The sequence below is a fragment of the Salinisphaera sp. RV14 genome (assembly GCF_052044135.1).
GTDB lineage: Bacteria > Pseudomonadota > Gammaproteobacteria > Nevskiales > Salinisphaeraceae > Salinisphaera.
Window position 1 is genome coordinate 1 of record NZ_JBQDYF010000022.1, and the last position, 53,935, is coordinate 53,935.

47 protein-coding genes and 1 pseudogene are annotated in these 53,935 nt (G+C 64.9%); 34 read left to right on the forward strand and 14 right to left on the reverse strand.

Annotated elements, in window-relative coordinates; genetic code table 11:
• Window positions 1-258 precede the first annotated feature (258 nt).
• The gene (locus ACS8Y6_RS15990; protein ID WP_440850873.1) at window positions 259-828 is read left to right on the forward strand and encodes an HNH endonuclease; all 570 of its coding nucleotides are present in this window, start codon (window positions 259-261) and stop codon (window positions 826-828) included.
• Between the two features lie 65 nt (window positions 829-893).
• Here ACS8Y6_RS15990 and ACS8Y6_RS15995 read toward each other — a convergent pair whose 3' ends face one another.
• Window positions 894-1,580 carry a DUF4197 family protein gene (locus ACS8Y6_RS15995; RefSeq protein ID WP_440850872.1) on the reverse strand — a complete coding sequence of 229 codons (687 nt, stop codon included), beginning with the start codon at window positions 1,578-1,580 and terminating at the stop codon, window positions 894-896.
• Window positions 1,581-1,703: 123 nt separating this feature from the next.
• Between ACS8Y6_RS15995 and mobA the strand changes: the two genes are divergently transcribed.
• The 4 genes from mobA to ACS8Y6_RS16015 all read left to right on the forward strand — a co-directional run bounded on the left by mobA (window position 1,704) and on the right by ACS8Y6_RS16015 (window position 7,658).
• On the forward strand, window positions 1,704-2,291 hold the full coding sequence (gene mobA / locus ACS8Y6_RS16000) for a molybdenum cofactor guanylyltransferase MobA (protein WP_440850871.1): 588 nt from the start codon (window positions 1,704-1,706) through the stop codon (window positions 2,289-2,291).
• Window positions 2,292-2,340: 49 nt separating this feature from the next.
• On the forward strand, window positions 2,341-3,612 hold the full coding sequence (gene moeA, locus ACS8Y6_RS16005; protein ID WP_440855998.1) for a molybdopterin molybdotransferase MoeA: 1,272 nt from the start codon (window positions 2,341-2,343) through the stop codon (window positions 3,610-3,612).
• A gap of 458 nt (window positions 3,613-4,070) precedes the next feature.
• Window positions 4,071-7,067 (forward strand): formate dehydrogenase subunit alpha, encoded by a 2,997-nt coding sequence (gene fdhF / locus ACS8Y6_RS16010; RefSeq protein WP_440850869.1) that lies wholly within the window; start codon window positions 4,071-4,073, stop codon window positions 7,065-7,067.
• Between the two features lie 63 nt (window positions 7,068-7,130).
• Window positions 7,131-7,658, forward strand: a complete 528-nt coding sequence (locus tag ACS8Y6_RS16015) for a DUF1641 domain-containing protein (protein WP_440850868.1) — start codon at window positions 7,131-7,133, stop codon at window positions 7,656-7,658.
• 16 nt (window positions 7,659-7,674) lie between these two features.
• Here the strand turns inward: ACS8Y6_RS16015 and ACS8Y6_RS16020 are convergent, their stop codons facing one another.
• Both ACS8Y6_RS16020 and ACS8Y6_RS16025 read right to left on the reverse strand, forming a co-directional pair.
• Window positions 7,675-7,917, reverse strand: a complete 243-nt coding sequence (locus ACS8Y6_RS16020; protein ID WP_440855999.1) for a hypothetical protein — start codon at window positions 7,915-7,917, stop codon at window positions 7,675-7,677.
• 327 nt (window positions 7,918-8,244) lie between these two features.
• Window positions 8,245-9,192, reverse strand: a complete 948-nt coding sequence (locus ACS8Y6_RS16025; protein WP_440856000.1) for an AEC family transporter — start codon at window positions 9,190-9,192, stop codon at window positions 8,245-8,247.
• A 142-nt stretch (window positions 9,193-9,334) separates the two neighbouring features.
• Between ACS8Y6_RS16025 and fdhD the strand changes: the two genes are divergently transcribed.
• From fdhD to ACS8Y6_RS16040, 3 genes are all read left to right on the forward strand, one after another.
• A complete protein-coding gene (gene fdhD, locus ACS8Y6_RS16030; protein ID WP_440856001.1) occupies window positions 9,335-10,186 on the forward strand; it encodes a formate dehydrogenase accessory sulfurtransferase FdhD in 852 nt (283 codons plus the stop codon).
• Window positions 10,187-10,225: 39 nt separating this feature from the next.
• Window positions 10,226-10,423, forward strand: coding sequence for a hypothetical protein (locus ACS8Y6_RS16035; protein WP_440850865.1), 198 nt, complete (start codon window positions 10,226-10,228; stop codon window positions 10,421-10,423).
• 153 nt (window positions 10,424-10,576) lie between these two features.
• Window positions 10,577-11,605 carry an NADP-dependent oxidoreductase gene (locus ACS8Y6_RS16040; protein ID WP_440856002.1) on the forward strand — a complete coding sequence of 343 codons (1,029 nt, stop codon included), beginning with the start codon at window positions 10,577-10,579 and terminating at the stop codon, window positions 11,603-11,605.
• A 275-nt stretch (window positions 11,606-11,880) separates the two neighbouring features.
• Here ACS8Y6_RS16040 and ACS8Y6_RS16045 read toward each other — a convergent pair whose 3' ends face one another.
• Window positions 11,881-12,837 carry a DMT family transporter gene (locus tag ACS8Y6_RS16045; protein WP_440856003.1) on the reverse strand — a complete coding sequence of 319 codons (957 nt, stop codon included), beginning with the start codon at window positions 12,835-12,837 and terminating at the stop codon, window positions 11,881-11,883.
• A 95-nt stretch (window positions 12,838-12,932) separates the two neighbouring features.
• Between ACS8Y6_RS16045 and ACS8Y6_RS16050 the strand changes: the two genes are divergently transcribed.
• The 3 genes from ACS8Y6_RS16050 to ACS8Y6_RS16060 all read left to right on the forward strand — a co-directional run bounded on the left by ACS8Y6_RS16050 (window position 12,933) and on the right by ACS8Y6_RS16060 (window position 15,878).
• The gene (locus ACS8Y6_RS16050) at window positions 12,933-13,817 is read left to right on the forward strand and encodes a LysR family transcriptional regulator (protein ID WP_440856004.1); all 885 of its coding nucleotides are present in this window, start codon (window positions 12,933-12,935) and stop codon (window positions 13,815-13,817) included.
• Between the two features lie 95 nt (window positions 13,818-13,912).
• Window positions 13,913-14,545 carry a uracil phosphoribosyltransferase gene (gene upp / locus ACS8Y6_RS16055; protein ID WP_440850861.1) on the forward strand — a complete coding sequence of 211 codons (633 nt, stop codon included), beginning with the start codon at window positions 13,913-13,915 and terminating at the stop codon, window positions 14,543-14,545.
• A 31-nt stretch (window positions 14,546-14,576) separates the two neighbouring features.
• On the forward strand, window positions 14,577-15,878 hold the full coding sequence (locus ACS8Y6_RS16060; RefSeq protein WP_440856005.1) for a uracil-xanthine permease family protein: 1,302 nt from the start codon (window positions 14,577-14,579) through the stop codon (window positions 15,876-15,878).
• 59 nt (window positions 15,879-15,937) lie between these two features.
• On the opposite strand, the gene ACS8Y6_RS16065 is transcribed toward ACS8Y6_RS16060, so the two are convergent.
• A complete protein-coding gene (locus ACS8Y6_RS16065) occupies window positions 15,938-17,137 on the reverse strand; it encodes an amino acid aminotransferase (RefSeq protein WP_440850859.1) in 1,200 nt (399 codons plus the stop codon).
• A 94-nt stretch (window positions 17,138-17,231) separates the two neighbouring features.
• Between ACS8Y6_RS16065 and ACS8Y6_RS16070 the strand changes: the two genes are divergently transcribed.
• The 7 genes and pseudogenes from ACS8Y6_RS16070 (at window position 17,232) to ACS8Y6_RS16100 (ending at window position 22,911) form a co-directional block, all read left to right on the forward strand.
• A complete protein-coding gene (locus ACS8Y6_RS16070; protein ID WP_440850858.1) occupies window positions 17,232-17,984 on the forward strand; it encodes an AcvB/VirJ family lysyl-phosphatidylglycerol hydrolase in 753 nt (250 codons plus the stop codon).
• Between the two features lie 49 nt (window positions 17,985-18,033).
• Window positions 18,034-20,151: an ATP-dependent helicase gene (locus tag ACS8Y6_RS16075; RefSeq protein WP_440856006.1), complete on the forward strand. Its 2,118-nt coding sequence runs from the start codon at window positions 18,034-18,036 to the stop codon at window positions 20,149-20,151.
• Between the two features lie 59 nt (window positions 20,152-20,210).
• A pseudogene (locus ACS8Y6_RS16080) lies at window positions 20,211-20,360 on the forward strand (LysE family translocator); the annotation flags it as partial.
• A gap of 69 nt (window positions 20,361-20,429) precedes the next feature.
• On the forward strand, window positions 20,430-20,666 hold the full coding sequence (locus tag ACS8Y6_RS16085) for a DUF4160 domain-containing protein (RefSeq protein ID WP_440850856.1): 237 nt from the start codon (window positions 20,430-20,432) through the stop codon (window positions 20,664-20,666).
• 4 nt (window positions 20,667-20,670) lie between these two features.
• Entirely contained in the window at window positions 20,671-20,919 is a 249-nt protein-coding gene (locus ACS8Y6_RS16090) for a DUF2442 domain-containing protein (protein WP_440856007.1), read from the forward strand.
• A gap of 79 nt (window positions 20,920-20,998) precedes the next feature.
• The gene (locus ACS8Y6_RS16095; RefSeq protein ID WP_440850854.1) at window positions 20,999-21,844 is read left to right on the forward strand and encodes an HAD family hydrolase; all 846 of its coding nucleotides are present in this window, start codon (window positions 20,999-21,001) and stop codon (window positions 21,842-21,844) included.
• Window positions 21,845-21,930: 86 nt separating this feature from the next.
• On the forward strand, window positions 21,931-22,911 hold the full coding sequence (locus ACS8Y6_RS16100; RefSeq protein ID WP_440850853.1) for a zinc metalloprotease HtpX: 981 nt from the start codon (window positions 21,931-21,933) through the stop codon (window positions 22,909-22,911).
• 301 nt (window positions 22,912-23,212) lie between these two features.
• On the opposite strand, the gene ACS8Y6_RS16105 is transcribed toward ACS8Y6_RS16100, so the two are convergent.
• Complete coding sequence (locus ACS8Y6_RS16105; RefSeq protein ID WP_440850852.1) at window positions 23,213-23,965, reverse strand: DeoR/GlpR family DNA-binding transcription regulator; 753 nt, start codon at window positions 23,963-23,965, stop codon at window positions 23,213-23,215.
• Between the two features lie 93 nt (window positions 23,966-24,058).
• Between ACS8Y6_RS16105 and ACS8Y6_RS16110 the strand changes: the two genes are divergently transcribed.
• A complete protein-coding gene (locus ACS8Y6_RS16110) occupies window positions 24,059-24,685 on the forward strand; it encodes an HAD family phosphatase (RefSeq protein ID WP_440856008.1) in 627 nt (208 codons plus the stop codon).
• Window positions 24,686-24,715: 30 nt separating this feature from the next.
• Window positions 24,716-25,873, forward strand: a complete 1,158-nt coding sequence (locus tag ACS8Y6_RS16115; protein ID WP_440856009.1) for an MFS transporter — start codon at window positions 24,716-24,718, stop codon at window positions 25,871-25,873.
• On the opposite strand, the gene ACS8Y6_RS16120 is transcribed toward ACS8Y6_RS16115, so the two are convergent.
• Both ACS8Y6_RS16120 and ACS8Y6_RS16125 read right to left on the reverse strand, forming a co-directional pair.
• Entirely contained in the window at window positions 25,870-26,781 is a 912-nt protein-coding gene (locus tag ACS8Y6_RS16120; protein ID WP_440856010.1) for a hypothetical protein, read from the reverse strand. The two genes, ACS8Y6_RS16115 and ACS8Y6_RS16120, sit on opposite strands and share 4 nt — an antisense overlap.
• A 1,412-nt stretch (window positions 26,782-28,193) precedes the next feature.
• Window positions 28,194-28,637, reverse strand: a complete 444-nt coding sequence (locus ACS8Y6_RS16125; RefSeq protein WP_440850848.1) for a nucleoside deaminase — start codon at window positions 28,635-28,637, stop codon at window positions 28,194-28,196.
• A 136-nt stretch (window positions 28,638-28,773) separates the two neighbouring features.
• Between ACS8Y6_RS16125 and ACS8Y6_RS16130 the strand changes: the two genes are divergently transcribed.
• From ACS8Y6_RS16130 to ligD (ACS8Y6_RS16140), 3 genes are all read left to right on the forward strand, one after another.
• Window positions 28,774-29,388 (forward strand): DNA polymerase ligase N-terminal domain-containing protein, encoded by a 615-nt coding sequence (locus ACS8Y6_RS16130; protein WP_440850847.1) that lies wholly within the window; start codon window positions 28,774-28,776, stop codon window positions 29,386-29,388.
• A 62-nt stretch (window positions 29,389-29,450) separates the two neighbouring features.
• Entirely contained in the window at window positions 29,451-30,395 is a 945-nt protein-coding gene (gene ligD / locus ACS8Y6_RS16135) for a non-homologous end-joining DNA ligase (RefSeq protein ID WP_440850875.1), read from the forward strand.
• Window positions 30,392-31,282 carry a non-homologous end-joining DNA ligase gene (ligD, locus tag ACS8Y6_RS16140; protein ID WP_440850846.1) on the forward strand — a complete coding sequence of 297 codons (891 nt, stop codon included), beginning with the start codon at window positions 30,392-30,394 and terminating at the stop codon, window positions 31,280-31,282. Before ligD (ACS8Y6_RS16135) ends, ligD (ACS8Y6_RS16140) begins: the two co-directional genes overlap by 4 nt.
• Window positions 31,283-31,635: 353 nt before the next feature.
• On the opposite strand, the gene ACS8Y6_RS16145 is transcribed toward ligD (ACS8Y6_RS16140), so the two are convergent.
• Window positions 31,636-33,282, reverse strand: a complete 1,647-nt coding sequence (locus ACS8Y6_RS16145; RefSeq protein WP_440856011.1) for a methyl-accepting chemotaxis protein — start codon at window positions 33,280-33,282, stop codon at window positions 31,636-31,638.
• A 698-nt stretch (window positions 33,283-33,980) separates the two neighbouring features.
• Here ACS8Y6_RS16145 and ACS8Y6_RS16150 point away from each other — a divergent pair.
• From ACS8Y6_RS16150 to ACS8Y6_RS16170, 5 genes are all read left to right on the forward strand, one after another.
• Entirely contained in the window at window positions 33,981-35,144 is a 1,164-nt protein-coding gene (locus tag ACS8Y6_RS16150) for an ATP-grasp domain-containing protein (protein ID WP_440850844.1), read from the forward strand.
• Complete coding sequence (locus tag ACS8Y6_RS16155; protein ID WP_440850843.1) at window positions 35,141-36,271, forward strand: phosphoserine transaminase; 1,131 nt, start codon at window positions 35,141-35,143, stop codon at window positions 36,269-36,271. The genes ACS8Y6_RS16150 and ACS8Y6_RS16155 overlap by 4 nt, the downstream gene beginning before the upstream one ends.
• A 296-nt stretch (window positions 36,272-36,567) precedes the next feature.
• Window positions 36,568-36,744 carry a hypothetical protein gene (locus tag ACS8Y6_RS16160; protein WP_440850842.1) on the forward strand — a complete coding sequence of 59 codons (177 nt, stop codon included), beginning with the start codon at window positions 36,568-36,570 and terminating at the stop codon, window positions 36,742-36,744.
• A complete protein-coding gene (locus tag ACS8Y6_RS16165) occupies window positions 36,734-37,894 on the forward strand; it encodes an efflux RND transporter periplasmic adaptor subunit (protein ID WP_440850841.1) in 1,161 nt (386 codons plus the stop codon). The genes ACS8Y6_RS16160 and ACS8Y6_RS16165 overlap by 11 nt, the downstream gene beginning before the upstream one ends.
• A gap of 165 nt (window positions 37,895-38,059) precedes the next feature.
• Window positions 38,060-41,092: an efflux RND transporter permease subunit gene (locus ACS8Y6_RS16170; RefSeq protein ID WP_440850840.1), complete on the forward strand. Its 3,033-nt coding sequence runs from the start codon at window positions 38,060-38,062 to the stop codon at window positions 41,090-41,092.
• Here the strand turns inward: ACS8Y6_RS16170 and ybaK are convergent.
• Window positions 41,082-41,549, reverse strand: a complete 468-nt coding sequence (ybaK, locus tag ACS8Y6_RS16175; RefSeq protein ID WP_440856012.1) for a Cys-tRNA(Pro) deacylase — start codon at window positions 41,547-41,549, stop codon at window positions 41,082-41,084. The two genes, ACS8Y6_RS16170 and ybaK, sit on opposite strands and share 11 nt — an antisense overlap.
• Before the next feature lie 107 nt (window positions 41,550-41,656).
• Between ybaK and tsaA the strand changes: the two genes are divergently transcribed.
• A complete protein-coding gene (gene tsaA / locus ACS8Y6_RS16180) occupies window positions 41,657-42,430 on the forward strand; it encodes a tRNA (N6-threonylcarbamoyladenosine(37)-N6)-methyltransferase TrmO (protein ID WP_440850838.1) in 774 nt (257 codons plus the stop codon).
• On the opposite strand, the gene moaA is transcribed toward tsaA, so the two are convergent.
• Window positions 42,415-43,449, reverse strand: a complete 1,035-nt coding sequence (gene moaA / locus ACS8Y6_RS16185) for a GTP 3',8-cyclase MoaA (protein WP_440850837.1) — start codon at window positions 43,447-43,449, stop codon at window positions 42,415-42,417. The genes tsaA and moaA overlap by 16 nt on opposite strands.
• Window positions 43,450-43,562: 113 nt before the next feature.
• On the opposite strand from moaA, the gene ACS8Y6_RS16190 reads away from it, so the two are divergent.
• Window positions 43,563-44,975, forward strand: coding sequence for a DUF2868 domain-containing protein (locus ACS8Y6_RS16190; protein WP_440850836.1), 1,413 nt, complete (start codon window positions 43,563-43,565; stop codon window positions 44,973-44,975).
• Window positions 44,959-46,494: a DUF3482 domain-containing protein gene (locus ACS8Y6_RS16195; RefSeq protein WP_440850835.1), complete on the forward strand. Its 1,536-nt coding sequence runs from the start codon at window positions 44,959-44,961 to the stop codon at window positions 46,492-46,494. The genes ACS8Y6_RS16190 and ACS8Y6_RS16195 overlap by 17 nt, the downstream gene beginning before the upstream one ends.
• Window positions 46,495-46,513: 19 nt before the next feature.
• Here the strand turns inward: ACS8Y6_RS16195 and ACS8Y6_RS16200 are convergent, their stop codons facing one another.
• Together ACS8Y6_RS16200 and ACS8Y6_RS16205 are read right to left on the reverse strand one after the other, a co-directional pair.
• Window positions 46,514-47,272 (reverse strand): DsbA family protein, encoded by a 759-nt coding sequence (locus tag ACS8Y6_RS16200; protein WP_440850834.1) that lies wholly within the window; start codon window positions 47,270-47,272, stop codon window positions 46,514-46,516.
• A gap of 154 nt (window positions 47,273-47,426) precedes the next feature.
• Window positions 47,427-48,119 carry a PRC-barrel domain-containing protein gene (locus tag ACS8Y6_RS16205; protein ID WP_440850833.1) on the reverse strand — a complete coding sequence of 231 codons (693 nt, stop codon included), beginning with the start codon at window positions 48,117-48,119 and terminating at the stop codon, window positions 47,427-47,429.
• Window positions 48,120-48,891: 772 nt separating this feature from the next.
• Here ACS8Y6_RS16205 and crcB point away from each other — a divergent pair.
• Both crcB and ACS8Y6_RS16215 read left to right on the forward strand, forming a co-directional pair.
• Window positions 48,892-49,290 (forward strand): fluoride efflux transporter CrcB, encoded by a 399-nt coding sequence (gene crcB, locus ACS8Y6_RS16210; protein WP_440850874.1) that lies wholly within the window; start codon window positions 48,892-48,894, stop codon window positions 49,288-49,290.
• Window positions 49,287-49,604: a DUF190 domain-containing protein gene (locus ACS8Y6_RS16215; protein WP_440850832.1), complete on the forward strand. Its 318-nt coding sequence runs from the start codon at window positions 49,287-49,289 to the stop codon at window positions 49,602-49,604. Before crcB ends, ACS8Y6_RS16215 begins: the two co-directional genes overlap by 4 nt.
• A gap of 320 nt (window positions 49,605-49,924) precedes the next feature.
• On the opposite strand, the gene ACS8Y6_RS16220 is transcribed toward ACS8Y6_RS16215, so the two are convergent.
• The gene (locus ACS8Y6_RS16220) at window positions 49,925-52,558 is read right to left on the reverse strand and encodes a bifunctional diguanylate cyclase/phosphodiesterase (protein WP_440850831.1); all 2,634 of its coding nucleotides are present in this window, start codon (window positions 52,556-52,558) and stop codon (window positions 49,925-49,927) included.
• Between the two features lie 512 nt (window positions 52,559-53,070).
• On the opposite strand from ACS8Y6_RS16220, the gene ACS8Y6_RS16225 reads away from it, so the two are divergent.
• Window positions 53,071-53,935: IS1380 family transposase (locus ACS8Y6_RS16225; protein WP_440856013.1), on the forward strand; the 865-nt coding region annotated here is incomplete at its 3' end.

Sequence of the window (53,935 nt, forward strand, 5' to 3'; positions counted from 1 at the left end):
CTCCCCATGTGAGAGTAGGTCACCGCCAGGCTCCAAATGAAAAGCCCCGTCGCACTCGCGTCGGGGCTTTTTTTATGGTACCTGCCCGTGCGCAGTCCCTCTCTCGCCCCCTGCCCGCCGCCCGCTGTTACGCCCGCGGGGCATGTGCGCGCCGCGCGCATGATTGCGCGGGTCACGATCTTTCCGGTACAAGAAAGAAGTGTTGACAAGCGATGTCCGCCCGGAGTGGCCGGTTGCGGCGAAAGGAGGTCGCACTTCGTGTTGGTGATACCACGCATTCTGAAACTCGATGCCGGCGGTCTACCCGTGGAGTGGGTGGACTGGCGCGAAGCCGTGAGCCTGTATTTCACGGACAAGATCGCCTGGGAAGCAGGTAGCGAGAAGATTGTTTTGCGGGGCGGGCGATCGCGCGAAACGGGGGCGCGCAGCGAAATCGCCATCGATTCGATCATCGCAGTACGCGATCGTTCGCATCGGTTCACGCGTAACCTGGTGCCCACGCTCACGCGCCGCGAATTGTTCCACCGCGATGGCGGGCTGTGCATGTACTGCGGCACGCAGTTGAGCTTTGCCCAGATGCAGATCGAACACGTGGTCCCGAGGTCGAAAGGCGGCGAACACGCATGGCGCAACGTCGTCTCGACCTGTGAGCCGTGCAACCGCTACAAGGACGACCGGACACCGGAACAGGCCGGCATGAAGTTGCTGGCGCTGCCGTACGAGCCCAATCTGGCGGAATGGCTCATTCTGGCCAATCGTCGCATCCTCGCCGATCAACAGGCGTTCCTTGAGCGCCTGGCGCCGCGTCGTGTGCGCATGGCGAGTTAGCGTTGCTGACCGGCAGCGCCTCGACCGGCGCCGGCAGGGCGCAAGGGTCCGTCGCAGGGCCGACGCTAGGTCGATTGGCCGAAAATGCGCGCCCGTTGCGGGCCGGTGTGGGTCGCCGCGCCGCGGCGGACAAGATATTCCTGTCGCGCCATCGCATCGAGTAGCGCGTCGAGCGTTTGGCTCGCGATGTGATCGGCCAGCAGGGAATTGGGCGCGCTCGTGCTCGACTCGATCGGCCGCCGAGGAGTACGCGTCACCGTGGCATAGGCACGGGCCGCGATAGGTGCCAACGCACAGCGCAGGTACTGGCTGGCGTGATCGGCGAGAAATGTGGTGGCGGACGGGGCGCCATGCTCGAGCAGTGCCTGCGGATCGGGGATGTAGAGTGCGTTGATCGCTTCGCGCAAAACAGGGCCGGCCTGGCTTGCGGTATTTTCGGCCGCGCTTGCGATGTGGGTGAGACGGATATCCCGACCGGCCGGGCTACGCATGGCCGGCCAACGATCCAGCGGCCGCCGGCCGAAGCCACCCGGCGCGCCGAGTTCGAGGACTGCTGTACTGGCGCCGTCGGCCAAAACGCTCTTCAACCCGGTCGCCATGTCGTCGCGCCCGACACGTCGGGTGCGCGAGGTGCTCTCTGGCGGCGGCGCGGCCATGGCCCGCTCCATCCGCGCGCCCAGACCGCTGGCCTGGGCTCCGGTGACGAAGGTGAGCAGACTGGAGGCCAGAAGGCCGATCGCAAAACATCGCATCGCGTCTGACGCCTCGCTGTCGTTGCCGCGGACCTGCTGGCGTTTGGAACGCTCGCGTTGAAAAAAGTTCTAAAGCAGGCGACGAGCATTGCCCGAACCCGGCGGGATCGACAGAATAACGCCATGAAAATTGCTCCCGAACAGATTACCGCGGGTATCCTGGCCGGCGGCGAAGGCCGTCGCCTGGGTGGCATCGACAAGGGTTGGTACCGCGTGGGCGACCGCCCGTTGATCGAGCATACGATCGAGCGCGTCACGCCTCAGGTCGGACACATCGTGATCAGCGCGAACCGCAGCCTTGCGCGTTATCGTGGCCTCGGTTATACAGTGCATGGTGACGACACCGACGATCATCGCGGTCCGCTGGCTGGCATTGCGGCGGTGCTCAAGGCCGCGGCGACACCGTACGTGCTGATCGTGCCCGTCGATACGCCGCTGCTGCCGCTGGATCTGGCCGCGCGGCTGGCTGCCGCCATGCGTCCGGAAACCGACCTCGCCGTGGCGCGCACCCCCGATGAACTGCATCCGCTGCATGCGCTCATGCGTCGTTCCCTGTTGGACGACATCCAGGCAGCGCTGTTCTCGGGTGTGCGCCGTGTCACCGAATGGCAGCAGGATATCGGCCGGGTGGTGGTCGATTGGGCCGAAGCCGGGCCGTTTGCCAATATCAACAGCGACCAGGACGCCGAGGCGTTGACCCATCGCCTCTGAGCGCGAGATTGCCCCCGGCAGGGTGTCCGGATCGCAAAGCGAGATGCATATGGCCGCAACTTCCCGCCAGTCGGCCGTCCGGCCCGGCGATGCCAGTCCACCGATGGCGCTCGACGAGGCCCGGCGCCGGATCATCGATGCGATCGAGCCCATCCGGCAGACCGAACGCGTGCCATTGCCCCGCGCATTGCATCGCGTGCTCGCCGCACCCGTGGTCGCGACGGTGGATGTGCCGAGCGCGGCCAATTCCGCGATGGATGGCTATGGCTACGCCGCGGCCAGTATCAATCGCCCCGGCGCGCGATTGACCGTCGTGGGCCAGAGCCTGGCGGGGCATCCGTTCAACGGCCGCGTCGGCGCGGGCGAATGCGTGCGCATCATGACCGGTGCGGTCGTGCCGGACGGGGTGGACACCGTGGTCATGCAGGAAAACGCGCGGCTCGAGGACGAGGCCGTCAGCATTGATTCGCCGCCAGCCGCGGGCACGAACATCCGGCCGGCGGGGGAGGATTTAGCCTGCGGCGCCACGGTGCTATCCGCCGGCAGCTTTGTCCGTCCGGCGGATATCGCCCTGCTCGCGTCGGTGGGCGCCGCCGAGGTGGCGGTCGTACGCCGCCCTCGGGTGGCGTTCTTTTCCACCGGCGACGAGTTGCGGCCGATCGACGGCCCGCTGGCGCCGGGCGAGATCTACGACAGCAATCGCTACGGGTTGGCGGCGCAACTGGAGAGCCTCGGCATGCTTGGCGTGGACCTGGGCGCTATCGGCGACTCGCGTCGCGTGCTGGCCGATGCGTTCGACCGCGCTGCGGATTGTGATGCGCTGATCACCAGTGGCGGGGTCTCGGTGGGCGCCGCCGACTTCATGGTCGATATACTCGGCGAAAAGGGCACCATCGATTTCTGGCGGGTCGCGATCAAGCCCGGCAAGCCGCTGGTCACGGGTAGCGTCGGCCGGGCCCGTTTCTTCGGCTTGCCCGGCAACCCGGTCTCGTCCGCGGTGACGTTCCTCCAGCTGGTGCGCCCGGCTCTGGTGCGGCTGGCCGGCGGCGTGCCCGCGCCGCCGATGCGCATGACCCTGCCGACCGCGACCGATCTGACCAAGCCCCCCGGTCGCGCGCATTTTCTCAGAGCGCGGCTGGATTGGGCCGGCGCCGCGCCGCGGGTGATCGCCCTGGATCATCAGGGCTCGGGTGTGATGCGATCGATGAGCCGTGCCGATGCCTTCATCCTGCTGCCCGCGGAAAGTGGCGGGGTGGCTGCGGGGACACCGGTCACGGTCGAGCCCTTCGCCCAGCCAATCTGGGCGACGGTCGACCCGTAATCCGGCATCCCGGAAGATCAGGCCCCAGGCGGTGTCCTGGCATGATCGGCGAGAGGTCGCGAGCGAGCGCACTTCGGCCCGCAACCACCGCGCGGCCATGGCATGGCGCAACCGGGCACCGCCGGCCGCGGGCGTTTGCCACCAGCCGCCGATGCACCGGGTCGGGCCATGTTTCATGCCTTCCGAGGCGCGGGGCGCCGGCTTGACCGAGATAATATCGATTGATTCCGAGGTCGAAACGTGGGGATACTCGTCGGTAACACAATCGAATATCGTCGACGACCCGAATGCGACATCGCGCCGCGAGATCGCGGTCCCGAGGGGCCGGGCTTGATGCCAGCAGCCGCCCGTGCCTTGATCGAGATGCCGAGCCGCGGGGCCAATTGCGGCGCGGCGCCGGATCCGGCATAGCGCGCGATTCCGACTAGTCCCAGTCGACGGTAAACAGGAGCAAGTTCGTGGATCAGGAAGCTGAGTTTTTCGATATCACCGTCGACGGCCAGTCGGTAACTGTGCGTACCGGCCAGCCTTTGCCGGAAGCGCTCGATGCGGCGGGCGTGTACATGCCCCATCTGTGCTATCACCCCAGCCTGGGGCCGATCCAGACCTGCGATACCTGCATGGTCGAGGTCGACGGCAACCTGGTTCGCGGCTGCGCGGTCACGGTCAAACCCGGGATGGAGGTCGGCCTGAATGTGGACGAGGCCGAATCCGCGCGGCTGGAAGCCATCAACCGGGTGACCTCCAATCACGACCTGTATTGCTCGGTCTGTGACAACAATAATGGCGATTGCGCGGTACACAACACCGTGCGCGACATGCACGTGCCGGGCCAGCACTACGAATACCGCGGCAAGCCTTACGACAAGGATTACTCCAACCCGTTCTACATCTACGATCCGGATCAGTGCATCCTGTGTGGCCGTTGCGTCGAGGCCTGCCAGAACCTGCAGGTCAACGAGACCCTGTCGATCGACTGGTCGCGCGAACGGCCCCGCGTGATCTGGGACGAGGACGTCGCGATCGAGGACTCGTCCTGCGTGTCCTGTGGTCATTGCGTGACGGTATGCCCTTGCAATGCGTTGATGGAAAAGACGGCCATCGGCAAGGTCGGGCCGATGACCGCGCTCTCGCCGCAGAATCGCGATGGCTATCGCAAGCTGGGCCGCGCCGCGATCGACGTCGTCAAGACGGCTGAACATACGACCGGGTTCGGCCCGATCTTCGCCGTGTCCGAGGTCGATGCGGCCATGCGTGAGACCGAGCTCAAGCGCACCAAGACCGTCTGCACCTATTGCGGCGTGGGTTGTTCGTTCGAGATGTGGACGCGCGAGCGCGAACTGCTCAAGGTCCAGCCCGTGCACGAAGCCCCCGCCAACCAGATCTCCACCTGCATCAAGGGCAAGTTCGGCTGGGGTCACATCAACAGCGAGCAACGCCTGACCAAGCCGCTCATTCGCGAGAACGGCGCCTTCCGTGAAGCCGAATGGGACGAGGCCTATGCCCTGATCGCGCGCCGCTTCAACGAAATCCGCGCTGCGCATGGCCCGGACGCGCTGGCCTATATCGCCTCCTCGAAGTGCACCAACGAGGAAGGCTACCTGATGCAGAAGCTCGCGCGCGGCGTCATGGGCACGAACAACATCGACAACTGCTCGCGCTATTGCCAGGCGCCGGCCACGCAGGGGCTGTGGCGTACCGTCGGCTACGGCGCCGACACCGGCTCCATCGCCGACCTGGAAGCGGCCGACCTGTTGTTGGTCGTCGGCGCGAACACGGCCGAGAGCCACCCCGTAATCGCAACCCGCTTCAAGCGGGCGGCCAAGCTCCACGGCCAGAAGCATATCGTTGCCGATCTGCGCAAGAACGAACTGGCCCAGCGCGCCGATCTGCATCTCGAGCCGGCGCCGGCCACCGACATGATCTGGATGAATGCGATCTCGAAGTACCTGATCGACAACGGCTACCACGCCGAGGCCTACATCCGCGAGCACGTCGACCATTTCGAGGAATTCAAGGCCTCGCTGGAAGATTTCACCTTCGAGTTCGCCATCGAGCGCTGCGGCATCAGCCGCGAGACGCTACAGAAGACGGCCGACATGATCGTCGAGGCCGATACCATCTGCGGCGTGTGGGCCATGGGCGTGACCCAGCACTCCATGGGCTCGGATACCGCGACTGCGCTGTGCAACCTGCTGCTGGTGACCGGCAACATGGGCCGCTTCGGCTCGGGCGGCTACCCGATGCGCGGGCACAACAACGTCCAGGGCGCCTCTGACTTCGGCAACATGCCGGATCGTTTCCCGGGCTACGAGTTCGTCGCCGACGACGCCGTACGCCAGCGCTACGAAAAAGCCTGGGGCGTCGAACTGTCGACGAACAAGGGGCTGAACAACCACCAGATGGTGCACAACATCCACGACGGCGATCTGAAATCGTTGTATGTGGTGGGCGAGGACATGAGTATCGTCGATTCCGACGCGCTCAATGTGCAGGCTGCCTTCGAGAAGCTGGAATTCTTTGTCGTGCAGGACATGTTCTTCTCGCGCACCTGCGAGTTTGCCGATGTCGTGCTGCCGGCCAGCCCCTCGGTGGAAAAGGAGGGCACCTTCACTAACACCGAGCGGCGGATCCAGCGTATCTACCAAGTCTTCCCGCCGCTGGGCGACTCGAAGCCGGACTGGTTGATCCTCACCGAACTGGCCAGGCATCTCGGCCACGACTGGGGCTATACCCATCCGAGCCAGATCATGCACGAGGCCGCCGGTCTGGCGCCCATGTTCGCCGGCGTGCATTACGACCGGCTGACCGGCTTCAACTCGTTGCAGTGGCCGGTCGCCGCCGACGGCACCGATACCCCGGACCTTTATCCGGAACTCAAATTCCATTTCGATAACGGCCAGGCGAAATTTCATCCGGTGAGCTGGACCGAACCGACCGACCAGGTCGACGACGAATACGACCTGCACCTGAACAACGGGCGCCTGCTGGAGCATTTCCACGAAGGCAACATGACCGACGAGACCGCTGGCATCGTCTACAAGATCCCGCACGGTTTCGTCGAGGTCTCGCCGGAACTGGCCCAAGAGCGCGGGCTGGAAAGCGGCGCCGTGGTCCGGCTCAAGTCGCGGCGCGGGGCGATCAAGGTCGCCGTCGAGGTGACCGACCGCGTGCAGGGCAAGCAGCTGTACATGCCCATGCACGGCAAGAAGAACATCGAGGCGATCAACGTGCTCACCAGCTTCGAGGCCGACAAGGATACCGACACCCCGGCCTACAAGGAGCTGGCGGTGAACATGGAGCTGCTCGAGGACCACGGGCCGGCGCCGCTCAAGCCGAACAATCAGCGCAACAAGAAGCGGCATCCCACCAGCGGTGTGCAGGTCAACCAGAAATGGGAGCGCGACGACTACAAGCGTCCGCCCAAGATGCGCCCGACCGGCAGCGGTTTGTAGCAGGCCTTGAATTCACGCCACGGCCGCGATGCATCGCGGCCGTGGCTCGACAGGATTTTCCCGATGGCAGAACAGATTCACTATCGCCCGGAACAAGCCAAACGGCTGCGTCCGGAAACGGCCGACGAACTCGAGAAATTCGAGGGCCGCATCGCCGAAATCAATGAACTGCTGGATCAGCTCTATGAATCCGGCCTGATGCGTTGGCTGAAGGATTTCGTGGGCGCGATGCCGGAAGTCTCGATGATCGCGCTCGACAGCCTCAATACCGAGCACGGCCAGGCCGGCATGCGTAACCTGCTGGTGCTGGCCAAGCAGCTGGGCAAGATCGACCCCGATCAGCTGGAGCGCATGTTCAATGCCATGCATGCCGGCCTCGACCGGGTCGATGAAACCGCGGCGGGCGCGCATCAATCGCCCTACGACCCGCCAGGCGTGACCGGCGTGTTCAAATTGCTGCGCGATGAGGACCTCTGGCGCACGCTGGCGCCGGTGATCGAGGGCGCCAAGGCGTTCTCGGCCGAAAGCCGTCGTCAACGCGACGATGCCGGCAAGCAGCAAAATGGTGACGGTAGCGATTCGAAGGGTTAGGCCCTGGACTCTTTTTCTATTGTCCCAAAGCATTTATCCGCAGATGAACGCAGATACGATGCGTTGTCTGCCGGCGTCGATTCGCGTTCACTGGTGTACTTGATGATGTGCCAAGTTCAGTCAAAGGCTTGACGACGCGATTGCTCGCGAAGCTGAGCCTGACGCCAGCGCTGCCTTGATCTTCTTTCTTATTTGCGCTCATTGGCGTGCATTTGCGGACAAATGCTTTTGCTGATTCAGGCAGCTGCGTGTCGTACATAATCACGTTAGCGTATCGCTGCCGGCGCGCCGTGGGTCGATAAAAGCGGAAAATGCTCTAGGGTCTGTTGCCGTTTCGTACGAGCGCCGCGTTGGAGACCGCAAATCGTGTCCGGCAAGGCGCGAGTCGCCGCATCGTGGCGTGCCACGATCAAGACTTGCAACGCCGCCGGGCGCGATTTGCGGCCCAACCCTTCGGGACAAGCGCTGTTTTGCGGCAATCCAGCGTTGTAGCTCTCTCACGTAGAACCACTACGCCACGTTCGCTACGCCTCGTCTTGCCGCAAAACAGCGCTTGGCGCGGACTCGGACGAAACGGCAACAGGCCCTAGATGATCCCGGCCACCCGCAGCACGAACACGCCGGTGGTCATGGTCACGCTCGCCGCCAGCGTGGTCAGGGCCACGATATTGGCGGCCAGACGCGCATCGCCGCCCATGGCCTCGACCATGATGAAGCTGGCCGCCGCGGTCGGACAGGCGAAGTAGACAAACATCAGCCCCAGTTCGCGCGGCGGATAACCCAACAGCCAGCCGCCAAGCACGGCCGCCCCCGGCAGGATCGTCATCTTGATCGCGCTGGCCGAGAACGCGATGCCGCGTGCGTCGTAGAGCGCGCGAACCGACAGCGCGCCGCCGATGCAGATCAGCGCCAGCGGCAGCGTGAGTTGGGCGAAATATTCGCCGGTGGTCATGACCCACTTCGGCATCGGGATACCGCTGGCGGCGACGGCCACCGACGCCAGAGTCGCCAGAATGAGTGGGTTGGTGGCCACGCCGCGCGTGATCGAGCGCCAGTCCGCGCTCTTGCTCGGCTGGTACCAGGTCAGCACGATCACGGCGAGCACGTTATAGATGAGGATCACCTCGCCGACCAGAATGCTGCCCGCGGACAGGCCGAAATCGCCGTACATGTTCTGTGCCAGCGCCAGGCCCATGATGCCGCAGTTGCCGCGAAACGCGCCCTGTACATAGACGCCGCGCTGAATCTCGGGCACGCGCCAGATCGCCCACAGCCAGATCAGTACAAAGCTGGCGACCGTGGCCAGGCCGAAGTAGGCGATCATCCCCGGGCGAATCGCGTCGCCGAGATTCGCACCCACGATCGACACGAAGATCAGCGCCGGCATGCTGCCCTTGAACACGATCTTCGACGCGGCCGAGACGAAGCGATCGTCGATCCAGCCGATCCGACGCATGGCGATGCCCACGAAAACCAGCGCGAACACCGGCAGCGTGACGTCCAGTGTATGGATGAAAATCGCCGCGATGTTCATGGGCAACGGGCCGGAGATGCAGAAATGAAAAGGCCGCGAAGGCCGTGGAGCGGGCGCCAGTATAGACTTCCGCCATGGGCGGGATACAGCGCCGCGCCGACGCATTATCATGATGCCATTCATATTGGCACCCGACTTGCCCATGCGCCGAGCCGACGGCCCCGACTTGCCCGACACCGGCGACGCGTCATCCGCGGCCCGCGAGCGTGTGAAAATCGCCAGCTACCGCGATGGCGCCTGGCGCACGTCCGACGACACGCTGGCGGTCGAGCGCGCGCTGGAGATTCACGTGGCCGGGGCGGAGCCGCTCATCACTATGCGCACGCCTGGCCACGACCGGGAACTGGCCGCCGGGCTGTTGCACGGCGAAGGCGTGGTGCAAACCGCCGGCGATATCGTCTATCTGCGCCACAGCCCGGACGAGCCCGACGTGATTCGCGCCATGCTCAAGCCGGCAGCCCGCGCGCGCCTCGACCGGATCGAGCGCAATACGCTGGCGACCAGCGCCTGCGGCGTCTGCGGCAAGCCCAGCTTTCGCGCGCCGGAGCCGCGCCGGGGCGATCCGGCCACGGGCGCTGCGTTACGCATCGAGCCCGGCTGGTTGTTGGGGTTGCCCGACCGGATGCGCGCCGAGCAGGGGGTGTTCGAAACCACCGGCGGCCTGCATGCAGCCGCGCTGTTTGCTGCCGGTGGCGATCTGATTGCGCTGCGCGAGGATGTCGGCCGCCACAACGCCCTCGACAAGCTGATCGGTCGGGCGCTGCTCGAAGACGCGCTGCCGCTGGATCGGCAGGTGCTCATGCTGTCCGGCCGGGCCAGCTTCGAACTGTTGCAGAAGGCGATCGCGGCCGGTATTCCGGTCGTCTGCGCAATCTCGGCACCGAGCAGCTTCGCGGTGGACCTGGCCCGTCGGTTTTCGACCACGCTGGTTGGTTTTCTGCGCGGCGAACGCTTCAACTGTTACAGCGGCGCCCGGCGGCTGCGGGGCGACTAACGCGCCTGTTCCAATAATAGGGCGACGCCGCCTGCGCTTGTGCTGGCGGTAGCGGTCGAGGGCTATCCGCGGGCACCGCTCAACCCGTTGTTCCGGCTGGTTGCGCTGGTCGGCGCGCTGGCGCTGATCTTCCCGGGCTGGACTTCGGATGCAATCGGGGCGGTGATCGCGGTTCTGTTGTTCTTGATCCGGCCGGGGGCGACATCCGGGCGGGATACTTCGCTCGCGCCTGGATAAGGGCATTGCCTTGCGTTGGCCGCTATTTTGCCGCGTTCCCGTGCGGACGCGTGCGCGCCGGGGCGGGCCTGGCGGCGTTGCCTGCTCACGGCTCTTGTCAGGCCGATGCGTAGCGCCTAACGTCGGTACATCGAAGTCCCCTCGAGATTTTTCATGACCGACACCATCGATAATCGTCAATTCCGCCTGGCCCGTCGTCCGAAGGGGCTGCCCGAGCGGGCTGATTTTGATCTGACCACCGAACCCTTGCGCGAGGCGCGCGACGGCGAGGTTCGGATCGCGGTCGAATACATCTCGCTCGATCCGGCCATGCGCGGCTGGATGAATGCGGGCAAGTCCTATATCAAACCGGTGGGCATCGGCGAGGTTATGCGCGCCGGCGCGGCGGGCACGGTGATCGATTCAAAGCACCCGGACTTCGCTGCGGGCGATAAGGTGTCCGGCAATCTGGGTGTCCAGACACATGCCGTGTTTCCCGGCAGTGATTTGCGCAAGGTCGATACGTCGCTGGCCGATCTTCCGGTCTATCTTGGCGCGCTGGGTATGCCCGGCATGACGGCCTACTTCGGCACGCTGGATGTCGGCCAGCTGGCCGAAGGCGACGTGGTGCTGGTATCGGCGGCCTCCGGTGCGGTCGGGGCGCTGGTCGGCCAGATCGCGAAGAAGAAGGGCGCTTCGCGGGCGGTGGGTATTGCCGGCGGGCCGGAGAAGTGTGCCTACGTCGTCGACGAGCTCGGCTTCGACGCGGTCATCGACTACAAGGCCGAGGAAATCGGCGATGCGGTCCGGCGCGAATGCCCCGACGGCATCGATCTGTATTTCGACAACGTCGGCGGCGAGATCCTGGACGCCGCACTCGCCAATCTGCGCTGGCGGGCACGGGTTGCGATCTGCGGCGCGATCTCGCAGTACAACGTCACCGGCGAGGCCGGCGACACCGCCTATGCGCCGAAGAATTATCTGTCGCTGCTCGTCAACCGGGCGCGAATGGAAGGTTTCATCGTGTTCGATTTCGCCGATCGCTATCCGGAGGCGGCGCGCGAGATGGCGGGCTGGCTGTCGGCTGGCGATCTCAAGCATCGCGAGGATATCGTCGAAGGCTTCGAAACCTTTCCCGAGACGCTGCTCAAGCTGTTCACCGGCGAGAACTTCGGCAAGCTGGTGCTGGCGGTCGAACGCTAGCGCGTTTTTCTGTTTTCCCAAGGCATTTTCCGCAGATCAACGCAGATTTACGCAGATCAAAACCGAGCGCGGTTACCGGGACGCGAATCGCGTTCATTCGCTCCCCGGTAACGAGTCGGCAAAGCCGGAATGGCCGGCAGCTCGTGGTCGAGCACGGCCCAGCCCGGCCGTTCTGCGGCGAAGACGCGCCGTTCACGGCACCGGTCACACGGTAGCGCACCGCGCGCAGAAACAGCGGCCTTCGAGCGTGCAGGTCATGGTGTGGTTGGCTCGGCTCAGGCGGGGGTGCGCGGCACGATCCGGCGGCGCCCGCGGGTGTTCACCAGCAGCAGCCCGGCCAGAATCGCCAGTCCGCCGAAGGCGAAGTTCAGCGAAATCGGGTCGCCCATCAGTATCACGCCGAAGCCGACGCCGAAAATGGGCGAGAGAAAAGCGAACACGCCGAGCCGGGAGGCCAGGTAGCGGCGCAGCAGCCAGAACCAGACCAGCAGTGCTGCGACCGACACGATCACCGATTGGAACGACAGGCTGGCCCAGGCCAGTGCGGTCATGTGGATGGAGCCGAGATCGCCGAGTGCGGCGGCCGTCGGCAACAACAAGACGCTGGCCACCACAAGCTGGTAGGCGATGGTGCGTAGCGGCGGGGCCTCCGATAACGAACTGGTGCGCAGCGCGATGGTGGTGCCGGCCCAGGACGCACCGGCTGCCACACCCAGACCGTCGCCGAGTAACACACGGGACGAGACGTGCGCGCTGGGCGCCAGCGCGATGACGAGCCCGGCGAAAGCGATGACGACACCCGCCCAGTGGCGCGGCCCGAGCTGCTCGCCGGCGACGAACAGATGCAGCCCGATCGCGGCGAATACCGGCGCGGTATACAGAAATACCGACATGTGCGACGCGTAGGTGTAGTTCAGGCCGAGCGCAACGAACGCGAATTCCAGTGTGTAGCCCACGCCGATGACCAGCCCGGGGGCGAATTGCTCCGGTACCCAGAGCGCAATGCCGCGAAAGCGCGCGATGGCCGCGATCACGAGCACGGCGATCAGCGATCGAATCCCGATCTGGGCCAGCGGGCTGATGGCGTGCGCGACCGACTTGATCGCGACCTGCTGCAGGCCGATGACCAGGCAAAACCCAATCATGAGCGCGGCGGCCCGTGCATCCAGCGGTTGCCGGATCGCCTGCGGGGCCTTCGCCGCGGTCGCTGCGCGCTCGGGTTGATGGCTCATGACGGGCTCCGGTGGGGTCGGGCGCCAGTGAAGCACCGGGCGGTAGCCGCGGCAAGCAATTATTATGCGACGCGAGGCTTAGAAAAACTCATGTCATGATCGAGCGTCTACCGCTCAATGCCCTGCGCACATTCGCGATCGCGGCACGCCACGAAAGTTTCAAGCGCGCCGCGGCCGAACTCGGCGTCACGCCGGGTGCAGTCAGCCGTCAGGTCAAGCGCCTGGAAGCGACACTCGGCGGGACGTTGTTCGAGCGGGGTGCCCACGGTGTGCGGTTGAATGCCACCGGCCGCCGGCTGGCCGAACACGTGAATGGGCATCTTGCCGGGCTCGCCACGGCGATGGCAAAGGCTCGCCAGGACGGCGGCGAAGCGTTGTCCGTCAGTGTGCCGCCGTCGTTCGTCCAGCACTGGCTGATGCCGCGACTGGCCGGGTTCGATGCCGGCGAGGCCGAAGTGGCGATCGAGGCGAGCCCGTCGCTGACCGAGCCGGTCTGGCAGGCCGGGCGCAGCCGGCTGGCGATCCGCTGCGGCCCGAAGCCGGCGCTCGGGATCGAGGCCGAGCGACTGCTGGCGGCCGGACCACCGCTGGCCCAGCCGGCCGATCTGGCGGCGCATACCCTGCTGCATGCGTCGTGGACGCCAGGCGCCGCCGCAACAAGCTTCCCTGGCTGGCGGGAATGGCTGGATTTCGCCGGGGCCGACGCGGTGGACGCGCCGGTGCATCGGCGCTATTCGCTGTTCAGCCTCGTCCTGGATCAGGCGATCGCCGGTCGCGGCGTGGCGCTGGCCACGCATACGGTGGTGGCCGATCGTCTGGCCAGCGGCGTGCTGGTTGCACCCTTCGGTGATCGCTACGCGATGCCGTCGCCGTTCGATTACTGGCTGCTACGGCCCGCTACCGGTTCGCCGCCGCCGCTGGCGCATCGGTTCTGCGAGTGGCTGCGACTGGAAGCCAGGGCATTCGCGCGGTCGGCGTGACCGCCCGGGCTGGGGGTCTTCCGGCGGCCGTAGTAGCATAACGGCGCCGGCGCCGCGGTCGCCGGCATATCCGGAACCGGCTCTTGGGGAGAACCATGGACGAGTACGTCACCGTCGTCGATCATCCGCTGATCGCCCACAAGCTCACGCTGATGCGGCGTGCCACGGCGTCGACCCAGAAGTTCCGGGCGTTGCTGCGCGAGGTGGCGCATCTGCTGACCTACGAGATCACCCGCGATCTGGAGCTGACCAGCGAACGCATCGAAACGCCGCTCGAGGCAATGGACGCGCCGGTTCTGGCCGGCAAGAAGCTGTGCTTCGTGTCGATCCTGCGCGCGGGCAACGGCCTGCTGGAAGGTATGGTCGAGCTGTTGCCGTCGGCGCGGGTCGGGCATATCGGTATGTTCCGCGATCCCGAGACCCTGGAAGCGGTCGAATACTACTGCAAGATGCCGGATGACATCGCCGGTCGCCGCGTGATCGTGGTCGACCCCATGCTGGCGACCGGCAACTCGGCGGGCGCGGCCATCAGCCATTTGAAGAAACTGGGCGCGACGAACATCAAGTTCCTGTGCTTGCTGGCGGCTCCCGAAGGCGTGGCGGCACTGCGCGCCGAGCATCCGGACGTGCCGATCTATACGGCCGCCATCGACGAGCGCCTGGACGATCACGGCTATATTCGCCCCGGGTTGGGCGATGCCGGGGATCGCATGTACGGCACCAAGTAGACATCACGCCGCAATAACCAACGGGGACACCATGACGCAGACCGCCCACACGGCCCGCGCGCAGGATTATGCGTTTCGATTTCGCGATGGCCTGCTGGGCGCGCAGATGCTGTGCGTGGCCTTCGGTTCGCTGGTCCTGGTGCCGCTGCTTACCGGGCTCGATCCGAATGTGGCGCTGTTCACCGCCGGGCTGGGCACGCTGGTGTTCCAGGTCGTCACCAAGGGCCGCGTGCCGGTGTTTCTGGCCTCGTCCTTCGCCTTCATCGCGCCGATCATCTACGGCGTCCAGGCCTGGGGCATTCCGGCCACCCTCGGCGGGCTGATGGCTGCCGGCGCGGTTTATCTGCTGTTGTCGGCATTGATCGCCTGGCGCGGTGTCGGATTGATCGAGCGTCTTCTGCCGCCGGTGGTGACCGGGCCGGTGATCATGGTGATCGGGCTGGTGCTGGCGCCGGTGGCGGTGAACCTGGCCACCGGCCACAACGGTACCGGCGACCAGACGCTGGTGGCGAGCACGCCGGCGATGATCGTGGCCGGGGTGGCGCTGCTGGCGACATTGACGGTTTCGCTGCTCGGCCGTGGCTTTGTCGCGTTGTTGCCGATCATCATCGGTGTCGCGTCCGGCTATATCGCCAGCCTCTGTCTGGGCCTGGTGGATCTGTCCACGGTGGCGAATGCGCCGTGGTTCGCCATGCCGGATTTCGTCGCGCCCACCTTCAACTGGCAGGCGGTGCTGTTCATGCTGCCGGTGGCGATCGCGCCGGCGATCGAGCACTTCGGCGACATCATCGCGATTCGTTCGGTGACCGGGCGCGATTATCTGGTCGATCCGGGTATTCATCGCACCATGCTGGGCGACGGCCTGGCGACCTCGCTGGCGGCCTGTTTCGGCGGGCCGCCGAACACCACCTATTCGGAAGTCACCGGCGCGGTGACGCTCACCGGCGCCACCAATCCGGCGCTGATGACCTGGGCCGCCGGTTTTGCCGTGGCCTTCTCATTCATCGGCAAGCTGGGCGCATTCCTGGCCAGCATTCCCACACCGGTGATGGGCGGGATCATCGTGCTGCTGTTCGGCGCCATCGTGGTGGTGGGCATGAACAGCCTGGTGCAGTCGGGCGAAGATCTGACCGAGTCCCGCAACATGGCGATCGTCGGCCTGATCCTGATCTGTGGCATCGGCGGGCTGCATTTTTCGTTCGGTCGTTTCTCGCTGGAGGGTATCGCCCTGGCCGGGGTGCTGGGCGTGGTGCTGAATCTGGTATTGCCACGGTCCCGGTCGGCACACGACCGGGCCGCCGCCGCCGGCGTCGGAGACGACGAAACGGGTTGAGCGCAGCGAGCGCGGCCCGCCGGGGAAGGCAGGCGGGCCCGCGCTCGATCTATGGTGGGCTATTGCTTGCCGCCGACGACGTCGGCGATGGCCTTGCAGACGTACTCGATGTTGTCGTCGTTCAGGCCCGCCACGTTGGCCCGGCCCGAGGCGACCATGTAGATGCTGTATTTCTCGCGCAGCGCATCGACCTGATCCTTGTTCAGGCCGGTGTACGAGAACATGCCGCGCTGGTCGGTGACGAACGAGAAATGATCCGCCAGGCCGTGCGGCTCGAGGCCTTCCACCAGCTTGCGGCGCACCGCGTTGATGCGGTCGCGCATTTCATCCAGCTCCTGGTGCCAGGCGGCGGTCAGCTCGGCCGAGCCCATGATCGTCGCCACGATCGCGCTGCCGTGCGCCGGCGGGTTGGAATAATTCTCGCGCGCCGTGGTCGCCAGCTGCGAGCGCACGTCCTGCATGTCTTCCGCGTCCTTGGCGATGGCGATGAAGCAGCCGGTGCGCTCCCGGTAGATGCCGAAGTTCTTGGAGCAGGACTGGGTAATGACCATCTCGTCGAGATTCTCGGCCAGCAGGCGCACGCCGTAGGCGTCTTCGTCGAGCCCGTCGCCGAAGCCCTGGTAGGCGAAGTCCACCAGCGGCAGCAGTTCGCGGTCTTGCACCACCTCGAGAATCTGGTGCCACTGGTCCTGGCTCGGATCGAAGCCGGTCGGGTTATGGCAGCAGGCATGCAGCAGCACGATATCGCCCTTGGGGATCGACTTCAGCTTGGCGAGCATGGCATCGAAGTCGAACTGGTCGTTGTCGTCGACGTAGGGATAACGCTTGATCTCCAGCCGCGCGGCCTCGAACACGCCGAGGTGGTTCGGCCAGGTCGGGTTCGGCAGCCAGATCGCCTTGCCGGGCAGCTGCGAGACGAGGAAATCCGCGGCCAGACGCAGTGCGCCGGTACCGCCCGGCGACTGGGTCGCGCTCGCGCGGTTGGCGGCCAGCACCTTGCTGTCGGCGCCGAGCACCGTCTGCAGGATGTACTCGCCGTACTGCGGATCGCCGTGCGAGCCGATGTAGGCCTTGGTCTGTTCGCTGTCGATGAGCTTTTTCTCGGCATCCTTCACCGCGCGCAGAATCGGCGTATTGCCGTGTTCGTCGCGATAGACGCCCACACCCAGATCCACCTTGTTGGGATTGGGGTCGTCCTTGAACTGCTGGATCAGGCCGAGGATGGCGTCACCGGGGACGCGCTCAATCGATTCGAACATGGCTTATCCTTTGCATTGCATCGAAGCCGCTTCAGCGGCCCCACGGTAGTCTAACCGTTCGTCGATGCCCTGCCGAGACGTGGTTCATACGGATATGCGATTTTTTCTCGAACGGCTGGCCTGGTGCGCCGGTTTGGTGGCGATTCTGGCCGGCACGCCCGGCTGCGTGTTTCACCCCGGCGGCGTGCCGCTGCCGGAGGCGGTGACCGACCTGCCGCTGGTGGTGTATCCGCCGCCGGAGCGCGGAGCGTCGAATACCGACTCGGCCGCCGCCGATACGCTCGTCGTCATGCTCTCCGGCGATGGCGGCTGGGCCGGGCTCGACAAGTCGGTCGGCCACGCGCTGGCGCGTGCCGGTTACGGTGTCGTCGGCTGGGATTCGCTGCGCTACTACTGGCATGCGCACGCGCCGGACGATGCCGCCGCCGATCTGGATCGCGTGATCGAAACCTACCGCGCGCGCTGGCATCGGCGCCGCGTGGTTCTGATCGGCTACTCGCGCGGGGCCGATGTCATGCCGTTTGTCTACAACCGCCTGCCGCCCGCGACCCGGGCGCAGGTGGCGCATATCGTGCTCCTCGGGCTCGCCCGGCACATCACCTTCGGCTATCACCTGTTGTCGTGGATCGGTCTCGGGCCGCAGGGCCGGGCCGTCATGCCCGAGGCGCGACGGTTGCCGCCCGAGCGGACGAGCTGTCTGTACGGCGTCGACGACCCGCATGCGAGTTGCGACGCGCTGACGGCGGCCGGCTTCGATGTACTCGGGCTGCCGGGTGGCCATCACTTCGATCGCCAGTATGCGCATCTCGCCAAGCTGATTCGCCAGCGCATCGCCGAGGCCAAATGAGCCGGCGGTGGGTCACGATTTGACCCACCACCTATGCCAGTGTGTTGCCATGAGTGCGACCGTCATCGAATCCAGCGCGCCGGCCACCGCCGCCGATCATCTCGCCGGGCTCAACCCCGCCCAGCGCGCGGCCGCCGGCTTCGGCATGGCCGCGCCGAACGGCTGGGATGCCGACCCGCTGCTGATTCTGGCCGGGGCAGGCAGCGGCAAGACGCAGACGCTGTCCCATCGGGTGGCGCATCTGGTGCTGGCGGGTGTCGATCCGCGGCGCATTCTGCTGCTCACATTCTCGCGGCGGGCGGCCGACGAGATGACGCGCCGTGCGCATGCGATCTGCGAATCGGCGATGGCGGCCCGCGGGCGCCGCGGTCAGGGCGTGCGCCTGCCGTGGGCGGGCACTTTCCACGGTGTCGGCGCCCGGCTGCTGCGCGAGTACGCGCCCCGGCTCGGCATCGACGAGGCGTTCTCGATTCTCGACCGCGCCGATGCGGCCGACCTGCTCGACGTGGCGCGTCACGATGCCAATCTGGCCGCGCGGCCCGGGGGCCACCGCAAGCGTTTTCCGCGCAAGGACACCTGTCTGGCGATCTATTCGGCCGCGGTGAATCGGCAGGCGCCGCTGGCCGAGGTGCTGGACGGCTGGTTCCCCTGGTGCGCCGAGCACCACGACGACCTGAAGCGGCTGTTCGCCGACTACACCGCGCGCAAGCAGGCCCGCGCCACGCTCGACTACGACGACCTGCTGCTCTACTGGTACCTGGTGATGCAAAACGGCGCGCTGGCCGACGAAATCGGCGCCCGCTTCGATCATGTGCTGGTCGACGAATATCAGGACACCAACGGCCTGCAGGCGGCCATCCTGCAGGCGATGAAGCCCAGCGGACGGGGGCTGACCGTGGTCGGCGACGATGCCCAGGCGATCTACGGCTTTCGCGCCGCCGAGGTCGAAAACATCCTCGATTTTCCCAAGACGTACTGCGGCACGCAGGTCGTCACGCTCGAGGCCAACTATCGTTCGACCCAGGCGATTCTCGACGCGGCCAATACGCTGATGGGCGAGGCCGCGCGCGCCTATGCCAAGCAGCTCACCGCCACCCGGGGTGGCGGTGTGAAGCCGCGCCACGTGACCGTCATGGACACCACCGCCGAGGCGCGCTGGGTGGTCGATGCGGTGCTGGCCCGCCGCGAGACCGGTGTCGATCTCAAGCGCCAGGCGGTGTTGTTCCGCAACGGCCATCACGCCAACGAACTGGAGATCGAGCTGATCCGGCGCAACGTACCGTTTCGCAAATACGGCGGGCTCAAATTCCTCGAGGCGGCCCACGTGAAGGACTTTCTCGGCATGCTGCGCTGGGCCGACAACCCGCGCCACGAAATCGCGGGCTGGCGCACCCTGCAGATCGTGCCGGGCGTCGGCCCCGGCACGGCGCGTCAGGCGTTCGCAGCGCTGGAAGCCGCGGGCGACCGGATCGCGGCATTGGCCGATTTCCGTCCGGCCCGCGCCGATCGCGCCGCCTGGCGGACGATGATCGAGACGGTCGCCGCCCTGGCTGGCGACAACGCCTGGCCGGGCGCGCTGGCGCCGGCGGCCACCTGGTACAAGAGCCAGCTCGACAATCGCTTCGAGGCGCCGAATACCGCCCGTGCCGGCGATATCGACGACCTGGCCCGCATCGGCGCGCGCTATGTCTGTGCGCCGGACTTTCTCACCGAGCTCACGCTCGACCCGCCCCGGGCCACCGGCGATCACAATGACGACGCGCTGGCCGACGAGGACTATCTCATCCTCTCCACAGTGCACAGCGCCAAGGGCCAGGAATGGGATGCCGTGCATGTGCTGCATGTGGCCGACGGCACATTCCCCAACGAATTCTCCACCAAAACCGAGGCCGGCCTGGAAGAAGAGCGCCGCCTGCTCTATGTCGCCATGACGCGTGCGAAGAACGAACTCTCGCTCATCTCGCCACTGCGCTACTACGTCACCCAGCAGGCCGCGCTCGGCGACGCCCACGTCTACGGCGCGAACAGCCGCTTTCTCACCCCCGCCGTCATGGCCTGCTTCGAATCGATCACCGATACCCCGGACGGTGCGCACGACGCCCGCGGGCAGGCGCCCGGCGCCGCCACGCTCGATCTCGGCGCGGCGGCCGCGGCACTCTGGCAATAGCGAACGGCGCCCCCGGCGCGCTACATTGGGTGCTGTTAGCTCCGGAGGAGAGTCAGGAGATGTCTATCAGCCTTTGGCTCGCATTCGTGGCCGCTTCATCGGTTCTACTGGCTATTCCCGGCCCGACTATTCTCACCGTCATCAGCTATTCGATGGCGCATGGTCGACGCGCAAACCTACCGCTCATCGCTGCGTTTTCCGCAGTTGACCACCCGAAGCGGCCTGCGGCCGCTCTGGCGGCAACTGTGCTTAGGCATTAGGTCTTAGAGGTTTTCGTTTTGCCAACCGTACTGCGCATTAATGGATATCGGTTCTTTTTCTATGCAAATGAAAACGATGAGCCGAGACACATCCATATCCAGCGCGATCGGATGTTAGCGAAATTTTGGTTGGACTCTGTATCGCTCGCATCAAGCACAGGTTTTGCAGCCCACGAGCTCAACGAGCTTTTCAAGCTGGTCGAAGAGCATCAACCGATGTTAGTGGAGGCATGGAATGAGTTCTTTAACAGTTAATACAATGCCGCATGCGACCCAAGTCAGATGTACAAGCGAAGAATTGGTGGTTTCGCTTAACGACGGCCGAGTCATTTCGGTACCGCTTGTATGGTTCCCTCGACTTGCAAGGGCCAAGCCCGAACAGTTGTCGGACTTCGAGCTGCTCGGCGAAGGAGAAGGTATTCACTGGCCGGGCCTTGATGAAGACATATCGGTTCTAGGTCTTCTAGAGGGAAGAAAGTCGGTGGAATATCGTGCATCAAGAACTTGACGAATCGCCGCAGTCGACCGCCCATGGCCGGCAACTGAGCTCAGGCGATACGCGCATACCCTTGCCCGAGGTGCAAACCATGCCCGACCCCGTAATGGCACCGGTCATCGACCTGGCCGTATTCGATATCGACGGCACGCTGATGGATGCCCGCAACCCGCTTTCGGAGCGCACGATCGATGCCTTACACGGGCTGCGTGAGGCCGGCATCGGGGTGGCGTTGGCGAGCTCGCGCCAGCACTCGTCGCTGGCCGAGATCGCCGCCGCCATCGGCTTCGAGATGCCGCTGATCTCCTTCAACGGTACGCGGGTCACCGCCGCCGACGGCACCCCCATCGCCGCCGAAACCTTCACCCCCGACGACGTGCTCATCGCCGCGTTGGCCCAGTTCGTTGATGTCGGCGGCTGCATCCATGCCTACGGCCCGGGCCGCTGGCACGCCTACGGCCAGGAGCACCGCATCGTGCGCGAAGCCGCGGGCACAGACGTGACGCCCGATCTGCGCGCCGAGCGCCTGGATGCTCGCTCCATGCCCGACCCCGCGCTCAAGATCATGTGCGACGGGATGCACGATGGTCTGGCCGGCGTCCAGGCCGCTGTCGCCGCCCGACCGGAACTGGTGATTTCGTGGAGCGGGACCGAATGCCACGACATTCATCTCGCCACCGCCACCAAGGGCCATGCCTTGCGCGTGCTCTGTGACCACCTCGGCGTCGCGCTCGACCGCGTGGCCGCCTTCGGCGATGCCGATTCCGACATCACCATGCTGGCCCATGCCGGCCACGGCTATGCCATGGGCGCGGCAGGCGAGCGCGTATGTGCGGCCGCCGACCATGTCCTCGCCGGGCCCGGGTCCGGGGCGCTGGAGGCCGTGCTGGACGACTGGGCGGCGCGCTGCCGGAGCGTGCCTCGGCAGCACTGGTAAACGCGGTCGACCGCCCCTATCAATAATCCCGGGCGCCCGCGGCGCCACAGTGTCGGACCCTTTGCCTAGCCAGCGGGGTGGGATGAATGGCCTATTCGACGCGTATCGACCGCCGGGAATGGCAGCGGCACAACTGGCGCAACCGCGTCCAGTCGGTCCTGCTGCTGGCCGTCATGGGCGGTTTTCTGGCCCTGCTGGGCGGGTTGCTGTGGGGGCCGTCCGGACTGGTCATGCTGCTGGCCGCGGGTGTGGCCGGGGTATTGTTCATGCCGGCATTGTCGCCGGCGCTGGTGATCCGCCTGTCCGGTGCGCGCGCGATCGCGCCGGCGCAGGCGCCGGGCCTGCACCGCTGGGTCGCGGTACTGGCCGAACGGGCGGGGTTGCCGGCCCCGCCACGGCTCTACTATCTGCCGAGCATGGCAATCAACGCCTTTACCGTCGGCGCGCGCGGCGACGCTGCCCTCGTGGTCACCGCCGGCCTGGTCAACACGCTCGACGGCCGCGAGATTGTCGGCGTGCTGGCCCACGAAATCAGTCATGTCGCCCACAACGACCTGTGGGTGATGGGGCTGGCGGACCTGTTCAGCCGCATGACGGCGTTTTTGTCCTGGCTCGGCCAGTTGCTGGTGCTGGTCAATCTGCCGCTGCTGTTGCTGGGCGCGGTCGCGATCAACGGGTTCGCAATCCTGTTGCTGGTCTTTGCGCCGTTGTTGAGCACACTCGCCCAGCTGGCCCTGTCGCGCACCCGCGAGTTCGATGCCGACCTGGACGCGGCCCGCCTGACCGGCGATCCGGATGCCCTGGCCAGCGCCCTGGCGCGCATGGAATGGCGCCAGGGCGGCTGGACACGGGTGTTGTGGCCCGGCCGCCGCGGGGGCCTGTGGTCGCTGCTGCGCACCCATCCGGAAACGCGCGAGCGCATCGCCCGGCTGCAGGCGCTCAAGGCGGCCGGCGGCATGTCTGTCGACGCTCCGTCGCCCGCCGTGCCCGACCCGTGGCAGCCGATCATGCCGCCGCGCCCTGCCGACCGGCCGCCGCGCGGGTGGGGGAGCCGGTGGTGGCATTGAGCCGTTGCCACCGCGCGGTGCGTTCAGACCCCGATATCCTCGTTCCAAAGCGCCGGCGCGTCGCGCATGAACCGGGTCATGAGGCTGATGCAGCCCGGATCGTCGAGCACGCGCAGCGCACGCCGCGCCCGCTCAGCAGCGCCTCTTCGCCGACAAACGAGCGATTCTCGCCGATCACCACCCGCTGGATACCATGGCGCAGGACCGCGCACGGTGAGAGGCTGGTGTAGAAGGTGGCATCAAGCGAATCGAAATGCGGCGTCCACGCGGTCCGGTCAGGCTGCTGTTCCGGGTGCTGCGATTATCGGTGAATCGTTATTCCGAGAAGCCGATAAGCCGCAAGCTGTTCTTCGGACGTGTTCGCGTCCGTTACCAGGTCGGTGACCGTGTCGGCTGCGGCAACGACATAAGGAAAGGCTTTTCCCAGCTTGCCGGCGTCGGCCAACGCGACGACCAGCGCGGACTGGTCGATCATCAGCCGTTTGGTCGCCAGCTCATCCGGCCCGGGAATGGTCAATCCGGCGTCTGGATCCAGCGCGCAGACGCCGATAAAGCTCATATCGGCCCGAAACGCGCTCAGAAAGCGGGTGGTCTCCGAGCCCAATGTGACGCCGAGTTCCTTATTGAGCGCACCGCCCGCCAGATACACGGCAATGCGTGGATGGTCGATGAGAAGGGCGGCGACGGGCGGTGCATTGGTCACGACCGTGGCGTTCAAGTCGGGTGCCAGGTGGCGGGCGACATTCAGCGCTGTGCTGCCGCCATCCAGAAATAGCAATTGCCCATCGCGGGCAAGAGCGGCGGCTCGCTGCGCGATCGTTGTTTTGTCGGCCTGCCGGGCTTGCGAACGCTGCGCGTAGTGGGCGGGTTTAGCAGCCCGGGGGATGGCGCCGCCATGGACACGTTGCAGCTGGCCGGCGGCTTCAAGCGCCCGCAGATCACGTCGGACGGTGTCTTCCGACACCCCTAAAGATTCAGCCGCCGCCGCCGCCCCGATACTGCCTTCGGCCTCGAGCTGGGTTAACAGGGCGCTTTGGCGGGTGGCTTTCAACATGGCTCAACGTATCTCCGGGTCGGTCGCGCGATTGCACTATAGCGCAATAACACGCAATATCATGCACGAGCACGCAAAAACAAGGAGCCTCGCGTGGCTTGTCCGTCTCCCATTGTCTTCGACTTGTTTGGCGTGCTGATACGAAAACAGCGGTCGCCGGACCAGGACAGGCTGGCCGAACTCGCGGGGGCCGACTCAACCGGGTTCAGTGCGGCTTATTGGCAGGAACGGCCGAACTACGACCGCGGCTGTTCACCCGGTGCGTACTGGAGCGCGGTGGGCGCAAGCCCCGGGTTATCGTTCAACCAAGGCAAGGTCGAGCAACTCACGGCCCTCGACAACGAAAGTTGGTCCAACGTCGACCCGAGCATGGTGCGGATGTTGTACGAGCTGCGTCGATGCGATACGCCACTCTATCTGTTAAGCAACATTCCCGATCCGTTATTCACGTTTCTCGATGCGCGCCACGGCTGGCTCGCCGAGCTGTTCGAGCAGCGTTTCATGTCGTGCGAGATGGGCGTGGCAAAGCCCGAGATCGCGGCGTTTGACACGGCCTTTGCGTCGGTTGCTCAGCGACACCCGGGGGCGGTGGCTCGGTTTGTCGATGATAGCCCGAGCAACATTGCCGCGGCTCGCGGCTTGTCGATCGTGTCGCATCGTTATCAAGGACTGGCGGCCCTGCAAGCCTGGCTTCGTGATTCAGACGAAGCGCAAGAATAAAGGCTTGACGACGCATAGGAGGCAAGCCGGTTGGAAGATCTGGCAGTACAACGGGTATGCGGCACTTCGACCTTCCTGGCCAATGGGTTTGGCATGGGCGCGTGGTCGGTTCAGATTGCCAGTGTTCAAGCCGCCAACGGGCTGTCCGATTTCATGATTGGCGTCACACTGTTGGTCTTTGCCGTGGCTGCGTTGGGCGCCATGCAGATCAGTGGCAAGGCGGCGGCGCGGTATCCGGTCAACTACCTCTGTGCGGGCATTGGCGTGGCGTTCGCTCTGGCACTTACAGCACTGGGCTTTGTCGTGGGTATTGCGAGTCTGATCGTGGCCCTGGCCGTCTTCGGTACGGCCCATGGTGCCCTGGATGTGGCGATGAACGCTCGAGCCAGCATGCTCGAAAACCGAGCGCAGCGTCCGCTTATGTCCTCCTTCCATGCCGCCTGGAGTGTCGGTGGTGCTGTGGGGGCCGGTTTGGCCGGTATTCTGGCCGCGCATGGCTGCGGGCCCGTCGTCGTCTTGCCCGCTACCGCGGTGATAGCGCTGCCCGCCCTGTTGCTGGCTCTGGGCGGCCATCAAACCGCGAAGCCAATTTCGACAAGTGCGCCGGCAGAAACGACAGCAAGCACGCAGCGGCTGCGAACAATCCTGCTGCCGTTGCTTTGCGCCATTGCCTTTCTGGCGCTATTTACTGAAGGCGCGCTGGCCAACTGGAGCAGTATCTACCTCAAGGGCGCTCTGGCCGGCGTATCGGGTGGGTTCGCCGTTGGCTATGTGGCGTTTTCGGTCGGGATGTCGATCGGACGACTGGGTGGCGACCCGATCGTGGCGCGATACGGTCGCCGCCGGGTTGGTGTCGCTGGTGCCACTCTGGCGGCCATCGGTCTGGCCGTCGTGTTGGCGAGGCCAGGTCTTGCCTCGGCCTTGATCTGTTTTACCCTCGTCGGTATCGGGATGAGCAACGTGGTGCCGATCACTTTCGGTAGCGCCGGTCGTGTCGCCCGCTCCGAAGCCGCCGGTATCTCGCGCGCTGCGTCGGCCGGTTACGCCGGTTTCGTGATCGGCCCGCCGTTAATCGGGGGATTGGCCGGCCTGGTCACCTTGCCCGTGGCCCTAACGACTCTGGTGGCGGCGACGGCGCTGATCGCCACATTCGGGACGTTCGCCTACCTCCCGACAGAGCGTCTCTAGCCAGCTGCTGCGCTTGTATCGAGCATATGAACCACCTTTTCCAACCAGACGTTATTGCTCTTATTTTGAGTAATTTCGCCCACGGGAATGCTGATGAGTTGTGCGCCTGCGCTATCGTTCTTTGCGACAGCGAAAACGGAATCACGACTGCCTCCCAGGCCGCCGTCATAATTGGGCCTTGGACCGGCGGGCGCGTGCTCCGGCGGCTTGATTTCTGAGTTATCCCATCCGCGCCATTGTTTTTCCGCATCAGACATGCCTGAGGCCAGGCGCGCATCCATCTCGCGCGCTAGATAATTTTTACCTTCCGCGCTTCCCGCCTGGGACGTGTTGCTGGCCAGATCAAAATACTTGTTCTGGAATGTCGCATCCTTTTCGGATATTTGCATAAACGCAAGCACCCGTTCTGCAGGCGTGAATTTGTTGGATTTGTCAAATGCTACATTGGATAAATCCTTCCTGCTCAGTTGCGCGAACGGGTTGTCGGAAGAAGAGTTATCGGCATTCGGTCCCTTGATGCCGTAATATTCGGAAAGAAGGTAATTGGCCGCCTTGCCCGCAACGGCGTTTCGCTGCGCACTATCACCGCCAGGCGTTTGCTGGAGTACCTGAGCCTTCTTTCCGTTTTCCAGGATCTGTTGGTTGAAGTCATGTATAAAGGCGCTGAAGCCAGTACTGGAGCTATTATCAGCAGGCCCGGTTGGGATTGATGATGTTTTTGATAACGCTTTGGATTCCTGGGAGATATTAACGACGGCGCTCGGTTTTTCTGCCCTGTTACGTGAATTGCCGCCAGCATCTTGGCCGTTGTTCGCGAATGCAATATCTGGATTGCTCTTGTAAAGAGCGCCTTGCTTTATCTCGCGTGAGAAATTCAGTATATATGTTGCTTTAGACGTGACGTTCATTTTTCGCCTTATTGTCTGATGAAATATTCTCGAAAAAACAACGAGATTTGCGAATCTTGTAGATGCGCGATTGCTAGTCGAAAAGACTGTAAGTGACCGTATAAGTATACGGTTTTGAGTATTGCCCCCGAAGATAATCGGAGCAATAAGTTCCTGTCCCATAACTTTTGGCGTCACTATCATAAGCTGGCACATCGTACCCGCCATTAGTAAGTACCGATTTGTAAGAGGCTTTTAGTTTGCACCCACCTGAATTGCTGTACCCGTAACTTATTGAAAAGTTGTCGGAGATCAGGCGTTGGCTAAGATCTGCCCGGATCGTTTTCCCAGGCGGTATTTGGGATGGGAATTGGTATCCATCTGTGCCGCTCGCAGTCCGAATTAAAGGCTGACTATTGCTGCCGTTCGAAATTATTACTGTCTTCGCTAAACCCGGCAGCGGTAATCCTGCGGCAACAATAAATAGGGCTAAGCTTAAATATTTTATATCCATTGCATTGCCTCATGCTGGTGTTATATCGGTGAGAGTTTGCCCTGATTCTATAGATTTAAACTTGGGTACAGTGTTGTGTGGCCCGCTTTAAAAATTGGCAAAATTTTTAATATGTCAAGGAAGTTTTCCCGGTCGATATATAGCGTATAAAATATTTAATACAAAATATTAATCGCATTGCATGGAGTTTCTCGTAATTTAATAAATAAAACTAGATTTTTGCATGCGGTCTTGACGAGCGTCCATAGCGTCTTCTTGTCCCGGGGTGTCGAATGGGGCGGAGGCGCGATGCGAGATATAGCCGATGCTCGCCGCTGTTCGGTCTTCAAGCGCCCTATCGACCACTTACGCCATTCCTTTAACTCTCGGGCTGATGTTCGTGGCCCCAGTACCGGCCTGATTCGCTAGCGCGGTGTAATCCGGTGGAATGCCGGTTGTGCGATTGGTAGGCGAGCGGGGGGGGGGGCGGCGCGCCTCCCGGCCGGGATCACAGGCGCCGTAGAAGGGATACGCCGAACTGCCGCACTTGATCATGCCCGACACGCAGCGGGCCGAATAAGTCAGGGCATGTTGTCAGCCAATGCGCGCGAATGAGGGCAAACAAGCGGGAAGATTAGGGCGCTGTTGGCTTTGTCTGTTTCGTGCGCGCCGGTCTCCGGATGTGAGCAGTCTGCTCAAAGGGCATGCCGAGTTACGCTGTTCGCAACGTGGCCGGTCTTGATTTCGTGATTGCGACAGGCGATGAGCCTGCTTGTCGATCTACAGATCGCTTTGAAGCGGTCGTGACACGCGGCCGGCCCACTCGAATCGAGCGGAATGGGGGCGATTGCGCGTTCCACCGAGGCAAAGCCGAATGGCCGCGTCGGGCTGGACGCCGATATTCACGACAGCCGGTTCCAACTTGTCCCTCCGCTTGTCGCTACGTCCCGATATCCTCGTTCCAGAGTTCCGGTGACTCGCGCATGAAATCGGCCATGAGTTGTTTACAGGCGGCATCGTCGAGCACGGTGAGTTCGACACCGCGTTCGGCCAGATGGGCTTCTTCGCCCATGAACGAGGCGTTTTCGCCGATCACGACCCGCGGGATGCCATAGAGCAGAATCGCGCCGGAGCACATGGCACACGGCGAGAGCGTGGTGTAGAGGGTGATGTCCTTGTACCAGGCGCCGGGTTGGCGGCCGGTGGCTTCCAGCGCGTCCATCTCGCCGTGCAGGATGGCGCTGGATTTCTGCACCCGGCGGTTGTGGCCGGCGCCGACGATCTCGCCGTTTTTCACCAGGACACAGCCGATGGGCACGCCGCCCTCATCGCGCCCGCGCCGGGCTTCGTCCAGAGCAGCCTGCATGTAGAAGTCGTGTGGCATGAAAAATACTCATCTTTGTCGATACCTGAGCCAGTTTAAGGGCTTGGCGAGCCGCCGTGCGCGGTTACGGGTAAGTGCGGATGACGCGCCGCGCGGGGATCAGTTATAACGCAGAAACACCCGTGCGGAGACGGCCATGGCTCAGGATCCGCTCAAGACCTATCGCGACAAACGACATGCCGATGTGACGCCCGAGCCTTCGGGTCAGGGCAACCCGCGGCCCGATGATCGGCCGCCGATCTTCGTCGTGCAGAAGCATTCGGCCTCGACGCTGCACTACGATTTTCGCCTGGAAATAGACGGCGTATTCAAGTCCTGGGCCGTGCCCAAGGGGCCGTCGACCGACCCGCGCGAGAAGCGCCTGGCGATCGAGACCGAGGATCATCCGCTGGATTACGCCGATTTCGAAGGGGTGATCCCGGAAGGCGAATATGGCGGCGGCACGGTCATGGTCTGGGACATCGGGCCATACGATAATGCCAAGTTCGATGACGCGGGCCATGCCGAAAAATCGCTGGCGGCGTGCTGGGCCGATGGCCATCTCACGGTGAATTTGCATGGCATTAAGCTCACCGGCGGCTACGCGCTCACGCATTTCCGTACGGAGGGCGACAAGCGCCAGTGGCTGCTGGTGAAGATCGACGACGAAGACGCCGATGCGCGCCGTAATCCGGTGTCGACCGAGGACTACTCGGTGCTCAGCGCGCGCACGACTGAGCAGATCGCGGCCGCGGCGGGTGAGTCGTCATGAACAAGGCTTGCCTGGAAGGCCGTATCAACGGCGATGATTGGGCCAAGGCCCAGAAGGCGGCCATGCCGCGGACCTTCGAGCCGATGCTGGCCACGCTGCACGACCGGCCGTTCTCGGACGAACGCTGGATCTACGAGCGCAAGCTCGACGGCATTCGCCTGCTGGTGTTTCGCGACGGCGAACACGTCGAGCTGTATACGCGCAACGGGCAACTTCGGAATGATCATTTCCCCGAGCTGCTCGATCTGTTCGCCGCCCAGCCATGTCGGCGTTTTGTGCTCGATGGCGAGGTGGTGGCTTTCGATGGCGATGTGACCCGTTTTTCCCGGCTCCAGCAGCGGGCGGGTATTGCCGACCCGGCCGAGGCGCGCGCGTCAGGTATCGCCATCCGCTTTTATGTGTTCGATTCGCCCTGGATCGAGGATTACGACATCCGCCGCGTGCCGTTGCGCCAGCGTAAAGCCCTGCTGCGCGACATCCTCGATTATTCCGGCCGCCTGTATTTCACCGCGCATCGCAACGGCGACGGCGAGACATTGCTGGCCGAGGCCCGGCGCAAGGGCTGGGAAGGTATCGTCGCCAAGCAGGCCGACAGCTGCTATCGCTGCGGCCGTTCCAAGCGCTGGCTCAAGCTCAAGTGCCAGGCCGGCCAGGAGCTGGTCATCGGCGGGTACACCGAGCCCGAGGGCGAGCGCATCGGCCTGGGTGCGCTGCTGATGGGCTATTACGAATCCGGCGAACTGCGCTATGCCGGCCGCGTCGGTACCGGTTTTTCCGATGCCGAGCTGCGTCGTCTGCATCGCGTGCTTTCGGCCAGTGAGCGCGAGACGCCGCCGTTTGCCGATCCGCCTGACGGGTGTGGCATCCACTGGGTCCAGCCCGAACGCGTGGCCGAGATCGAATTCACCGAATGGACCCGCGACGGCAGGCTGCGCCATCCCGCCTATCTGGGCGAACGCGACGACAAGGACCCGCATGACGTGGTCCGGGAAGTGAGCGGAACGTGAGCGTGGAAATCGACAATATCGACAAGATCTTCTTTCCCGACGCCGGGCTCACGAAGGGGGATCTGGCCGATTATTACCGGCGGATCGCGCCGGTCATGCTGCCGTATGCGAAGGACCGTCCGGTGACGCTCAATCGTTTTCCCGACGGGATCGACGGTACCCATTTCATCCAGAAAGCGGTCCAGGATCATGATCCCGACTGGCTGGAACGGGTGACGGTCGCCAAGGAAGACGGTGAGCTGGTTCAGCCGCTCATCAACTCGGCCGACGCGCTGGTCTATCTGGTCGGCCAGGGCGCGATCGCCTTCCATGTGACGCTGAGCCGCTACGATCGTCCCGAGCATCCGGATCGGCTCATCTTCGATCTGGATCCGCCAGGTCATGGCGGCGAAAACAACGACTTCGCGCCTGTCATCGCCGCGGCACGTGCCGTGCGCGATGCGCTGGAAGCGGTGGACCTCACTTCGTTCGTGATGACCTCCGGCTCCTCCGGTCTACATGTGGCGGTCCCGCTCGACCGCCATGCGGACTTCGATACGGTGCGCGAGTTCGCGCAAGGCATTGCCGAGCGTGTAGCCGATGCCCATCCGGAGGAATTCACCACGGCGCACGCCAAGAACAAGCGCGGCGGGCGGTTGTATCTCGACATCCGCCGCAACGCGGTGAACCAGACCGCCGTGGCCCCGTATTCGGTCCGGCCCAGGCCGGGCGCGCCCATCGCCACCCCGCTGGAATGGGACGAGCTTGCCGATGCGGACATCGGCCCGCGGCGCTTCCATGTCGGCAACATCTTCCGGCGCCTGGCGCAGCGCGATTGCCCCTGGTCGAACATCGCCCGCCACGGGCAGAGTGTGCGACGTGCCCTCGAACGGCTGCATGGTTATTAACCCGGCACAAAAATAGATGATTTTTCGGTTGATAGCGCGAGCATGCGACCGCATGCTCGTCGCGGCCATTGGCCCAAAGCCTTCAAAAATAAAAGACGGACACGCGTCGGCTTTTATTTTTGAAGGCGTTGAAAACAGCGGATGAAGTCAGCTGTTTTGATGCCGGATTAATAGAGCCGGCGAGCCCTGCGGCGGTTGAAGCTGCTTCTCGATTATGTGCGACACGCAGATTCCGGGCGTGGAGGGGTGTTCGCTGATCGCGTAGCCTCTGTGCATCCGGCGCTGCGCTGGCAGCGCGCGTCCGACCGATCGTGTTGACGGCAGACCGACCGATTATGCCGCGGCTTGCCCCGCTAAGCCGGCAGCAGGCGCGGCCGGGACCGGCCCTGCTCGTCCTTCTCGGACGCGGTCGCGCCCGGCGCCGATGTTTGCCGCGTGTCCTCGGTGGATTGATGCTTTTGTTCCGTGGTGCGAAACAATTTGACCGCCGTGGTCAGCGCCGCGGCCTCGCCCTGCAGACTCGACACGGTGCTCTCCAGTGCCTGAACCAGTGCGCCGTTGCGCTGGGTGGTGTCGTCCAGTTGCTCCAGGGCCGAGCTGATTTGCTCGGCGCCCTGGCTCTGCTGCTCGCTCGCCTTTGCTATTTCGCTGACCAGGCGGGCGGACTCCCGAATCGCCTCGGCGGTGCGCGTCGACACATCGCGGGCATTCTCGACCAGCGACGCGCCGGTGGCCACATGGTCCGCCGATTCAGCGATCAACGCCTTGATCTGATCGGCCGATTCGGCGGAACGCCGGGCGAGCTGGCGTACCTCGGCGGCCACCACGGAAAATCCGCGACCGTGTTCGCCGGCGCGCGCCGCCTCGACCGAGGCATTCAGGGCGAGCATATTGGTGCTGAAGGCGATGCCATCGATAATTCCCACAATATCCTCGATCCGCTTCGAGCTTTCGCGAATATCACTCATTCGTTCGGTGGCGCGGCCGGCCAGATCGCCGCCCTCGACCGCCAGTTCGGCGGCCGAACCCACCAGCCGGTCGGCCTCGGTGGCATTGCTCGCGGTTTGCTTGACCGTGGCGCTGATTTGCGCCATCGCGGCCGCGGTCTGTTCGAGCGTGGCGACCTGGTTTTGGGTACGGTCGGCCAGATCGGCGGTACCGGATGCGACCTCGGTTCCGGCGTCGTGCAGGTGCTCGCTGGCGCCACGCATCCGGTCCACCACCGTGGCCAGGCCGACGCCAATGCCGTTGATTGCCTGCAAAAGCTGACCGGTGTCATCGCGGCGATTCACGGGCACCTGGGCCGTGAGATCGCCGTTGGCCATGCGCTCGGCCGCCTCGCGACTGACCTGCATCGGCCGCGTGACACTGCGTCGGCTTGCCCAGCCCACCAGCATGGGCGTTACCACGCAGCAAATGGCTGCCAGGATACCGAAAGCCGGCGTGAAGCCCGCCCCGCCGAAGGCCGCGTAGCCGGCGAAGGCGGCGACATCGACCGCGGCGGTAATCGCTGTAAGCCGCCCGACGACGCCAAGGCTGAACATGTCGCTGACATCCAGCCCCACGTAACGCGCGCCTATGATCTGCCCGCGTGCATCGGTCAGCGGTGTATAGCAGGTCATGAACTGGGTTCCGAACAAGGTAGCGTAGCCGATGTAGTGCTGCCCGGCGCGCAGTTGCTCGAAAGCCGGGTGCGAACGATCCAGCCGGGTGCCGACGGCGCGCGAGCCGTCAGCCTTGGTCACCGAGGTTGCCACCCGCACGAAATCATCGCCAACCCGTGCAAATAGCGTCGCGGTGGCGCCATTTCGAGCCGTAAAGCGATCGGCCCAGTCATGTCGGAGATTGAGCACGACATCACCGTGGACCAGGCACGGTGCGTCGTAGTCGCCGACCCGCACGCAGCGACTGGTGTCCAGGTGAACCGGCTGCTCGAAGCTGGCCGCGAATCGACGCTCCAGGCGTCGAATGCGGGTGCTGAGCGGCAGTATAGAGAGCATGGTGCCTATTCTCCGTGGGTATATTCCAAAGACGAACTGATTGCCGGCGCCACGACGCGTGGCTGGCGCTAGTATCCCGTCACGCTTTTTCGGTGCTTTTTCGTGCCATGCGGCGTTGCGGCGATTCGCCGTATTCCCGGATACGGCGAATCCCCGCGCATTGCCTGGCACTACAAATCATGCGAAATCCATGACGTGAACTGCCGTTGCAGCACAATAGTCCATTGATTTCTTTAATATCGGCGGATTCGAATATGGCTTGAGGCGTGGGCGACCCGTATCACTCGTTCGCGCGACAAGCCCGGGCAGCCGGGGCGCTGGCGTCAGGCGGCCGGCGTGACGGCTTCAACGGATGAGTCGCGCCATCGTCGCTCATCGCGCCGGCATCATGCTCGGCGGTAATCCAGGGCGGGGCTCCCGGCCGGCCGCAGTCAATCCGAAATCAGTCGGAAGCGATCATTTTTGCTGCGTATTCGGCATTTCGATGCCCGGAGGCCGCCGTATGATGGGGCCATTGTGAAGGCCACTGCTGCGATGGCGTCGCCTCCGAATAGCCTGGATGCATTCTGCGTCATCCATGGTCAGAGGCCTGCCCAGAATACCCGAGGTGTTTCCGCCCGATGTCTTGTTTCGACCATGCTGCGGCCGAGTTTCTCGGCCTCGCTCCTTTTTTGCGCGGTAGCCTCAACGGGGACGATATGCAGCCGCTCGCCCGGGAATGGATCGCCGGTGCCGAAGCCGAGCCCGAGAACGCCATCCTCTGGATGAACCTGGCCACACTCATGCTTTGTCTGGGGCAACGCGGACTCGGCCTCAACATCCAGGCGCAGGCGCTGGCGATGCAGCGCCGTTTCCATCTGGCGGCTGCCCGACAGCCGGCGCGCCTGCGGGTACTGCTCCTGATGGCGCCCGGCGACCTGGCCGCCAACATGCCGCTGGATTGTCTGCTCGAGGATAGCGACATCGATCTCGAGTACTACTTCGTCATGCCATCCGATGCCACGGAAAAGGCGCCGCTGCCGGAACACGACCTGGCGATCGTGGCGATGAGCGAGTCCGACGACAATCGCCCGAGTCTGGAGGCGATCAAACCCGTGGTGGCCGACTGGCCGCGGGCCGTGCTCAACACGCCCGAGGCCATCGCCAATACCGAGCGTGAGCGGGCCAGCCGATTGCTACAGGGGGTCCCCGGGCTGGCGATGCCGCCGACAATGTCGATCACGCGTGACGCGCTGGAAGACGTTGCGGGCGGCGAAAGCGCCATGACGAGCGTATGCGAGGGCATCGATTTCCCGTTGATCCTGCGTCCGCGCGACTCCCATGGTGGCCACGGCCTCGCCCGGTTGGCCGACCGGGGCGCGCTGGCGGCCTATCTCGCGGACGTCGAGGACGAGCATTTCCTGATTTCCCCCTTCATCGACTACAGCGACGCGGACGGTTGGTATCGCAAGTACCGCGTCGTGCTCGTCGATGGCGAACCCTTTGCCGGGCATATGGCGATCTCCGACGACTGGATGATCCATTACCTCAACGCCGGCATGTACGACGATGCCGACAAGCGCGCCAGCGAAGCCGCCTGGATGGCGTCGTTCGACGCATTTGCCGACCGCCATCGCGCGGCGCTGGATGCGATTCACCGGCGTTCCGGGCTGGATTATGTCTGCATCGACTGCGCTCAGACCCCCGACGGCGATTTGCTCGTTTTCGAGATCGGCAACGCCATGGTGGTGCATGCCATGGACTCTCCCGAGCTGTTCCCGCACAAGCAGACGCACATGGCCAAGGTCAAGCACGCCCTGCGCGATCTGCTGATGCGGCGCGTTGCAGAGGAAGATGCGCGCTTGATGGGCGAAACGACATGAATCCGCGCAACGCCCTGAACTTTTCCGGTGGCCCCGGCGCGTTACCGGAAAGCGTGCTGCGCGAGGTGCAACAGGCGATCGTCGAGGTGCCGGAGGTCGGTCTTTCGGTGTTGGGGATCAGCCATCGTTCCGACTGGTTCGCGGCCGTGGTCGACGAACTGGAACACAATATCCGTACGCTGCTCGGCGTGGGCGAGAATTATCACGTGCTGCTATTGCAGGGCGGGGCGACGCAGCAATTCAGCATGGTGCCCATGGCCCTGCTGCCCCCCGACGGTGAGCCCGCCGATTACCTGCATACCGGTTACTGGAGTGGCAAGGTCCTGCCCGCGGCGCGCCGCGAAGGCCCGATCCGCGTGGCCTGGAGCGGCGAGGCGGACGGATTCCGTCACCTGCCCGGCGACGATACGCTCGCGCTCAAAGATACGGCGCCCTATCTGCACTACGTTTCCAACGAAACCGTGGAAGGGCTGCAGTTCCATCGCGTGCTCGGCCACGACAACGTGCTTCGGGTCTGCGACATGTCGTCGGATTTCCTGTCGCGCCCGGTCGAGGCCGAGCGGTTCGGCCTGATCTATGCCCATGCCCAGAAAAACGTGGGCCCGGCCGGGGTCACCGTGGTCGTGGTGCGGGACGATCTGATTCAGGACGCGCCACAGGGTTTGCCCGATTTCCTCGATTATCGTTGCCATGCCCGCGCCCATTCCATTCTCAACACGCCGCCGGTATTCGCGATCTATGTCGTGTTGCTGGTCACCCGGTGGCTGATGCACGACATTGGCGGCCTGGACGCGATGGACGCCATCAATCGAAAAAAGGCGGCGCAACTCTACAGCGTGCTGGATGACAGCGACGGGTTCTACCGGGGGCGGGCGGCCGAGCGCGACCGCTCGATCATGAACGTCGCATTCAACCTGCCGGACGAGACGCTGGAGCGGCGTTTTCTTGCCGAGGCCGAGGCCGCCGGGCTGTCCGGGCTGAAAGGCCATCGCGCCATCGGCGGTCTGCGGGCGTCGCTGTACAACGCGGTGACACTGGAAGCCGTCGAACAGCTGGCCGATTTCATGGACCGGTTTCGCCGTGCCGGGTCGATATCCGCGCACAGGGCGACCGGCGCACGAGGCTGACCCGCCGCGGGCGTTGCGCCTGCGGCCGGAAACAGCGCGGCGCTTGCTCGCCGGCGTCCGGGCTGAAGTTTGTCGCCGGATGCACGGCGTCAACAACCGTCAGGTAGCACGGGCGGCACGCCGGGATGGCGGGCGTGACGCCGATCGTGCCGGTCAGGCGTGTTATTGGACGAAAGTCGTTGCCGGCGCGCCGATACCATGCTTTAGTTCTCGATCGTAACAAGAACGTATGCGTTGCTCGGCCCGGCCGGGGCCTGTCTCGTTCACCCAGCGCTTGCGGTCGTTCGGAGCGCCGATTGGAGTTCGATCTGATGATCCTTTCGCGCGCCGTGTTCCATACCCGGATCGATTGCCGTGTTGACTGGCCGGCCGGGCGCACCGTGGCAGCAGCCCACGGTCTGCACCTGAGCCTCGCCGATGCGCTCGAAACGTTCGCCGCAAGACTCGCGAGGCGTGCCGCGCATGCCGGATAACGCCGGGCGTGGCCCCAGCCTGGTCAAGCGCATGATCGTGATGATCGTGGGCGTACTGTTGCTGGTGGCTTTGATCGTCGGCGCGAAGGTTGCGCTGGTCATGCGCACGATCGCCAGCCTGCCCAAGCCGGCGCCGGCCACGGTCAGCACCACAGTGGCGCGCTATCAGGCCTGGCAACCGGCGTTGCACGCCGTGGGCAGCCTGCGCGCGGTGCGCGGGGCCGACCTGGCGCTGGACGTCCCGGGCCTGGTCAACCGGATCCATGTCCGGTCCGGTCAGCACGTCAGCAAGGGCGAGCTGCTGTTGCAGCTGGATGACGCCGACGATCGCGCCCAGCTGGCACAGCTCGAAGCCGCCGCCCGACTGTCGCGGCTGAATTATCGCCGTGCCGATCAGCAGCGGGCCTCGCACGCCATCAGCACGGCCGACTACGACAGTGCGGCGGCCGATCTTAAGGGCAAGCAGGCGGCCGTCGCCGGGCAGAAGGCGCTGGTGGCCAAGAAGCAGCTGCGCGCGCCGTTTTCGGGGCGCGCGGGTATCATCACGGTCAGCCCCGGCGACTATCTCAATGCCGGTACCGCCATCGTGACGTTGCAGCAGATCGACTCGCTTTATGCGGATTTCAGTGTGCCGCAGCGCGAGATCGGCCGGCTGCAGATCGGCCAGCCCGTCCATCTGGCGGTGGATGCCTACGGTTCGCGGCGTTTCGACGGGCGGCTCACTGCCATCAATCCGAAGGTGGATACGGATACCCGCAACGTGCAGGTCGAAGCCATCGTGCCCAACGCCGATGGCGCCCTTTTGCCGGGCATGTTCGCCAACATTCGTGTCGATACCGGCCGCAGGCAGCGTTATCTGACGCTGCCGCAAGCGGCCATCGTCTATAACCCTTACGGCGACATGGTGTTTGTCGTCCAGCCGTCCAGGGGGAATAACGAACAGGGGCAGCCGCTACCCGCCACCGTCGAGCAGACGCTGGTCACCACCGGCGAAACCCGCGGCGACCAGGTTGCGATCGTCAACGGCCTCACCGCCGGGGCGACCGTGGTTACCAGCGGCCAGATCAAACTGAGTAACGGCGCGTCGATCAGGATCGACAACAGCGTGCAGCCCGCGGACGCCGCGCATCCGACGCCGCAGGAACATTAGCGTGGCGATAATTCCTGCCGAGCCGGCGCTGCAACGGCGTTGCGGCAACACCCGGCGTGCCGCCCCCGCGCATAGTCGCGCCACGCGGGCCGGCCCGAAAGCGGACTGGCGGCCCGGCCGCCCGCGCGATCGTCGTACGAACCCGTCCCCGGTGCGGGCGGCGCCATGAAGTTCACCGATCTTTTCGTCAATCGGCCGGTGCTGGCGATTGTGGTCAGTACGCTGATCCTGGTGCTCGGTTTGCGGGCGGTCACCGGTCTCACGGTGCGTCAGTATCCGAAAACGGAAAATGCCACGGTCACGGTGACCACCGCTTATTACGGCGCCGACGCGCAAACCATGGCCGGTTTCGTGACCCAGCCGCTGGAGCAGGCGATCGCCCAGGCCCAGGGCATCGACTATCTGTCGTCGAGCAGTGTGTCGGGCGTATCCACTATCACGGCCACGCTGCGTCTGAACTACGACGCCAATCGCGCGCTCAGCGAGATCAACACCCAGGTCAATTCGGTACGCAACAAGTTGCCGCCGGCGGCGCAGCAGCCGGTGCTGACGGTGCAGACCGGCGAGACTATCGACGCGATGTACATGGGCTTCTACAGCGATGAGTTGCCCACCAACAACATCACCGATTATCTGGCGCGCGTGGTCAAGCCCAAGCTGGATTCCATCGCCGGGGTACAGACCGCCGAAATCCTCGGCGCGCGCCAGTTCGCCTTGCGCGCCTGGCTGGACCCGGCGCGCATGGCCGCCCACGGGGTGACGGCCAGCGACGTGTATTCGGCGTTGGCGGCGAACAACTATCTGGCCGCGGTCGGCTCGACCAAGGGGCAGGCGGTGACGGTGGACCTGACCACCGACAGCGACCTGCACACGGTCGAACAGTTCAGGCAACTCGCCATCAAGCAGCACAATGGCGCCATCGTGCGCCTGCAGGATGTGGCCCACGTCACGCTGGGCTCCGAGAACTACGACACCAACGTGGCCTTCGGCGGCAAGAGTTCGGTGTTCATTGGTATCAAGGTCGCGCCCGACGCCAACATTCTGGACGTCGCCCGGCGGGTGCGCGAGGCGTTTCCGGGCCTGCAGCGCCAGCTGCCCAACAGCATGACCGGCGCGATCGTGTATGACGCCACTGCGTTCGTGAACACCTCGATCCACGAGGTGATCAAGACGCTGGTGGAGGCGCTGCTGATCGTCACTGCGGTGATCTTTGTCTTCCTCGGCAGCCTGCGGGCGGTGATCATTCCGCTGGTGGCCATGCCGCTGTCGATGATCGGCACCTTCTTCGTGATGCTGGTGCTGGGTTACTCCATCAATCTGCTCACGCTGCTGGCGCTGGTGCTGGCCATCGGGCTGGTGGTCGACGATGCCATCATCGTGGTCGAGAATGTCGATCGCCACATGAAGGACGAGGGCAAGACGCCGCGCCAGGCCGCGCTGCTGGCCGCGCGCGAGCTGGGTGGCCCGATTCTGGCAATGACCGTGGTGCTGATCGCGGTCTATGCCCCGATCGGCTTTCAGAAAGGCCTGACCGGCGCGCTGTTCACCGAGTTTGCCTTTACCCTGGCGGGTGCGGTGACGGTATCGGCGGTGATCGCGCTGACGCTGTCGCCCATGATGTGTTCGCGTTTCTTTCGTGCCAGCGCGAACCCCGGCCGCTTGCCGGCCTTCATCGATCGCCAGTTCGAGCGCGTGCGCGAGCGCTACCAGCGCGTGCTGCACGGTGCGCTGGATACCTGGGTCGTCATCGTGGCCATGGGCGGTCTGTTGTTTCTGGCCACCATCGCGCTCGGCATGACGGCGAGCTCGGAACTGGCGCCGGAAGAGGATCAGGGGGTGGTGATCGGCCAGATCGTGGGCGCGCCCAACGCGACCGCGCAACAGATGGATGTCTACGCCCACCAGATGTTCGACAAGGCCCGCAGCCTTCCGGAGTACGATCAGATGTTCCAGCTGACCGGCACGCCGACGACCAACCAGGGCATCGGCGGCGTGCTGTTCAAGCCCTGGGACCAGCGCAGCCGCAACGCCCATGTCCTGCAGACGGTACTGCAGCAGAAGTGGAACGACATCGCCGGCGCGCGGGTGGCGGCCTTCCAGTTCCCGGCGTTGCCCGGTGCCTCGGGGTTGCCGATCCAGCTGGTGATCACCACCACCGAGCCATTCCGGAATCTCTACGAGGTGGCCCAGGCGGTCAAGAACAAGGCTCAGGCCAGCGGCAAGTTCTATTACATCGATTCCAACCTCAAGCTGGACAAGCCGCAGAGCACGATCGTGTTCGACCGTGATCTGATCACCGCCCTCGGCTTGACCCAGAAGGACGTCGGTGCCTCGCTGTCGGCCGCGCTCGGCGGCGGCTATGTCAACTACTTCTCGATCGCCGGGCGATCTTACAAGGTGATTCCGCAGGTGCGGCAGGCCGATCGGCTGAATCCCGATCAGGTGCTGGATTACTATCTTGGCGTGCCGGACGGCGCGTTGATCCCGGCAGCAACCGTGGCCACGCTGAAGCCGGCGGTGGTGCCGCAGTCGCTCAACCGGTTCCAGCAACTCAACTCGGCGACCATCTCCGGCGTATCGGGCATGTCGCAGGGGGCCGCGCTGGCCTTTCTGCGTACCGCGGTCCACGACGTCGCGCCCGGCGGCGATTACCATGTCGATTATTCGGGCGCATCACGGCAGTTCGAACAGGAATCCGGCGGTTTCGTCAATACACTCCTTTTGGCCACCATCATCGTGTTCCTGGTGCTGGCGGCCCAGTTCAACAGCCTGCGCGATCCGGCGGTGATCCTGGTTTCGGTGCCGCTGGCCCTGTTCGGCGCCCTGATCTTCGTCAATCTGTTCACCAGCCTCAACATCTATACCGAGGTCGGCCTGGTGACGTTGATGGGACTGATCAGCAAGCACGGCATCCTGATCGTCCAGTTCGCCAACGATCTGCAGCGCGCCGGCCTGTCCAAGCGCGAAGCCATCGAGCAGGCCGCCGGTGTGCGTCTGCGGCCGATCCTGATGACCACCGCCGCCATGGTGCTGGGCGTGGTGCCGCTGGTGATCGCCACGGGCGCGGGGGCTGCCGGCCGATTCAACATGGGGCTGGTGATATCCACCGGCCTGGCCATCGGCACGCTGTTTACCCTGTTCGTGGTGCCGGCCTTCTACATGTTGCTGGCGGCACGGCATGAGACGGCTAGTCCGTGATATCGGCGAATTGCCCGTCAGTGAGTGCCGCCAGATCGCCCGGGCCAAGACTGATTTCCAGCCCGCGCCGACCGCCGCTGACATGCATCTGTTCCAATGGCAGTGCCGAGTTGTCGATCACGGTGGCCAGCCGTTTCTTCTGCCCGAGCGGGCTGACCCCGCCCAGCACATAGCCGGTCATTTTCTCGACCGTTGCCGGCTCGGCCATGGCGGTCTTTTTCGTATTCACGGCGCTCGCGAGTTTCTTCGGGTCCAGCCGGCCGGAGACGGGTACGATCGCGACGACGAACGCATGCGTGTCGGTTTCGGCGACCAGTGTCTTGAAGACTTCGTCCGGCGACAGTCCCAGTTGGCGGCAGGCCTCGATGCCGTAATCGCCCGCGGCTTCGCCGGCGTCGTAGCGCCGGACTTCGTGCGCGATGCCGGCAGCCTCCAGAATCTTGATGGCGGGAGTCATGGGCGGCGGGCTCCATTGGTAACGGCGATGCGTGATGGTAGCGTCGCCGGCCCGTGTTCGCGAGGCCGGTAGACTGCCCGCACCCACCCGATGGCCCCGATGTCCGTATGCACGAAAGTTCGCCGCTGTCGTTGACGCCTGTCGGGGTAGTCGCCAGCGACTACCCCGACAAGTTCGGCGTACCCCGCCAGCCCGGCCTGGTCGCGGCGGCGCGGGGCGTGGTGAGCCTGGTCGCGCCCTACGACGATCCGCTCGCCATCGAGGGCATCGCGGCTTACAGTCATCTGTGGCTGAGTTTCGTGTTCGATCGCAGCCCGACAAGCTGGCGCCCCCGCGTACGGCCGCCGCGGCTGGGCGGCAACGCCCGGGTCGGCGTGTTCGCCACCCGCAGCACGCACCGGCCCAACCGGCTGGGGCTTTCCGTGGTGCGCCTGCTCGATGTGGCTATCGCATCGCGTGCGTCGCCGGCACCGTGGGCGTTGCCCGGCATGACTGGAATGCGGCCGGCGCGGGTTCACTTGCTGATTGGCGGGCACGACCTGGTGGCCGGCACGCCGGTCGTGGATATCAAGCCCTATCTGCCCTGGGCGGATGCGCGGGTCGATGCGCGCGCCGATCTCGCGCCAACCGCGCCGCCGTCGCTCGCTGTGCAATGGGATGCCGCGGCCGAACGGCGCGTGGCCGCGCGGGTGGATGCCGGCCCGCTCCGGGCGCTGATCGAACAGGTGCTGGCCCAGGACCCGCGCCCGGCGTACCGGCGCGGCGAGGCCGATCGCGTCTATGGTGTGGCGTTGCGCGATGTCGACGTGCGTTTCGTGGTCGAGGCGTCGGGCGTGGCCCGCGTGCTCGGGATCGTGCCTACGGCTCAGCCGCCGATGTAGGACATCTCGACCCGGTCATCGGCATCGCCGTCGCGCCGCCGGGCGGTTTCCTCGCCACGCTGTTCGGAATAACGATCGTCACGGGCGTGCCAGATGCCGGCCAGTCGGGCGGCGATCTCGGCGTCGCTGGCGCCGGCGCGCAGCGGGGTGCGCAGATCGTGGCCGTGCACGCCGAACAGGCAGGTATAGAGTTCGCCGATGGCGGACAGACGCGCGCGGCTGCAGCCGCCGCAGAATGGCATGGAGACCGACGCGATGAGGCCGATCTCGCCGGCGCCATCGTCGTAGCGCCAGCGGTTGGCTGTTTCGCCCGGCTGGCGGGCCGGCTGACGCGTGAGCGCGTACCTGCTGCGGATGGTCTCGAGGATCTCGCGGGCGGGCACCACGTCGTCCATGCGCCAGCCGTTGGAGGTGCCCACGTCCATGTATTCGATGAAGCGCAGCACCACGCCGCTGTGCCGGAAGGCTTCGGCCAGCGGCAGGATTTGATCCTCGTTGACACCGCGCTGGATCACGCAATTCACCTTGACCGGCGTGAGTCCGGCGGCGACGGCGTTGTCCACGGCCGCGCGCACTTTCGAGGCCGGAAAGCCCATATCGTTGATCGCCTTGAAGCGTTCGTCGTCGATCGCGTCGAGGCTGAGTGTGACGCGGTTCAGGCCAGCGGCCTTCAGCGCCAGGGCGCGCTCGGCGGTGAGCAGCGAACCATTGGTGGTCAGGCAGATGTCGTCGATGCCGTCGATCGCGGCCAGGCGGGCGACGAGCACATCGAGATCGCGGCGCAGCAACGGTTCGCCGCCGGTCAGGCGCAGTTTGGTCACGCCGAGCCCGGCGGCGATACGGGCAAGCCGTTCGATTTCGTCGAAATCCAGCAGTTCGCGCTTGGGCAGAAACAGATGCTCGGCGCCGAACTGCTCGCGCGGCATGCAGTAGGTGCAGCGGAAGTTGCAGCGATCGGTCAGCGAAATACGCAGATCGCGCAGCGGCCGGTTGAGCGTGTCGGTGGTGGGCGTCGACATGACGCCGAGAATAACATCGCGCGTCCGTCTTGATGGCCTACCGATGGTGGTTTTCTGTGCCGGAACGGTTATCGATAGCTTCGTTTCATCGCCATAGGCCCTAGAATGAGGGCATGAACCCTTTCCGATCGTCAGGCGCGCGCTGGCAACTTGCCGATCTGCTCGACTTCGAGGCTCTGCTGGCCAACGGCGAGCGGGTGGATGAGCGTGAGCGACTGATCTTCGCGCGCGATATCCGCCCGCAGCTGGCCGGGCTGCCGGACGATCGACGTCGCGCCTTGGGTCTCCGGCTATGGCTGACTCATTGTCGTGAGCGGGCGCCGGGCCGCATTTGGCCAAGCCTGGCCTGGGCGCGCCTGATCGACGTACTGGGCTGGCTGCTATTGGGCGGATTCGCGCTGGCCGGTGCCATGCTGGCCTGGGGGTTGTGTCTCGGCAATGGCCAGCGCCTGCATGTGGTGATCTTCCTTGGCCTGACCGTGGCGGTGCCGTGGACCGGCTTCGTGCTGCTCTCGCTGGCACGGCTGATCGCTGGCAATACCGGCGCGCCGTGGTTGCTCCGCATGCTGTTGCGTCCGGCGGCGGCCCGTATGGCCGGCGATCGCAATCTGGCCCGCTGGGGCCAGGCATTCTCGGATTCGCGTGCCGCGCGCCAGGCGGCTACCGCGCGCGCCGCGCGCCTGATGCAATGGGGCGGGCTCGGGTTGTCGCTGGGCGTGGTGTTCGCGTTTCTGGTCAGTCTGATGATCTTCGACGTGCGCTTTTACTGGGAAGCCACGCCGGACAACACCGGTCTGATGGACAGCGCGGTGAGCACGCTGGCCGCGCCCTGGGCCGGGATCTGGCCCGCGGCGGTGCCCGGCGACAGCGACGTGCGCGCGAGCCGCTTGTCCGGCACGGCCGGCCGGCAACCGCCGGGCGGTGCCGTGGCGGGCGCCTGGTGGCGCTTTCTGGTGATGACGGTACTGGTCTGGGGCGCATTGCCGCGCCTGTTGCTGATCGCACTGTTTGCCGCGCGCGAACGGTGGGCTCTGGCGCGGCTCGATTTTCAGGCCCCGCGCCACCGTGCGCTGTGGCGCGCGCTGGCCGGGGTCACACGCGGCGCGGTGGCCGAATCGAGCGCCGACGGCGCGCTCGTGCTCGATGTCGGTGGCCACGATATCGATGGCGGGGCGATTCGCGGGTTTCTTCTGCGCCGCCTGCGGCTGAACCCGCAAGCCACGCAGCGCGTGAGCGTACTCGATGCCGATGCTGAAGAGGCCGCCGACCGCGCTTTGGCCCACGCGCCCGGCCATGTCGTTCTGGTGGCGCCCGACTGGGCGTTGTCGCCGCGCTCGGCCGAACGCCTGCAGGCGCGCGTGCGCGCCGCCGTCGGTCGCGCCACGCCCATCACCTGGGTAATCGTGGCCGACGACAACGGCACGCCCGGCGCGCCCGAGGCCGAGCATATGGCCCGCTGGACCGCGTTCGTCGACGGCCTGCGCGACCCCGCCACCGAAATCACGGCCTATGATCCTGCCGCGTAATCCGGATCGCGAAACAGCGTCCGTCTGGGTATCGCCCGGGGTGCCGACCTTCGCCGTGGTCGGCAAGGTCAACATGGGCAAATCGGCCGTGCTGGCCACCCTGCTGGAAGAAGACGACGACGCCATCATCCGGATTTCGGCCGAGCCGGGCGAGACCACGCGCTGCCAACGCCTGTCGCTGGTGCTGGACGGCGACGAGCGGCTGCGTTTCATCGACACGCCGGGGTTCCAGCAGCCGATCGAGGCGCTGCGCGCGATCCGGGCGCTGGCGGCCGACCCGGCGCGTGGTCCGGGGCCGGAAACGCTGGCCGCCTTCGTCGATCGTTATCGCGACTCGAATGAATTCGTCGACGAATGCCGATTGCTGGCGCCGCTGATCGAGGGCGCCGGCGTGCTCTATGTCGTGGACCCGGACGTGCGGCTGCACGATGCCTTCATCGCCGAGATCGAGATCCTGCGCCTGTCGGCCGGGCCGCGGCTGGCGGCGCTCAACCCGCATCATCGCGAGACCGCGGACCGGCCCGGGCGTCATGCCGAGGCCTGGCGGACCGAGCTCGGCAAGTCGTTCAATCTGGTGCGCACCTTCGATGCGTTCGCCGCGCGTTATACCGCCCGCCGCGAACTGCTGGCGGCGCTCAATCGCATCGATGAGCGCGATCACGATCATCTGGATACGACCATCGCGCTGCTCGATGCCGAGTGGCAACAACGACGCGAAGAGGCGGCAGAACGTATCCAGGCGTTTCTACGCGCAGCGCTCACGCTGCGAGAGCAGGCCGATTACGCCGATGGCGAGTTGCCCGAGGCAGCCCGGCGCGCGGCCATCGCCGAGGCGGGACGGCGCTACTACGCTCGTATCGCCGAGTTGGAGCGCGATACCGCGAACGCGTTGCTGGATTTGTACCGCCATCGGCATACGCGGGCGGCCACCGCCGCGGCGCCGGTCGGCGAGGGGCTGGATCTGGCGCACGATGAGACCTGGCGCCGTTTCGGGCTGACCCGGCGCCAGCTTACCTTTGCCGGCGCGGCGGTGGGCGCCGGCGCTGGCGTTTCCGTGGACGCGGGCACGCTCGGTCATACACTCGGGCTGGGCACGCTGATTGGCGGCGGTGTGGGCGGTGCGCTGGCTTATTTCAAGGGCGATGCGCTGCCCACGCTCAAGGTCTCGCTGGGCCGGCCGGGCGCACTGGTGGGCGGCGGCCGCCGGATTACGCTCGGGCCGCCCAGGAACCCCAACTTTGCGTGGATTCTGCTGGATTCGGTGCTGATCCGGTATCGGGCCATCATCGAACGGACCCATGCCGCGCGCGATGTCGGTGAACTGGCAGCGGGCGCGGCCGACGGCGCCCGCCGCAAGGCCGGCGCCATCGTGCACCGGCTCGATTCGGCTCGCCACAAACGCCTGGAGCACTGGTTTCGCGCCGTCGCCAAGGGCCGCGACAGCGAAGAACGCGATGCCGAGGCCCGCGCCGTGATCGAAGCCACGCTGGCCGAGATCGAGGCCCGACCCGAGCCATAGGCCCGGTGGCACTGCCGGGCTACTGCCCGGCGCTACCCTGCGAGCCGCCGTTGGCGCCTGCCGCCGACAGTGCATCGTCGATCGCTTGCTTGAGCTTGTCGTAGCTGGGTCCGCCGATGAACTCGGTGTTGCCGACCAACACGGTCGGCGTTGCCCGCAACTTGACCAACTTGCCGGCGTCGTGCTCCTTGTTAATCGTGGGCAGCGGCGTCTTGTTCTTGATGCAGGCCTTGAGCTTGTCGTTATCGAGCCCGACCTCCAGCCCCAGATCCAGAAACATCGAGCTTGGGTCGGATTGCTCGGCCCACTTCGACTGGGTGTGATACAGCCGGTCGTGATACGGCCAGAACTTGTCCTGCCGCGCGGCACAGCGGGCCGCGATCGCCGCCGCCTGGGCGTGTTGATGCATGGCCAGCGGGAAGTCGAAGAAGATGAAGCGGACCTTGCCCGGATCGACGTATTTCTTGCGGACACGCTCTGCCGTGGGCTCGAAGGCGCCGCACGCCGGGCACTGGTAGTCGCCGAACTCGCGGATCGTGACCGGCGCGTTCGGATTGCCGATGGATTCGCCCAGCTTGTCGTATTTTTGGCGCAGCGTATTCATGGTGGATGCGCTGAGCTGGCGGATGTTGCCGTTCGGCGCGGGGGCCGTCCGCTTGTGGCCGATATAACTCATCACCAGGATCGCGACGATGATCAGCACGCCCACCGCGAGTACCGGGAAAAACAGAGCACCGAACAGACTGCTCTGGTTGTTGTTGTTGTTCTGCGGACTCATCCGCCGCTCCTTCGACTTGGGTTACCGGGTCGGCGTTATTCTAGCCTGAGGTGCAGTCGGGGGTCAGTTACGTCGCGCCGAGCACGAAAAAGGGGCCGTGAACGGCCCCTTTGGTGCGGACGGCGAACGTCCGTGACGTGCTTTGGGTTGTTGATCAGTTGTTGTTGGTCGCGTTATTGACCTTGTCGGAGGTATCGTCGGCTGCGTTCGAGGCCTTGTTGCCAGCCTTGTCAGCCGCATTCGACATCTTGTCGCCGGCCTTGTCCGCGGCGTTGCTGGTGGCGTTGGCCGCCTTGTTGGCCTCGTTCTTGCCGCCGTTGACGATGTTGGAGGTGGTGTTCTCCACCTGGGTCCAGGCGCTCGAGGTCGCGTTCTTGGTTGCCTGCCAGGCCTGTCCGGCCTGGTTCTGGGCGTTGGTCCACCAGGAATCGCTGTAAACCGGCTCATTGCCCAAGCCGTTACGCGTGATATTGAGTTCGACGCGGTAGTCGGGCTTGGTTGCCTTGCCGGTGGTTTGGGTCCGCACCGTCAGCTGGCTGGGTGCGACGACATAGCTCTTGCCGCCGAGCACGCCGAACTTGCCCTTGGTTTCGATCACGAAGTCCTGGATCTGCATGCTGTTGCCGAGCAGCACGTCATCGACTTCGCCGATGGCGTCCTTGTCGTTGCCCTTGGCATAGACCGGCGCATCGAGCAGGCGATTGGCGGAATACATGCCCTGGGCCTGAGCAGAGGCCATGCCCTGGCTGTCCGTATTCGAGGCGTTGCTGTCGGCCAGGGCCACGCCCGTGCCCGCGGCCAGTGTGAGCGCGGTCAGGCCCGTGATGGCGGTGGTTTTAATGGTCATGCTTGTCCCTCTCTTTTTTCGAGGCTGTTCGTTGAAACGTGGTCGACCCTAATGGATGCGCTTGAACAGCAGCTGACCCGAATCAGTCGCTCAGGGCCTCGATCAGACGCGCGATCAGGGGCGTGGGCCTGGCATCGGCACGTTGTATCGACCAAAGCTGCCGAACGAAAACCTGATCGCCCGGCGCAACGAAGTAGACGCCAGTGGCGCTGACGCACGCCAGGTCGGCGCCCGCGGCCACGGCCCGCACCCCGGGCCCCGCTGTCGTCCACCACCAGCGCCGCGCCGGGGCGGGTCAGTCTGGCCAATTCCAGGCACTGCTCGAATACGATGCGCGTGCCCGACCCGGCCTTCACGCACCACCCGGGGCCAGTCGCCCCGATCATCGGTTTCGATACGCGCTGGGGCTGCTCACGCTGGCTCCGGGAGCCTAAACCGGGCTGGCGTTGTATGCCGTGCCGGGCGTTTTTTCGTCGGGCTGCTGGCGGTGCTCTGGCTATGGGTGAGCGCGGGTACGCGGGCCGGCTGTTCCGGGCGCCGTGTCTGATGCCGGAGGCCGGGTGGCGTGCGTCCGTGCCCGGCGGTACGTTGGCATCGTCGGCCTGGGCGGGCGAGAATATGGCATGCACACACCGAACAAGTCTGCCGCGTGACCGATACGAACAACGATTCGTACAGCGAGACGACCTACGACCCGCAGGCACCGCATCCGCAGGGTCAGACTCAGGAATCGGAAAGCGGAGCCGAGTACGCCGAAGACAAATCCATGCCGTTGATTCACTCCATGCTTGCCATCGCCCTGGGCGCGGCGATCGGCGCGAACCTGCGCTGGGCCATCGGGCTCGGCCTCAACAGCTATCTGCCCACGCTGCCCCCGGGCACGCTGGTGGCCAATCTGCTGGGTGCGTTTCTGATTGGCCTGGCGATCGCGACCTTCACCGCGATTCCCGAGTTGTCATCGTTCTGGCGGCTGATGATTGTCACCGGCTTTCTGGGCGCGCTGACGACCTTTTCCACGTTTTCCGCGGAAATGTTCACCCAGATCCAGGACGGGCGGCTGTTGTGGGCTTTCGCCGGAATCGCGGTCCACGTGGTCGGCTCTTTGCTCATGACCGGGCTGGGCATGGCGACGTTCGCCGGCCTGCGTCATCTCACCGGAGCGACGTCATGAAAGGATTCGAACTGATCTTCATCGCCCCGCGCTCGCGTCGGCACAACGGCGCGCCGGTGCTCGATTCGATTGCGAGCCTGGCGCGCTCGCAGGGCATCACGCGCATGACCCGGCGCGACGATATCGAGGGTGTTGGCGCGAACGGGCATATGCATTCCGCGCATTTCTTCGAGGCCACCGACGAGCCTCAGGAGTTGATGTTCGTGCTCGACGGCGGCGAGACGGACAAACTGATCCGGGCGGTGGAAGAGGCTGAATTGCCGGTGTTCTGCATGCGCCGCCAGATCGACTACTGGCAGTTCGGCTCGAACTGATTATTAGGGCCTGTTGCCGTTTCGTACACGTGCCGCGTTGGAGACCGCAAATCGTGTCCGGCAAGGCGCGAGTCGCCGCGTCGTGGCGTGCCACGACCCAGACTTGCAACGCCGCCGGGCGCCCATGGTTATATTAAGCTGTTAGGGTTCCGCATGATTGCGGTACGCCCGGCCATGACGGTGCTACAGGGGGTCAACTCACGAAACAGAATAAACCGTACGGTAAGACCCCATGCGTCAGATGGCGATCCGTGGTCGGTTGAAGACGTCGGATGCCCACCATCGTCAGCAGATGACCTTGGGGTGACCCGTTCGGCGCGTCACCCGCGGAGCCACTGATCTTCGAATTCCGACGCCGGCATCGGCCGGGCGAAGAAAAACCCTTGCGCATAGTCGCAATCGAGATCGCGCAGGACATCCGCCTGCTCCTGTGACTCGATACCTTCAGCGATTACCTCCATCTCGAGCGCATGGGCCAGCTCGATCGCCATCTGGGCCACTTTGAGCGAGCGCGCATCGTCGGGCAGTCGGTCAATGAAACTCTTGTCGAGTTTCAGCCGGGTCAGCGGCAGGTCCCGAAGGATCGACAGCGAGGAATAGCCGGTGCCGAAATCGTCCAGGCTGACCTCGATCCCGGCCGCATCCAACTGCTGCAACACGGTTCGGGCCGCGGCCACGTCCGTGATCACGTCATGCTCGGTGATCTCCACATGCAGCAGCGAGGCCGGCAGTCCATGAGCCTGCAGTGCTTCCAGGAGCCGCCGGGTCAGGTCCTCATCGGTGAGCTGTCCGGCAGACAGATTGATGGCAATCGGCACGAGGCCGCCGGCGGCTGTTTGCCAGCGGGCGAGGTCACGCAGCACCGCATCGAGCATGGTCCGATCCAGCTGGCCGGTCAGCCCCAGGGCCTCCGTCAGCGGCAGAAATTCGCCGGGCGAGACCAGACCCCGGGCGTCGTCCTGCCAGCGGACCAAGGCCTCGGCCCCCGTCAACGTGCCGTCGTGCAGACAGATCTTGGGTTGATACCACGGGTGAATCCCGTGGCCCTCATGAAATGCGTGTTGCAGGCGCGCCGCGGTGGCCAGCCGGGCCCGGATCGCATCCGGTTGCCCCGTCGATTCTATCGGGGCGCGTCGGTCCTGATAGCGGGTCTGCCCGAGCACCATTTCGGCCTCGGCCAGCAGCCCCCCGGCGGTCGGCGCGTCGCCGGGGTGGAAGGCCACGCCGGTGGTCAGCCTTACGGGTAGCGCATGTCCGTCGATCTCGAATGGCCGGATGATACTCGCATCGACCTGGCGCAACAGGCGCTGTGCCACCCGGGCCACCGCATCGCGGCGCAGGGCGCGCGTCAGGAGGGCGAAGTTGTCGCCCTCAAGACGCGCGACGAGCGTACTCATCGGCAGGGCGTGCCGCAGTCGGCCCGCCAGATCCACCAGAATCTGGTCGCCGCCCGCCCGGCCGTAGCCGCTGTTGATGGACGTCAGGTCCCGAACGTTGATCCGGATCACGACCAGGCCGCGCTCGGGGGTTTCACTCACTCTGCGCTCGAGTGCCTGGTGAAAGCCGTCCGCGTTCGGCAGGCCTGTCAACGGATCGCGCAGGCTCGCCCCCGCCGCATCGGGCGGCGGGCCGAACAGCGCCAGCAAGCGCGGGGTCCGGTCCGGACCGGTGATGGTTCGGACCTCGACGCTCGCCTCCCAGATGTGCTCGGCACGCCGGCCCCAGACCGGCCCCTGCCAGCGCCGGCCTGCGCCGATGCGGGCCGCGAAGCCCGGCAGGCTTCGGCCCATCGGATCCCCGGGCATGAAAAACAGCCCAGCCCGGTCCCGCAGCGCATGCTGTGACTGGCCGGTCAGGGTCGTCATGGCCGTGTTGCTATACCGGACACGCTGCGTGTCCGGCTCGGCGACCATGATGCCGGTCGGCGCGTGCTGCACCGCCGTCGCCGCGAGCTGGGTGCGGATGCGCTCATCGAGCAGGCTCAAGGCCTCGGACAGATCGATACCGATTTCCTCGAACAGCAGGCGCTCTTCATCACCGAAGTAGTCGGCCTCATACGCGCCGACCGCCAGCACGGCATCGACCCGCCCGTTCCGTTTCAGCGGCACCGCCGCGAATCCGTGCAGCCCGAGGTCTTCGAGCGCGGCATGCCAGGGCCGGTAATGGTGCTCGGCGCGGGGCGTCTGCCGATACGCCGCCTGCCCGGTTCGCCAAGCCTGGCCCATACTGCCCTGGCCCTCGGGGCGCCAGGCATCGCTCGACACCTGAATGCGCTCGCTCAAGTCCTGCACGGATCCGGCCACGGCCAGCGTCCGAAACCAGCCGGCCTCGTCGGGCCGTGCGATCCAGGCCAGCGCGAAGCCCGCGTGCCGGACACAGATCCGACAGGCCTCGTCATAGAGTTCGTCGCGGGTACGAACGGGGCCAATCAACAGCCGATTGCTGGCGCGCAGGGCCGCATACAGCTTCTGAAGATGGGCATACCGGGCCTGCAGGATCCAATGGGCCAGCTGGAAACCCAGTCCCGCGGCCAGTGCCTCGATGGCACCGAGATGCACTGCCGTCAGTACCTCGCGCGCGGCCGCGGTCACCACCACGGCCCCGATGGTCTGGTCTGCCACGGTCAGCGGCGCGGCAATGACGCTGTCAACGCCGCCGACCCAGATCACAGGACTCTGCGGGGCGTGCTCGGCGAACTCCCGGACCCAAACGGTTCGACCCGTCTGGAGCGCCTGAACGGTCACACTGCCCTCATCGAGCGTCAACTCGGCAAAGGGCGAAGGCTGACCCTCCCGACGCTCCATATATTCCAACCGGAGCGTGTCTTGCGTGCCGTCGTACAGCGCAATCCCCGCATCAAGGATGCCCGGTAACTGCAGCGCCGCCCCGACCGTGGATCGACACAGGCTTTCGAACATCGGCACCTGCGCCGGGCTGAGTACAAAAGAGGCCATGCTGGTTTCCTTTCAGGCGCAAGAAGTTGAACATGTCGGATGGTGTCGACTGTGATGCGTGTTGGATCGTTCAGATCGAATGCAGTGTATCGGGAGATTAAGACGGGCGAGTGTAATTTGGCTGGCATGAAAGTGTGACTTTACGACCGCCTGTCCATGAGCGCGATGAGGCTGGGCTCTTATGACATCGAGGGGCGGTATGTCGGGACACGCTGTCCTCGAACGACGGATGCCAAGCTCGAATCAGCTCGTAAGCTTATCGATTAGGGATCCGCTCCAACGGATATGGCCCATTCGTTTGGTGTATCTCGAGCGACTCTGTACCGCCACCTCCGCGAGGAGGAATCGGATTCAGTCCATAACCCATCGTGACTGGGCTCGCGTCGATCCGTATTTATCACGGTTGGTGTTAACCCGGATTTTGCAGGAAAGGAGGCGAACCTCGCGCAACCCATTGATATAATGGGAGGATAATCACAAGAGCTTCGAACAAAGCACCACGAGGTTCGCCTGTGTCCGATTCTAACGTACCGCCGCTCCGATTTAACCCCATCGATGGCCTGACCGTCCGCGGCGATTTCGACGGTGGGGCCCTGTCCTCGGACGTGGGGCCGCTCCTGCTGCGCTCGGTCGATGAGCAGATCGGGTTGACCGAGCGGCTGGCCGCGGCCATTAGCGATCGGCGGCATTCATCGTATATCCGTCATGAAGTCGCCGATCTGCTGGCGCAGCGCATCTATCAAGTCGCCAGTGCTTACGAGGACGGCAACGACGCCGACACCTTGCGCCTGGATCCGATGTTCCAGATGGGAGTGGGGCGTGTGCCGTTGGACGCGGACAGCGTGCTGGCCAGTGGCGCGACGTTCTCCCGACTGGAGAATACGGTCTCGGCCCAGGACATCTACCGTATGGCCGCGGCGTTCGTGGATCAGTTCATCGCCGGCTACGCCGAGCCGCCGGACGCCATCGTGCTGGATATGGACCACACCGACGATGCCACCCATGGCCAGCAGGCCTTTCGTTTCTATAACCACCACTACGGGGGTTATTGCTATCTGCCGTTGCTGTTGTTCGAGGGGTTGTCCGGTCGATTCATCACCGCGGCCTTGCGCCCGGGCAAGCGCCCGACCGGGGCCGAGAACGCCATGATCATCGGCCGGGTGCTGAGGCGCCTGCGCCAGGCCTGGCCGGACACGCATATCCTGTTGCGCGGCGACAGTCATTTCGCCAATCCGGAACTCATGGCGCTGACCGTCGACGATCCGTTGACCGATTTCCTGTTCGGTCTGGGCGGCAATGCCAAGCTCAACCGCCGGGCGGCGCCGATCCTGGAGCGCACACAACGCCAGCACGCGCGTCGTTGCCGCGAAGCCGAGC

Excerpts from the sequence above, each read along its gene's own strand:
- ACS8Y6_RS16105 (WP_440850852.1), bottom strand. The coding sequence starts at position 23,965 with ATGTTGAAAGCCACCCGCCAAAGCGCCCTGTTAACCCAGCTCGAGGCC.
- ACS8Y6_RS16095 (WP_440850854.1), top strand. The coding sequence starts at position 20,999 with ATGCCCGACCCCGTAATGGCACCGGTCATCGACCTGGCCGTATTCGAT.
- ligD (WP_440850875.1), top strand. The coding sequence starts at position 29,451 with ATGCCGCGGACCTTCGAGCCGATGCTGGCCACGCTGCACGACCGGCCG.
- ACS8Y6_RS16050 (WP_440856004.1), top strand. The coding sequence starts at position 12,933 with ATGATCGAGCGTCTACCGCTCAATGCCCTGCGCACATTCGCGATCGCG.
- ACS8Y6_RS16205 (WP_440850833.1), bottom strand. The coding sequence starts at position 48,119 with ATGACCATTAAAACCACCGCCATCACGGGCCTGACCGCGCTCACACTG.
- tsaA (WP_440850838.1), top strand. The coding sequence starts at position 41,657 with ATGCACGAAAGTTCGCCGCTGTCGTTGACGCCTGTCGGGGTAGTCGCC.
- ACS8Y6_RS16145 (WP_440856011.1), bottom strand. The coding sequence starts at position 33,282 with ATGCTCTCTATACTGCCGCTCAGCACCCGCATTCGACGCCTGGAGCGT.
- ACS8Y6_RS16190 (WP_440850836.1), top strand. The coding sequence starts at position 43,563 with ATGAACCCTTTCCGATCGTCAGGCGCGCGCTGGCAACTTGCCGATCTG.
- ACS8Y6_RS16220 (WP_440850831.1), bottom strand. The coding sequence starts at position 52,558 with ATGGCCTCTTTTGTACTCAGCCCGGCGCAGGTGCCGATGTTCGAAAGC.
- mobA (WP_440850871.1), top strand. The coding sequence starts at position 1,704 with ATGAAAATTGCTCCCGAACAGATTACCGCGGGTATCCTGGCCGGCGGC.
- ACS8Y6_RS16120 (WP_440856010.1), bottom strand. The coding sequence starts at position 26,781 with ATGAACGTCACGTCTAAAGCAACATATATACTGAATTTCTCACGCGAG.
- ACS8Y6_RS16065 (WP_440850859.1), bottom strand. The coding sequence starts at position 17,137 with ATGTTCGAATCGATTGAGCGCGTCCCCGGTGACGCCATCCTCGGCCTG.
- ACS8Y6_RS16075 (WP_440856006.1), top strand. The coding sequence starts at position 18,034 with ATGAGTGCGACCGTCATCGAATCCAGCGCGCCGGCCACCGCCGCCGAT.
- ACS8Y6_RS16040 (WP_440856002.1), top strand. The coding sequence starts at position 10,577 with ATGACCGACACCATCGATAATCGTCAATTCCGCCTGGCCCGTCGTCCG.
- ACS8Y6_RS16020 (WP_440855999.1), bottom strand. The coding sequence starts at position 7,917 with ATGTACGACACGCAGCTGCCTGAATCAGCAAAAGCATTTGTCCGCAAA.
- ACS8Y6_RS16025 (WP_440856000.1), bottom strand. The coding sequence starts at position 9,192 with ATGAACATCGCGGCGATTTTCATCCATACACTGGACGTCACGCTGCCG.
- ACS8Y6_RS16015 (WP_440850868.1), top strand. The coding sequence starts at position 7,131 with ATGGCAGAACAGATTCACTATCGCCCGGAACAAGCCAAACGGCTGCGT.
- moaA (WP_440850837.1), bottom strand. The coding sequence starts at position 43,449 with ATGTCGACGCCCACCACCGACACGCTCAACCGGCCGCTGCGCGATCTG.
- ACS8Y6_RS16195 (WP_440850835.1), top strand. The coding sequence starts at position 44,959 with ATGATCCTGCCGCGTAATCCGGATCGCGAAACAGCGTCCGTCTGGGTA.
- ACS8Y6_RS16045 (WP_440856003.1), bottom strand. The coding sequence starts at position 12,837 with ATGAGCCATCAACCCGAGCGCGCAGCGACCGCGGCGAAGGCCCCGCAG.
- ACS8Y6_RS16200 (WP_440850834.1), bottom strand. The coding sequence starts at position 47,272 with ATGAGTCCGCAGAACAACAACAACAACCAGAGCAGTCTGTTCGGTGCT.
- ACS8Y6_RS16125 (WP_440850848.1), bottom strand. The coding sequence starts at position 28,637 with ATGCCACACGACTTCTACATGCAGGCTGCTCTGGACGAAGCCCGGCGC.
- ACS8Y6_RS16215 (WP_440850832.1), top strand. The coding sequence starts at position 49,287 with ATGAAAGGATTCGAACTGATCTTCATCGCCCCGCGCTCGCGTCGGCAC.
- ACS8Y6_RS16100 (WP_440850853.1), top strand. The coding sequence starts at position 21,931 with ATGGCCTATTCGACGCGTATCGACCGCCGGGAATGGCAGCGGCACAAC.
- ACS8Y6_RS16130 (WP_440850847.1), top strand. The coding sequence starts at position 28,774 with ATGGCTCAGGATCCGCTCAAGACCTATCGCGACAAACGACATGCCGAT.
- ACS8Y6_RS16060 (WP_440856005.1), top strand. The coding sequence starts at position 14,577 with ATGACGCAGACCGCCCACACGGCCCGCGCGCAGGATTATGCGTTTCGA.
- ybaK (WP_440856012.1), bottom strand. The coding sequence starts at position 41,549 with ATGACTCCCGCCATCAAGATTCTGGAGGCTGCCGGCATCGCGCACGAA.
- ACS8Y6_RS15995 (WP_440850872.1), bottom strand. The coding sequence starts at position 1,580 with ATGCGATGTTTTGCGATCGGCCTTCTGGCCTCCAGTCTGCTCACCTTC.
- upp (WP_440850861.1), top strand. The coding sequence starts at position 13,913 with ATGGACGAGTACGTCACCGTCGTCGATCATCCGCTGATCGCCCACAAG.
- fdhD (WP_440856001.1), top strand. The coding sequence starts at position 9,335 with ATGCGCCGAGCCGACGGCCCCGACTTGCCCGACACCGGCGACGCGTCA.
- ACS8Y6_RS16090 (WP_440856007.1), top strand. The coding sequence starts at position 20,671 with ATGCCGCATGCGACCCAAGTCAGATGTACAAGCGAAGAATTGGTGGTT.
- ACS8Y6_RS16070 (WP_440850858.1), top strand. The coding sequence starts at position 17,232 with ATGCGATTTTTTCTCGAACGGCTGGCCTGGTGCGCCGGTTTGGTGGCG.
- ACS8Y6_RS16155 (WP_440850843.1), top strand. The coding sequence starts at position 35,141 with ATGAATCCGCGCAACGCCCTGAACTTTTCCGGTGGCCCCGGCGCGTTA.
- ACS8Y6_RS16170 (WP_440850840.1), top strand. The coding sequence starts at position 38,060 with ATGAAGTTCACCGATCTTTTCGTCAATCGGCCGGTGCTGGCGATTGTG.
- ACS8Y6_RS16165 (WP_440850841.1), top strand. The coding sequence starts at position 36,734 with ATGCCGGATAACGCCGGGCGTGGCCCCAGCCTGGTCAAGCGCATGATC.
- ACS8Y6_RS16150 (WP_440850844.1), top strand. The coding sequence starts at position 33,981 with ATGCAGCCGCTCGCCCGGGAATGGATCGCCGGTGCCGAAGCCGAGCCC.
- moeA (WP_440855998.1), top strand. The coding sequence starts at position 2,341 with ATGGCCGCAACTTCCCGCCAGTCGGCCGTCCGGCCCGGCGATGCCAGT.